The organism is Pseudoalteromonas sp. BMB (assembly GCF_001709235.1).
GTDB classification, from domain to species: domain Bacteria; phylum Pseudomonadota; class Gammaproteobacteria; order Enterobacterales; family Alteromonadaceae; genus Pseudoalteromonas; species Pseudoalteromonas maricaloris.
This window is the reverse complement of record NZ_MBQA01000190.1, coordinates 1-42,544: the sequence shown is the minus strand read 5'-3', so window position 1 is coordinate 42,544 and position 42,544 is coordinate 1. Positions and strand designations below refer to the sequence as shown.

Below are 42,544 nucleotides of genomic sequence, written 5' to 3'. Positions count from 1 at the left end.
GGCGAATTTATGCACCAATAGCTGGCTATTGGAAGTGAATTCAACGCAGTTAGCGCTAAAACTGGCTGCTAGAAAGGCATTAATTATCCGAAGCTCAGGTTATTTACGTGCTTTGTATTTTAAAGCTGAAAAAGAGTAGAGAGTTTTCTACTCTTTTTAGTCAGATTATGGGATCTGACAAGTGTGCTCACGGCAAGAGTGGTTACGACCTGTCCAACAATCGCCATAGCGATCTGTTAATAGAGAGCCTGCTGGAGAATTAGCCTGAACATCACCGCCAGCAATTTGAGGTGTCATATTTGCTGGAATAGATTTGCTGTCATTTGAGAGTGCCTTTATGCACTTTTTGTTTAGTGTCAATTTCATTCGTTTTTCCTTACTTATGTTGGTTAATAGCAGTCCTTCATTTCAATCCTTTTGCTACACGCATTGAGCGCGTGTGTACAAAAGTTAAGCTAGTTCCAGTTTAAATAAATGTCAATACTTTGTTTTTTTGATACCAATCCGTATATCAAAGTTTGAGTTTGACCAAACAAAAGGTTAACTTACCTATGGTGAGTACAGACATTACAATTAAAAGTTTAAACAAGGATAAGTATGCTAAAGGCGTTAGATTTAGAAAAAAAAGAACAAATCCTGTCTATAGTGGAAAAGCTAGCCAAGCAGGTTGAATCAAATCTTGAAGCTGTTAACAGTAACGGTTTGCTTAGTGGTTTAGCTGGGCATTTATTGTTTTTATTTCGAGCTGCAAACTTTAATGATGCTTGGGTCGATGAGGAAAAATTTCATCTGGCGCTAGATAAGCTCCAAAATGAATTGGCAGAGCAAACCCCTGAGTTGAGTTCAGGGCTAGCTGGACAAGCTTGGGTGCTTGAGTATTTAAATCAGTATGACGACGAAGAGTATGATCCTGAGCTGCTGGAGGAGATAGATAGCTTCTTTGCCTCCGCACTCGACTTTTCTCCTTGGACTGGAGAAATTGAAATGGTGTTAGGCCTTGCTGGGTATTCCCCCTATATCTCACGTCGTGCAAAGAAGACTCAACAAAGTACTTTATTTGATCGTCTTGTTACGGGATATGAGTCGGTTGCGGTAGAACTAGATGGTCAGCAGGTTGCCTGGCCTCAGCCTAAGCAATCGGTATATCGATTCGATAAAGAAGATACCGAAAGTCATGAATTTAATTTAGGTCTGGCACATGGTGTCCCTGGCATTATCGCCGCTCTTATTCCCGCACTTCAAGACGAAAAAGTAAAGCTGCGAGCGCAAAAACTGGTTGTTGCGGGCTGTGATTGGCTACTTGAACAGCAGAGTCACGCAGCTGATAGGCGCGCTTGTTTTGGCTCATGTGTAGGAGACGAAAACCACTCTCGGTTAGGTTGGTGCTATGGTGACTTAACGATTGCGTTAACACTTGCTAGAGCCGGGCATGCGCTAGACAAGCCTAGCTATGTTGAACAGGCACTGGAAATCGCGTTGTTTAACGTCGATAGAGACGCAAAACAAGGCTATATTAACGATGCCGGACTTTGTCATGGTTTTTTTGGGTTAGTAACCATTTATCAACTACTCAACCAAGTTATGCCTCATCCTAAGTTACAGCAAGCTGCCTTAACCTGGCTAGATTATGGATTAAATCAGTATCAAGAGCGTGGATTAGAGGCCTTGTATTCATATAACGGTCTGGAAAAGGCACACAGGGAAGATTATAGCTTTTTAATGGGTTATTCAGGTATTGGCCTTGCTTTAATTGGTGTGCTGGATGACAACCTAGATTGGGTTGATTGTTTGCTAATGAGCTAAGGAGTAACTATGCCAGCTAAAATAACAACAGACTCCTTTTTTGTTCTACGAACACCAAAACTGCCGATTGAAACCTTGTTCAATCAGCAAGATAGTAATGCGATGTTAAGTGCTTGGCTTGCCACACCTGGAGTTATAGAAGCCTTGTACGTTGCTAGTCCGTCTCTATTAGAGCGATTGGAACAGTGGCGTGAAAAGCCGAACTCCAAGCAGGGGAAAAAAGTTGCATTAGCGCTATTGCGATACCTCATTCGAATGTCTTCACGACCTACACCCTTTGGTCTTTTTTCTGGTGTCCATACGGGGACGATTGGCTCAGAAACTCGTCTTGTGAGTGATAGCGCAGAGCATGATTCCCGCAAAACTCGACTAGATATGTTTCTGTTGTCTGCAATTCGCTCTCATTTAGCTGAAACTGAAGCAAAATCAGATAATTTGTCTTATTTACCTAATCCATCTCATTACTTTATAGCAGATCAGTGCCGCTACATTGAGACTTACCTTTCTGATGACACCATGCAATATCGCCTGAGTGCCGTTGATAGTGATGAATACTTCATCACTATGCTAGAACTGGCGAAACAGAAGCTAAGTTTTTCTCAGCTCATTGAGCAATTTTGTCTGCGCTATAGTGAAGCAGAATATGAGGAAGTTAGTACATACCTTGAAGAACTCATCAGTGAAGGGGTATTAATTCCCGATATTCCGCTACCACTTACCGGTGAAAGTCCCGACATTGCATTGATAAAAGCGTTGAAAAACGTTGCGCCTGTAGAAGTTTACGCCAAGTTGGAGCAAGCGATCCATGACCTTGCGGTGATGGATAACGCGGGAGAGGCGAAGCCTGAGCAATACCAAGCCATTTTTAAATACCTTTCTGAGCTACCAGTTAAAGTTCAAGAAAACAAACTTTTCCAATCAGATACTTACCGCGCTTTTTTACATTGTGAAATGTCACAGCAAGAAGTTGCAAGGGTGAATAAACAACTGCAATTGATTGCGAGCTTAAATCGCAGTGCTAAGCATAACCCACTTGAAAACTTTATTAATAAGTTCAACACGCGGTTTGAAGGTCAATTTGTACCTTTGGATATGGTGTTGGATGATGAGTCGGGTATTAGTGTCTCCACTGAAACTGGTTATGATGCCCCGCTAGTAGGTGGTTTACAGTTGGGTCGAGCGAGTAGCGGACAAGCTAGCGCCCCTGACTATACCGAACTGGATCACATTATTGAGCAGGCTGTGACATTGCCAAGTAATTTAGGCAAAAGCTGTGTGGTCCTGACCAGTAGCGAATTGAAGCAAAAAGTTAAGGATAAAGTAGAACTTAACTTGCCACGTTCAATGGCTGTGATGTTGAGTTTATTTGAGGACGAAAAGTCGAATCCTGTGTTCAAGTTCAATGGCTGTTATGGACCGTCGGCAGCTAATCTTTTGGGTCGTTTCTGCCACCTTGATGAGACATTAAAAGAATCGGTTATTCATCATTTAGAGCAAGAACATAGTCACAGTGAAGAGGTTATCTTCGCAGAAATTGTACATATGCCCGAGGGAAGGCCTGGTAACGTGATTGCGAGGCCACATTTACGGCAGTACGAAATCGTTTTCATGGCAGACAGTTCACTGGACCCTGAATACCAGATCCCGCCAAGTGATCTGTATGTTTGGGTCGAAAGCCAGCAGGTCAAACTCTGGAGTAAGCGACTAAATAAACGCATTATTCCGCGTTTGTCGAGTGCACATAACTTTTCTGCTCGAAGCTTGAGCGCTTATAAATTCCTTTGTATGTTGCAGCATCAAGAAAGTGAAACGCCCAAGTTTTCACTGCCTTCGAGCCTAAGAAACGCAACTTATGTGCCGCGTATCATGTTAGATAACCTGATTTTGCATGAGAAAACATGGCGTATTGAACGCAAAGAACTAGAAGCGTTATTAGTCAATCAACACATCGACGCAAATAAGCTTCAACAGCTCAAAGATAAGTATTTGTTAGATGATTGGGTCAGTTTTGCCGCAGGAGATAATGTTTTAACTTTGAACTTAAGCCAAAGTGCGATGGTAGAAGTGTTGCTGATGGAAACCAAAGGCCGCAATATGGTTGAGCTCTGCGAAGTATTGGCATCTCAACTGACGTCGCGTGTAACGGATGCACAAGGTCGTCATTACGCTAATGAAATCATTGTTCCTTTACTCAATGAGAATGCGGCTGCTCATACGCACTTTGCAGAAAAGCCACTAGAAAATATTACCGCCACACCAATCTCTCGGCGCTTCAGTGCGGGTTCCGAGTGGCTTAGCTTAAAAATATATTCAGGTAATACCATTGTTGAGCAGCTACTTTATGAGCAGTTATTGCCGCTTATTGAGGAAAATAGTGCATTGTTCGATAAGTGGTTCTTTATTCGCTATGGCGATCCGGATTGGCATCTACGCTTACGCTTCCAAGGCAAGCCAGCAGTGCTTTGTGGAGAGTTATTGCCAAAACTCAATCAGCTATTGTCACCTATGATAGAGAGCTCTCAGCTGCATAAAGTTGAATTAATGACTTATGAGCGAGAAGTCGAGCGCTACGGCGGTCCGCAATCGATGACTTTGATCGAAAGCTTGTTTATGTTTGACAGTGAGCTTATTGCGAAAAGTTGTCAGCTAGTTGAAGAATTCGGTGAAGATGTCCGTTGGCGTATCGCATTGGCTTGTACTAACCGTTTGCTGACGCTATTTGATTATGATGCGGAACAAAAGCTATCACTGATCTCTTCATTGCGCGCAGGGTTTGGTAAAGAATTCAATGAGAGTAGCGCGTTGAGAAAGCAGCTCGGTAATCGTTATCGCGATCACCAAACTCAGCTCGAAGATGACTTTACCAAGCTTAATATTGCGAGCTTAGCGCAATGTGATGAGACGCAACAAGCGATGTTGGCGCTGTTAGAGGCGTGGCAGAAGCAGGCAGAGCAAGTGGTGAAGGAGATTTTGACATTAGAAAAGTCAGGTTCACTTAATTTGAGTATACAATCATTACTCGGCTCTCTTTTGCATATGCATAACAACCGTATGTTTAAAGCTTATGGTCGAGAACAGGAATTTGTCATTCATGATATGTTGAGACGAAAGTACTTCTCTGAGTCTAAAGTTTCTTAGAGAATGAAAAAGGTTGGCTTGGTTGCCAACCTTTTTCATTTATGAGTTATGCTGACACTTTATTTTGCATTTTCTCACCAACAAGTTTTGGTAATACTCGCTCAATGAACTGTTGAAGTGGCTTAACGTGCGCTTCTACGTCAGTCCAGTCTGCTTCTAAGTCCTCAATAATATGATGAGTCTCTATTACTTCACCCTGATAGCAAAGTTCAATGATGGGGTGTAAGAATTTACTTAACTCCGCGTCAGTCGCGTTGTCTTTATGCACTCGAACCTGATTGAACGGGTCGCCTTCAATTGGTGCACCAAAGTCTAATGCTATCTGCAAATGATAGTGATCACCTAGATGAGCATGGAGGTACGGACTTGGCAGGTGCTTATAATATTGTGCCATACCGCTCTTTGATACCGTAACTGCATCCACCATGAAGCCATGTTGTTGCCATAGCGCGCTTGTCTCATTGATACGGTTCAGGATTGCACTGCCGATTGCTTCTGGCGTACCTAAGTGTTGGTCGCATGCAAGCGTAGTATCATGATGTTTTTGTTTTAGCATCTCGACTAAGGCGCGGCTATTGTATCTAAAGCCGTGAATAAAGCCTGAAGTCGACTTTCGATATTTGGTGGATTGTGTCAGCGTGCCGGCAAAATAAAGGCCTTTTACATTGATGGATTCAAAGCTGCAATCTAGAGATGGGAAACGGCCTTCAATCATGAGATCAGGTTTTGCACTATCGGCAAAAATACTGCTGTCCATGGCAAATCCAGTACAACAAATGATCTCGTCATACTCTATGGTTTCTTGCTCACCATTAGCATGAGCATAACTAAAGTGCACGATAAAACGGTTGTCTTGTTTCTCAATACGCTTAATGTCGGCGTCTAAGATAGCGTTTTGCGACTTCAGTTGATAAGTATCTAGAATATTGTTGTTTACTGCACGTAGGTCGCCAACATAGTGGGTCTTCCATGCCATATCTAAAGGATTTGGACTACAAACGTGAATTAGGCTGGTGGCAGGGATAAGGTGATCAGCCGTTTCGAAAGCTGAGTTTCCTTTACCGATAACAAGCACGCGTTTGTTTTCATATGGTGCCAAATCAATATTTAAGTCTGAGTATTGTGTAACTAGCTCTATTCCTTCGATCTTCGGAATATAAGGCTTAGGGACACCTGTGCTGACGATGACGCGGGCTGCTGTATATTGTTCATTATGAGTTGTGGTCACAACGAAGTGATCGGCAATCTTTTCGACAGACTTAACACGCTGGTTATAAGCAACATTTAGCTGATTTTGGTCAACATAATGGTTGAGGTATTTGACTAAGTTATCAGCACTTGGGAAAAAGTCGCGGTCAAAACTGGAAAAGTTGAGGCTGTAGTCATCAGTTAAAATGGAGTTCCAATCGTGTCTTAAGTTGAATTCAGGGTTTGTTGAGCCGGTAAATACTTTATTAATTGAAATTAGTTTCCGGTGAATTGGGAATGTTTCAAAAAAACATCCTGCGCGCTGACCTGACTCCAACATGAGGTAGGACAAGCCACTTTGTTTTAGGTGGTAAGCGGTTTGGACTCCTGCTGGGCCTGCGCCAATAATAAGATAATCAAGCATGTTCGTTGTTCCTTGTTGGTGTTGGTGCTGCAACAACTACTCTAGACAGGGTAACGTTCCCCGCTTTCCCTATTGCAGTTATGATATTAATTTGTTGTATAATTGTTGTTTTAAATTGTGTATTAATTGTGTATTTGCAATGTTTTTTTACCAACGGGAGGAGTGACAGGTTTACCTTAAGTACGCAACCTACGAATGAGGATTTATACTGAGTGAAACACAATCAACGGAAATAAAAATGATGAAAAAATTCGGGCTCGCCATATTGGTGGTATTCAGTACGCTATCTTGGGCTAATGAAAAATTAAATGAAGAACTCTCGGTGTTTACACCTTATCTTGGTACTTGGCAATCGGACTTTGATGTGCCTTCAGATAAACCAAAGATGCAGGATGTCAGTCACTGGGAGCGGGCTTTAAATGGCACAGCCATTCGTACCTTACATTCAATCAACGATGGCATGTACGGCGGAGAGTCATTAATTTTCTGGGATAAAAGTAAAAACAGTCTAGTGTTTTACTATTTTACAACGGCAGGATTTTACACCCAAGGAACGATGGAAGTCCTTAGTCAGACCGAGTTTGTAGCTTACGAAGACGTTATCAATAACAAAGATGGTATTACAAAGGTGAAATCAACCAGTAAGTTTGAGAATGGCCAATTTACGGTATCGACGCAATACTTGAAAAACGGCGAGTGGACAGAACCTGAGTCGCGCATTTATACAAAAAGCGACAAAAAAGTTAAATTTAAGTAAGCCTTATAGTGCCTCCTTCGAGGCACTAAACTGTGCTATTTACTCTCGATTAGTAAATATCAGGGCAAGTATGGCGACCACACGTATTGGCAACACAATGCGTTAGCCTGTCTTGGCTGAAACGAAGCGCGCCGCCTGCAACCTGTGGAGTCATTACGGCGGGTACAGTCTGCTTATCAGCTGATAGAGCTTTGATTTTCTTCTTGTTTAACGATAATTTCATTTTAGTATTCCTTCTAAATTATAGGCTCTGATTGAGCTCATTATATTGTAGTTATGTCATCTGATTTATTCTTTAATGAACAAAAAAGTAACACAGCAACCAAGCTAAAACATATTTATTACTTTTTCAACATTTTGCTATTGATTACATTTTCTCAACGTTCTTTTGCGCCTGATAATGGTGATAGAGATGCTAAGCACTAAGTAGGGCTTAGCATCATGTCGCTCTTATTCGTTATTTTTTCTCTAAACTCAAAGCTCGTCCTTTGCGACCGGAGCTTGGGTGCACCGCTCTAAGCGCCTGTACTTGATTAAGTGAGGCATTGAAGGGCACCCAGTTGCCGTTTTCAAGCTGTGCTTCGATAACAAAACCCGGAATGGCGGTAAAAGCGTCGAGCTTTGCTCCAGATTGCTGTTTTGCGGCGACGACGGGAATGCGAAATTCAATTCCGGCTTGTGCTAATTTAGGCAGTTCTTGATTGCCCAAAATAGCCACGAATCGTTGCCAATCAGCCTCACGTTGCGCTTGTAACTTAGCCGTAAAATGTCCGCTAGATTGGCTATATATACGACCGGCTTGGTACGGTAATTCCCACGCTGCATGGTGCCATGCACGCTCTGCAAGAGCCAATAGTCGTGGATAAAGCATGTATTCGGCTTGTGCATCACTGCGCAGCATTTCACTCCACAAGTGCCCTTGGAGCCCAGCAAACTGCACCCCTTTGTTTAGAGATGAGTCGCTGTCGTTGGCTATGTAGGCGTGGTTATTGGTATTTTTCCAGATCTCTGCATGTGCAGGAAGGTTGTCTGGCATAAATTCAAACATCTTTTTGCTTTCGATAGCACGGCTTGCCCAGTGATTACCACGCTCCTCTGGGTGAGATTGATATGGAAAGTCAAAGTAGGTTACATCAGGGCTAGACAAGACAACCTGCCAGCCCTGATTGGCGAAGCGATGCGCGACCGCGTGCCCGTTTTCGCTTAATGTCGCCCAAGCATTGCTCTGTACGTTTGTTGGCATATTCGCAGCACGTACATCACCTAAACCGTCGCTCCACCCTGCAACCTGTATTCCTTTTTTATCTAGTAACTTTGCGATCCGTTCAATGAAGTAACCGTTAAAGTTGGTAAAATCTTTCACGCTTGCCTGCAATTTTTTACAAGCCGGCGATTCTAGCCAAGCACCTGCGGTTTCATCTGCACCTATATGGTAAGTGTTGAGTGGTACACCTGCACGGTCATGCAGCACTTTTACTTCACTTAATACTTTGTCGATAAAGGTATAAGTGTTTGCAATACAGACATTTAGCGTGTTGTCGTTGTAATGCTGAATGGAGTTGTAACGCGTCTTGTCAGCAGCTTCTACTAATCGATATTGCTGTGCATCCTCAGGTGTGCCTTGTGCCATCAGCTTTTTATATCGCGCCTCCATGGCGATGATTGCAGCGCGTGAGTGACCTGGCATATCTAATGAGGGTAACACCTCGATATGATGCGCCTTGGCATAGCGCAGGATCTCAATATAATCCTCTGCAGAGTAAAAGCCATTCACTTGCGCGTTTTTATCATTCCCAGCGCCTAATTGCGGCAATAGGCAGCGAGTTTCGGTCAAATCAAAGCAGCGATAAGCGCCGACAGAGGTAAGTTCATCAAGACCATCGATGGCCAAGCGCCAGCCTTCATCATCCGCTAAATGAAGGTGCAGTTTATTTAGCTTATATGCCGCCATCTGTTCAATGGTTTGTAAAATAAAGGCTTTGGAGCGGAAGTTGCGGGCAACATCGACGTGTAAACCACGAAAGTCGTACCTTGGTGTATCAATAATATCCACCATGGGAATACTTAAGTCATTAATATCCAACAGTCCTGCAAGGCTTTGTAGCGCATAAAATGCAGCGGCGCTGTTATTGGCTTGGATTGAGATATTATTTTCGGCGACCGTCAGTTGATAATGTGGGCTTGATTGCTTATTTGGCTTTACAACGACATTAACTACAAGTCCATCCTTGGTGCTTTTTACCCCGAGGGTATTGAGTCGCTGTTGTGCCATGGCGATAGCATCAGCTGAAACGCCTGAAAGTTGCAGATTAATTCCGGCTGCTAGATTGAGTCGTTTATCGGACAGCACTGTCAGTTGTTTAGGTTTTGGTATCAGCCCAATTGCAGCATCAAGTGTTGGCTTCACTTGATGTTGATATAAGTATTCGCTGCCCATCCACGGCGTGTCATCTTTACTGCTGGTTTGCAGCTGGTTGAGCGTATCAAATGGCGTCAGATAAGGTTGTAGCTCAAGTCCTGTGTCGTTATCGCGCTGGGTTTGCGTGCTTTTGATCACTTGTGGGGTGAGCTTAAGCTGCGCGTCCGTTACAACATAATTTGGCATAAATTCTGAGCGTGTAACCTGAGAGTCCTTGGTATAAAAGCGCACGGTAGTGGGAGCACTTGAAAACCCACTAAACCCTGCTGCAGGCGTGATTTTGTGAATATCACCATTGATATGGGTGATGGCAAAGTTATCGCCCTCAACATGGTAAATCGGCATCAGTTGGCTAAAAAAGATAGCAAAGTCATTATTTGCCTTGGTATTTTCTTTAGCTACGCTAAAACTCAGCTCTGAGTAATAGCACTTATGTTGTGCCTTGGGGCAGGTGCTTGGCTTGCTATCAAGCAAGGTGTACTTTACATCAAGATTTTGGCCCAACCAGTTTACAGCGGTTTGGTCGAGCGCATAAAGGGGTGACGACACCCCAAAAAGTAGGGCCATAAGCCGATTAAACTTCATTGGCTAGTTCCTTGTTATCATGGTTAATTTTATTGTGTTGAAACAATCCGTATGCCCCTAAAAGTGGCGCGTGATTTAAGGTGCTTGGAATGACACGAACGGATTGATATAAAGCATTGCCAAGCAACTGCTGCATCTTGGCTTCAAGTGCAGCGTTAAAATAGTCATATGAATGCGTCACGGAGCCGCCAAGTACAATGACATCTGGATTCAGCACCATGACTACTTGCGCGAGTGCATGACCAACGTGACTGCCAAAAGTCTCAAATTGTTGTAGTGCAAATGGGTCGCCACTGCGTGCTTGTTCGGCCAACCACCTCCCTTCAATTCCTTGTCGCCCAAAGAACTGTCCTGACGCATAATCTTCAATAATTCCATCAAGATAGCTTAAGTTGCCTAGCTCTCCTGCAGCACTATGGTTACCCGTATATAAATTACCGTTAAACACAAAACCGGCACCAATGCCTGTGCCAAGGCATACGCCAATTAGGTTGTTGGCATGGTAGCCACCATATAAGTATTCACCAAATGCAAAGCAGTTTGCGTCATTATGGACAACAACGGGCAAAGAAAAGTGCTGTTCTAACAATCCCTTCAGAGGCACATTTTGCCAATGAGGAATATTTTGTGTTGTCAGCACGGTGCCGCTGCACACATCCAGTGTGCTTGGTACGCCAATCGCAATACCGGTTGTTTCGGCTGTTAGGTTTTCTTCGATTAAACGGATAACAAAGGCATTAACTTGGTCTAAGTTGGCCTGACTAGGCACCGCATACTGGCGTACCTGCTCGACCTGAGTGTGCGCAACCGAAGCCACAAGCGCTTTGGTGCCTCCCAAGTCAATACATAACAAAGAGTGATTCATCGTAATTTAACTATTTTCATTTAGAGGTTGAGACAGCGTCTTTTGACTATTGCCAAAAGTTTTATTTTTAATCAAAGGATTAGCCCATACACCAACACTCAGAATATAGCTAAGTGGCAGTAGTAACAGCAGGGCTGCAAGTTGTAAGTTGTTACTCAATTCAGCCGCAAAACCTATGATGGGAGACATAAAAGCACCGCCAATGATCCCGGTACATAAAATCCCTGTGATTGCGCCATGGCCGGTTTTGAATGAATTTAATGCCAGAGCAAAGATGACCGACCACATAATGGAGAGGAAAAATCCCACAATTGGAAAAGCAATAAGCGCCACCGTAGTGCCACCGAATAACGCACTTAGGAGCGCGATAGCGGCGCCAGAGCTGAATAAAATCAAAAGCTTTTGCGCATCAATGAGTTTAAGTAGTGCCAGTCCAAGTAAACAGCCTAAGGTTAGGCATAACCAGAATTCGCTCACCACTTTTGCGCCTTCGGTGGCTGGGTCTAGGCCATGATATTGCTGCAAAAACACGGAAATGAGGTTAGCGACGCCTTGTTCTAGCGCAACATAAGCGGCGATGGCGGCAAAAAATTTCAATACGGTTCTATCTTTAAAAAAACCGATACTTTGTGACCAGCTCAGCTGCTGCTTTTTCTGCTCCGGTACCGCGTTAAATGGCGTAAATTGCGAGAGTAATAGCATCACGACGCTTAGGATAGCGAATACCGCATAGATACTTAGCCAGGTTTTATCTGCTGGGATAGCACCAGACAGCGCTCCGCCAAATCCCTCTGCGGTGGTGACTTGAGACTGTAGTTTGCTATAAACCAGAGGCGCGAGTGTTGCGGCAGCACCAAACATCAACTGCGCAAACACCGAAAGCACGGCAAAGTGTTCTGAACCACCGCTAGCGCGTAATAGTGGATTGATAGCCACTTGCAGTAGTGCCATGGCACAGCCGAGCATAAACAACGCTACCATGGCAATGGCAAACGTTGGCATTAGCACAAAGGTCGTTGCGCCAATTGCTGCAAGGGTAAATGCGAGCTGCATAACGGTTTTTTCTCCAAAGCGCTGAACTAGCAGTCCCGCCGGAATAGACATCACCCCATAAGCGATAAAAAAGGCGAACGGGAAAAACCCCGCAAGCGTTAGACCTATGCTGTAACTTTCTATTAATGCTGGAAAAATCGCGCCTAAAATATTGGTGATAAAGGACACCGTAAAAAAGGTTGCCAATACTAAGGCAATCACTAGGTAGCTTTTTTTCATGTTGTATTTCCACCTTCATTAGAGAGCGGGTGATGGCGTGGCGATCTCGCTTGTGGGCAGACAAACAAAAAGATCAAGGGGAATCTCACCACCACCCGCAATTGGGTTATGCACGAAACGCTTGTGCTCGCTGTAATTGTTCCAGTGCAGTTGTATGGGCAGTAAAATGCTCATCACTAAGCTTCGTTAGATAGGCCTTGGCCGCCTGTTCGATATGCTGTGGTGCTTGATCAAAGGGCATTTGGCAGGTGCTATCGCGATGATCCATGCCGCCAAGTAAGCAATACCAACTGGGACGAATATAGGGTGAGTGCATCCTGTGTTGGTTGAGCCAAGCGTCAAAATCACCACCGCTACGCCAGTGTGTGAGCAGCTCATCGAGCTCGTTTAAGCTCAGTGCTGCGATTTTCGCATCTTGCCAATACGGTGAATCTGCGCGCTTGCTGGTGGCGTAATGTGCCAGTACATACTCTTTAATACCGAGCACCAGCTCTGACAGTTGTTGATTGATGGCTTGTACCTCGAGCTGTTGCGAAAGCAGCCTATTCAATAACTCAATGCTATAACCTGTGACCATCAGCGCGGTGGCTTCGAGTGGTTCAATAAAGCTCTGCGCGAGGCCAATAGCAAATACATTGCCTTCAATACTGCGCGCCATCATGCCCACTTTCATGGTGAGATGTTTGGCTTGTCCTTTATCGAGTTGCGCGGTTTGACGCAGTTGAGCCTCAGCCTCTTCGGGAGTGGTATGTGCGCTGCTGTACACGTAACCATGTCCGGTTCTGCCTTGTAGCGGGATCTGCCAGCGCCAGCCGCACGGCATCGCGATAGCAGAAGTGCTTGAAGGTAGCGGGTTTATTTTAGCGCCAGCAATCGCGACAGCTGAGTCATTGAGTAACTGATCTGCAAAGGAAATAAAGGGCACTTCTAGCGTTTTCTCTATCAGCAGGGCGTTAAACCCTGAGGCATCGACGTAAAAATCGCTTTTCACCTGCTCACCCGACTCAAGTGTCAGTGCAATAATTTCTTTGGCATGATGCTGTACGCTACTCACCGTACTTTGAATATGCTTTACGCCTCGCGCTAGGCTAAATGCCCTTAGCCAATCCGCAAGTTTTTGCGCATCAAAGTGATAGCCGTATTCAAGCACCCTTGGTAATGGACGCTGTGGCAGAGGTGCTTGTTGCTTGTCGGCCAGTACTGCGGCTAAGAAGTAATGTTCGGGTTTATCTATATATTCGCTACCACGACGTCTGGCATTGGCGTTGACAAAGTAGACTTCCGCTGTTTTTGCATCCATTTCAGAGAAGAAGGGATGGAAATAGCTGCCATTGTCGCCATTCCAGTTATCAAAATAGATCCCGGTTTTATAGCTTGCTTGGCATGCGGGCATCCAATCGCGTTCTTTCACACCAAGGCTTTGCATAAAAAGCTGCAAATGTGGCGTTGAGCCTTCGCCAACGCCAATTCTGCCAATACTCGATGACTCAATCACCGTGACCGATAAATTGGGTTGATGCTTAGCAAGGTAGGCTGCGCACATCCAACCTGCGGTACCGCCACCAAGGATGGTGAGTGACTGTATTGTTTTCATAGGCAAATGACCCCAGCCGCAAGCGACTGGGGCTCCGAGGTTAGAACTTATAGCTGACGCCAAGGTAATAACGCGTACCAAATTCAATGGTGTTCTGCGTTAAGTTGTAGTTGGTGTCGTAAGATTGAATAACCTCATTGGTCAGGTTTACACCCTCTAAGCTGACATCCAGATTTTCCATTGCATGCCACACCAAAGATGCATCCCATTGTTGGTAGCTATCGTTGCGCACCGCTTGTGCTGCACCGACGCCTATCCATTCACTACGCCAGTTATAAGCGATACGTGCACTAAATTGCTCGTTTTCGAAAAATAGCGAGCCGTTGAATGAGTTTTCAGATACTCCCGGCACCATTTCTTTTGCATTATCTGGTGTGGTGGTTTCACTATCCACGTAGGTGTAGTTAGTAATAAAGCCGAAGCCATTATCAAAGCTATGTTGAAGCTGCAGTTCTATCCCTGTTACGTCACCGTCTCCGTTACTACGTGGGCGTGTGACTCGGCATTGATCATACTTAGAAGGGTCGGTACCGCATCCGTCTACATATTCAATCGCTTCGGTAGAAAAGACAACGTTGTCAATTTTCTTCACAAAAACGGCTGCTGAGAGCAAGGAAGCTTCGGTAAAGTAATATTCGACGCCAATATCTGCTTGATCTGCTTCATAAGGTTTAAGGTTCGGGTTACCACCGGTGGCAGAACCAAAGTTGGCATCAATCGCTAGACCTGGTTTTAAGTCGTTATAATTAACTCGAGACATAACGCTAGAGGCGGCCGCACGGATGATAATATCGTCGCTGTAGTCATATGCGAAGTTGATGCTCGGTAGCCAGTTGTCGTAGTCAACCGTTTCATCGAAGACCATGTTATCAACATAACCGCTGGACTGTTGTTCTGTATCCACATAGCGTAAGCCGATATTACCGCGGAAGTTTTCACCGCTGAATTCACTTTGCACATAGATAGCGAGCATATCTTCTTCGACATTGTAGGTTTTACCAAGGTCTTGCTGCTCAATTAGTTCACCCGCCTCATATTTGCCAGTGATAAAATCCCACCATTTATCTTCATCGAGCTTGGCGTATGAATTAAGAATATGTCCGCCCGTTTGCGAATGTAGATTGGTAAAAATACCATCACTCCAGTTAGCTAAACTATTACCATCAGGGACAAAACCAACAACATCCGCGGGGTTTCTTTGTATTGCGATACGTGCAAATTCGTTTTTATTAACTTTCACACCCGCTTTGATGTTCTTGAAGTAATCATGCTCTAGCATCCACTTGATATCGGCTTGCGCATAACTCACTTCATGCTCTTGAACCGTAGTTTGGAAGTTTGATTCCTGAGCAAATTTGAGCTGTGAGGCATCGGTTGGGTCTAGCGAATCAAACCAAATTTGATAAGGGCCGGATGCATCGTAAGTAAAGCCGCCATCAGTACTATTTTGACCGTTAGGGAAGGCTGGATCGCCAATTTTTCCACCCTCATCTGTTGCCGGGATCCACCAACTTGAGGAGCCAAACTGTGTACCACCATCAGAGGTTGAGCGACCAATAACACCGCTAATCTCGAAAGTTTCACCGACGTATTTACCACTGAAGTTTAAAGCATCGACTTCCATGTTTACGGCGTTACGAACAGTGGGGTTGTAGATAATGTTCGCGTAAGCTGGCAAAATGCGCGCACGCTGTGTACCGCCTGCAGCGTTGTTTTGTACATCAACAGCACCTGCACCACGGGCACTTACAGTAAGGAAGTTATGGTTTACATGTGGATTGTCAAACTCAAAGCGAAAGTAGTCTACCGCAAATTCGGTGTTATCGCTTGGTGCAAATTGCGCGGTAAGTTGCGCGCTGGTGCGCTCGCGCTCAGCTCTGAATGCTTGCGAGCCGATAGCCCAAGCGCCCACTGTAGATGCTTGTCCCGTGTCTTGATCCGCCGCAAAATATTCATAGTAGCCACCAATGGACTCAATAACGTGACGGCCTGAAGTCAGGTTCTCAATAGAGTATGCTGCGAGCACACCAAATTTTTCATCGTCACTTTTCCAGCTACCTAAAAATGAGCCACTTATATCATTTTCATCATACAAGGTAGAGCGGCCCATTTCTGCTGACACCATGTAAGTGTGTGCATCTAAGTCCAGTGGTTTACGCGTGACAAGATTCACTGTACCACCCAGCGCACCTTCTTCAAGGTTTGCTTCAGGCGTTTTGTAGACGTTAACTGCCGATACTTGCTCTGCTGATAACAGCTCCATGTTAAAAGTACGCGTCGATGGACCCAAATCATACCAATCGGTACTGGCGACCGATTGGCCATTTAATAAAATACGCGATTGCTCGGGCGCGGTACCACGGATAGTAACACCACTTACTTCACCATATTGGCGGTCGACTGTAACCCCAGAAATACGCTGTAGCGCATCACCAATGTTTTTGTCGGGAAACTTACCAATATCTTCCGAGGTGATAGCATCAACAATACCATCTGCAAAGCGCTTGGTGTTCATTGAAGCTTCAAGCGAGCGGCGAATGCCTCTTACTTCAATTACTTCGACATTTTCTTTTGCGCTTTGTTCTTCGGCTAATGCTGATGGTGCAGCGGTGAGTAAAAGGGGGGATAAGGTACTTGCTGTCACGATGGCGGCAAGTTTATTCAATTTAAATTGCTTCAACTTAGTTGTTTTCATTGTTCTGCCCATTGTTCCTATTTGTTGTTGGCAGAAGCTAGGGTATCGCCTTGAGTGTTTTTTAAGCGGTATATTTCTATCTACTAATGATACTTTTCACGCTTAAATGAGCGTAATTTGACAAAAATACTTCACTGCACTTCAGGCTGTCGCTATATTTCGATAGATTAATATTGTTTGGTGATTGAATTTGCATGGTGTGCAACTAGGTGTAACGAGCAGTTGTTTTAAAATTTATAACATGCCGATTTTAAATAAGTTTATTAATGTAAAAGGAAATTGCTATGCGAGCGATGTACGAGAAAGTACTACCATCTCCCGGGTGCTCATGGCGTTATTGCCTGTATCAATTGCCCGAAATTCCCTTTAATTGGCACTATCATCCGGAATATGAGATCTGTTTGACGCTCAACAGTGTCGGTGTATGTCATGTGGGTGATCATATCGCCCCTTACGAAGACTTAGATTTGGTGATCCTAGGTCCTGACTTACCACATACTTGGCAGTCAAAGCCGAATCCGGATCACTCCGCTCATGTTGTCCATGTTGCACAAATACCCGCACACTGGTTGGAGTCTTTAGTGGCTCAGCATCCTGAATTACATGGCTTATCTGAATTGTTAAATGCAGCGCGCCGTGGCGTCAAATTTCCTGTGGAAGTCGCAAGGCAAGCGAAAAAGTGGTTTGAGCAAATCGCGGATGCCGAGCCGTTAATGCGCTTTGTGCTTTTGCTCGAAATGTTAACGCGGATGACGACATCGAACTATCAACATTTAGCCAGTAGCGGCTTTCGCTTTGACGCCCGCCATGATCCCGCGAAAGACAAGTTCGACCGGGTTATTGCCTATATATATGACAATTACACCGACAAATTAAGCGCCGATGAGCTTGCACAGCAAGTGCACATGAGCACTAATCACTTTCATCGTTTCTTTAAAAAGCGCACGGAGCGTACTGTGACGGAATTTATCAATCAGCTGCGTATTGCCAAGGCCTGTAAACTATTAATTAGCTCCGCCTCTCCCATTGGTGTGATATCGGATCAATGTGGTTTTAATAATATTTCTAATTTTAATCGTCGTTTTCAAGCGTTGAAGGCGTGTACGCCCAGTGAGTTTCGTGCACGGCTGCACCAAAAAGCATTGTATTGAGTTGGACGTGAGCCTGTTTATTGTGCTTTTTAATCAAAACTTCAATTCAAACCGTGAATATTTCGTAATGCTATGATATTCATGCTTATTCCTAAATATTCAACTTGGTATTTATCAAGGAATTGCCAAGAATGTGCCGGGTCGCAACAACAATAAACGAGGATGACCGTGATGACACTAGGACACTTTATTAAACAGATCCGTACACAGAAAGGCTTAAGCCAACCCCAGTTAGCTGAGCAAATGTGTGTTGAGCAAAGCTATTTATCTAAACTAGAAAACGACAAATCCGTGCCTTCTAACGAGGTATTTAGAAAGTTACTAACGGCGCTGAATTTATCCTTAGATGAGTGTATGCAAACCCTTTCAACACAAGGGAAGCGTGAAGAATTAAGCCAAATTCCAGATATAGAGTACTGGTATAAGCAAGATCAACATTCAAAACAAAAGCAATATAAGCAACTTGCGATATTAGCTATTTTGCTAGTGTCTCTCGGTGTCGGGTTATTTTGGAGCGGTTATAAGCAGATATTTTTTAGTGAAAAACTGTTTGAATATGAATCTCAAGGTGTATTGCAAGCCGGTGAGCCTGTTGAGTTATATAGAAAATGGCGCGTATACCTAGTTCCTCATAATAAGAATGGTGACCGTGGATTTGTGGAGCAAGTTGAGCTTGCCATGGCGAAACGTTTAGATAAAAAAACGGTATTTTTCCCAGATTACAGGGGAAGCGCTTATACCGAATCGGTATCCGAGGGTAGAAGGCATTATCGTTTTCAAGGCCCTAAATTTAGTGAGCGAGCGGAAAATGCCTGGCTGCAATTTGTTGGCTTATTGTGTCTCTCCGCTGGGGTTATGCTAACTTTAGTAGGTAAGCGGTTAGTTAAACCTTAGATTATCAATATAGGTGTAAGATGCAAAAACGATTATTTTTTGGTATTGGCATGGACGACGACACTCGAGCGCATATTGGCCAATGGCTGGTGGATAGCGTGAGTGCCAGTAAAGCCAATACACAACCAAGTAATTGGCATCTTACACTGGCGTTTCTTGCTATGGTGGAGGAGTCACAAGTAGCCGAGCTTTGTGATTTTGCGAGTGCTCTATCGGTGCCTAAATTTACACTCACCTTTGGTGACTATGGCTACTGGCAGCACAATGGCATTTTTTACTTAAAGCCCGAACAAAAACCACAAGCTTTGCTTGATTTAGCCAATCCGCTGCGTGCTTTTGGGGAAAAATGCGACCTCTATCACAACCCGCATCCGTTCTCACCACATATCACACTATTTAGAAATTGTAAGCCAGAGCCGAGTGTTACGAAGCCCATTACGCCTTTCTCACTCACGGTAAAGAAATTTCATCTATATCACTCTCACCGCAATGAGCGTGGCTTGATCTACGACCCTATCGAGTCCTTTTTTCTGAGCTGAACTTTAGGACAGCCAGCGCTTTAGCTTTTTAACCAAAGTTTCGAACCAAGTCAGTTGATAGCGTTTGTATTTCTCGCACTTGAGGAATAGCTTTTTGGTGGCTTCGTTTCGTGCTGGGCTAATATGTAAGCGGCTACACTCTTTACTTGCGCTGTGCCAATCTTGTGCGCTGACGGCTTTAATCAAATTAGGAAAGGCCAAAAATAACTTACTGGTACCAAGGTTGTAAGCCATATCCAACAGCGCAATCTTAGCGGGGGTTGGTAATAGCTGATAAGGAATGCTGCCAGTTTCTTGCTTGGCAAGAAAATGAATGAGGTACTGTTCAAATTCTTTGATTTGCTCTATAAGACATTTTTTAGACGCTTTTGGTGGCAAGGTAAGCTCGGTATATTGCGCATACCAAGAAGCCTTGTAGCCGCTGGGTTTGCCCTTAATATTACGGAATTCATCGCGCTTTTGTTGCAAGGTGGCAGACCGTTTAGAGCGCCTATCCCGCATTGGTAACTGGCAAAATTGCTCAACACTTTGCATATGAAAACCAACACCAATCGTCGGATTGGCATTCACATCTAGGTACAAATGCAGTACCTCGCCCTCAAATTGCAATAGATGCTGTATTACTCGTTGATAGAATTTGTCGGTGTCGTTGAACAACTAGGTACCTCAGTGATCACTGCTTTTTCGTTCGTGGTATAGCACTGTTTTAGTATAGAACAGTAGCAGGCCTCTGCCTTAAAAACCGATTTATGGGCGTCGATTTTATCCCATAATCCACGATTAAAATTGCTTTTTGGCATGGTAAAAATGTTGAAAGTGTCGCCATCTGCCAGCAAAATCTTTTGTGGCGCACTGGAAACATACCAGCCAAACTTTTTTAGATAATTGATATTCGATTCTTCATTTTGAGCATCACTAAGCGCTGCTTGATAGGCGTTAAGGTTGCAACATGCATCCATAAGTTCGGTAACATCAAAATACGCTTCGCCATCCAATTCATACTTGATGTAATGAATGATTGCAGGGCCGGTCCCCGAATTGCGAATATCGACTCGAATAGTTGCTTGAGTGGAGTCTAAATCAAAGTTGCTATAGCTAAATTGAAGCCATGGCCAAGTTTCAGTTTTTAGCTGCTTTTCGGCTGCGGAAACTTGCTCCTGAGCAGCCTTTGCTTGCAGATAAGTGGCGTAAAACGACGCTGCGGAAATAAACATCGCACACAAAGCCAAAATGGTATTCATTTTGGAGCGAGAAAGTTTAAAGGAGCCCCTTGAGTGTCTTGAGTTGTGTGGCTGTAGCCGAGCAGGCTTTGCTGCCTGCGTTTCGGCTACATTTTCAGAGGGTAAGTTATTATTGTTATGTTCTGACATATTTATCCAACTGACACTACGGCTTAAGGCGACAGAAATACGAGTAACGTATCGCCAATTTTCAGTCTATCTGTCGATAGCTGGTTCCATTGCTTTAGCTTAGCGACACTGACATTAAATTGCTTAGCTATGCGCCATAAACTATCGCCGTGTTTTATCTTATAGTCCAGTTGTTTGTCAGCCAAAATGGGCAAAATTAGCTTTTTTCCTGCACGAATTCGGTCATTCTTTAATTGATTAAAGGCTTTTAACTCGGCGACGGTTAGCGAGTAGCGCTTTGCAATGGTGCTGAGAGAGTCTCCACGTCGGATAGTATAATGTTGCCATGTATCTGCAGGCATTTTTGGTAAGTGTGTGAGCATGGTTTGCCACTCTGACACGCGCGATGTGGGAATGACAATATGCTCAGGGCCGCCGAGTAATGCAGGAAAACGTGCATAGCCTGGATTTAATACCTCGACTTCTTTCCAGCCTTTGAGATCAGATAAAATGGCTTGTTGTTCGAGTTTAATAACGCTGATCAGCGATCGATTAGGGATCTTAGGAAACTTCATCAAGTCATGCTTTAACAACTGTGATGCCGCAAGTAGCTTTGGTACGTAGTGGCTGGTTTGACGTGGTAGCTTCAAATGGAAAAAGTCAGTTGGTTTACCTGCTTTTTTATTTCGTTCAATGGCCGCAAGCACTCTACCCTCACCTGTGTTATAGGCGGCAATGGCATGATACCAATCACCATCAAAACGTTTGTGGAGGTATTGCAAAAAGTCCAATGCGACGCGGGTCGAGTCTACGATATCTTGGCGACCGTCATACCAAGCGTTGATCTTGGCACCATAATGTTTTGCAATCAGCGGCGTTAGTTGCCACAAACCTGAAGCATGCTTGTGAGAATAGGCTTGGGTATTAAAGTCGCTTTCAATTAGCGGCATCAATGCCAGTTCTATTGGCATATCGCGCTTTTCGACTTCTTCTACTAAGTAATAAAGTAGCGGCGCTGCACGTTCACTGATGGTATCCATATAATTGGGATGCTTGAGGTACCAATCAATCCGTTGTTTTACACGCTTATCGTTGGAATCGGCAAAGCTGAGCTGATCTTTAATACGGAGCCATAAATCATCAGTTGCGAGCGGATCATATGGCGTTTTAACCGCCGTTTTAGCTTCGTCTTTGACTTTATTTTTCGGTGTGTTTACACCAGCTTGTACGGAGTTATCTGGCGTAGGTTCATTCTGTTGAGGTTGCTGTATTTGGCTACAGCCATTTAGCAGCAGGATTGCTGTAAGTAATGGAGTGATGAGGTTTTTCATAGAGCCTTTTTTATTATCCTTTTATTATGCAGTCCAATGAGGCATCTGAACCGCATAAGATTGTATATAAATTCGGTGCAAATGCAAAAATAGACACCTTACCTGTTGCGGCTGTGTAGTGTAGGGTGATGAAATGGATACAAAATGAACTTTAGCGTTACAGCATTTAGCATTGATTAATGGAATTAACGCAATAACACTCGGTTGCTTGATAATTGCGTATTGCTCACTTACTCAAGACGTAGTTGGTGCTTAAATTGTGTTTTATAGGTTCGCGAGAGCGTTAATACTTTCCCACTTTGCAATGCGATTTCACTGTCACCACTGGCGAGCGGTGTAATACTCACCACTTTAGACACATTAATAGCAAAAGAGCGATGAATACGCACGAAGCCAACGGGGTCTAAGCGCTGACATAACGTAGCAAGCGTTGAGCGCAGCGGATAAATGCGGCCATTTACATGTAGATTAACGTAATTTCCAGACGACTGTAACCACTCAACCTCTTCAACTTTAACGATAAATTCTTTACCAAGCTTACGTACCAATAAGTGATGAATAGGTTTGTGGAGTGTTTCATCTTCATCGCTTTCTTGTTTTATCGGAGATGCTTCACCAAGCATATGGGAGACACTAAATTGATAAGCTTTTATGAGTGCAATAAAGAACACTAAGCTCCATGCATCTTTTTGATATTCATAGATAAGTTCAAACCAAGAAAAGTGAAAGTTGTAATCTAGTTGCAAACTAAAATAAATCGTTTCACGTAATAACACCATGATGCCAACATGGCCAAAACAAAATAACAGTGAGGCAATAAAAAAGCTAAAAGCGACGTTAACAGGTTTATGCCACTGCCAAGGAAATGCGTTTAAATACCAAGATATGGCAGGAATTAAGGCTAAACTGGCAGCCGCACTGGTATATTCCCACACGAAAGGTTCCCACAGCGCAAAATCGAGCTGCGCATCTCGGTTGGCATCCATGATCAGAGTAATGGCATTCAAGGTGTTGTTAATCGCCAGAAAGAGGGCGAGTAATGCCATTGCCATCGAAGGGTGGTATTGCTGAATAAAGGTACGTGAAAACATCATGGTTTGAGTTTTTCTTTTACTCTAGCAACTGGATGCAAAGCGGTCACTTATTTTATCCCTCTATTCCACGGTTTATCCCTAGCTATTGTTATTTAAGCAAATTTAGTTTGGTTGTACGCTGTATTGGCGCACTGTAGGGGTAAGTTTATTTTCAAAAAGAAATACCATGGATCATTTAAATCGGCGAGTAGAGCTAGACTGGCTGCGTGTTATTGCATTTACGATACTCATCTTTTATCACACCGCCATGTTATATGTACCTAACTGGGGTTTTCACTACAAAAGTGCTTATACTTCGGTTTGGCTAGAATATCTGATGTTACTGATCTCACCATGGCGCATGTTGCTTATCTGGTTTATCTCGGGAGTTGCGCTTAGATATATTTTTGATAAACAAGGTGCATGCACAGCCATGCTCTTTCGCACTCCTTTGCTGTTGCTCCCGCTATTATTTGGCATATGGCTTGTTGTGCCCGTACAACTGTACGCAGAAATGCAGCAGAATGCTGGATTAACGCTTGGGTTTGTTGATTTTTACAAACAGTTTATTGATTTTAACAGCCCTTTATTCAGTCAGTATCAAAGCGGTATTTGGCCCCATGTTGACGTCAATCACTTGTGGTATTTGCGAGAATTATGGCGTTTTACTTTGCTCCTTGCTGTGTTGCATATCGTCTTTAATTCTAAGCTTCAAGTAATACTCCGGCATTTTATCACTTTGCGCTGGTCAACTTATCTACTAAGCGTGCTGGCTTTTGCAAGCTTACTTTGGGCTCAGCTAGCATTGGAAGGTGATAGCAAAAGAGAATTTCAGGGGGTTGTTTTTCTGCTCGCAGGTTATCTGCTTGCTATGCATAATCGGTTTTGGGTTTGGCTTGCTCGGCAAGGTAAAGTGCTACTGTGGGTTTGTGCAGTCAACGCTATGATTATTTTGCTTTTATATCATTTTTACTGGTTGCAGCAAGATACGCGCACAACCTTCATTACTTTGGGTGGGAGTCTTGTGTTGGTGTTGCAGCGCGTGTGTGCGGTGTTGTTGATATTGGCATTAGCAGCGCGTTATCTTAACCGCCCTCATCCGCTGCTTACGAGGCTCAATAAAGTGGTGTTTCCCATCTATCTCTGGCATCAAAGCGTGATTATTGCCTTGGCGCTCTGGCTGAGCCGTTATCAACTCGGTGGTGTGCCTGAGAGCCTGTTGGTGATCACAGGAACACTGCTATTTTCTGGATTGTTGTTTTGGCTGGTGCCAAAGCTGGGTTCCCTTGGGTTGATGGTGGGGTATCGTGCAGCTTTGCTGACAAACAATAAAATGCTTTGGGGGGTAGGGTGTTTGTTATTGTTGCCGCTGATCCTCCGGATTATTTAACCTGTGTACTGCGCCATTGTGCAATAAATACTCTACTCTTATTGCTAGGGTCAGTATGCCTCCGATGGAGGATACTTCACGGATAGCATCGCCACGAGCAAGGTGGTGAGCGAAAATAAGAAGAGGGAATCAAGCAAATGAAACCAATTTCTTCACCTCTGGCGGCAATTCAGCCACATTACGATGTACTTGTTATTGGTAGTGGTTATGGCGGTTCTATCGCTGCGTCACGCTTGGCGAGAGCCGGAAAATCAGTCTGCCTACTTGAGCGAGGGCGCGAGTTTTTAACGGGAGAATTTCCGGATACCGAGTTGGAGGCCGCTGGCGAGTTGCAGTTTAGTAGCCAAACAGGGCACAAAGGCTCTCATTTGGGATTATTTGATATTCATATGCACCGTGAACAGAATGTCGTCGTCGGTTGTGGTTTAGGTGGTACCTCTCTTATCAATGCCAATGTTGCTTTGCCTCCAGTAGATGCAGTACTGAGAGATCCTGTATGGCCAAAGGCTATTAGAGATGATGAGGATGGTTTGTTGGAAGAAGGATTCACTCTGGCTCGAGAGATGCTGAAGCCTGCCTTATACCCTGAACATTACCCAACTTTGAATAAACTGAAGGCTCACCAGCTGTCGGCAAATGCATTAGAAGCTCCCTTTAATAAAGTGCCAATCAATGTGTGTTTTGCGACGCCTGAAGATGGCATTAACCATGTGGGTGTTGAGCAGCAAGCATGTAATAACTGCGGAGACTGTGTGTCTGGCTGTAATTTTAATGCCAAAAACACCACTCGAATGAATTACTTACCGGATGCTTGGAATCATGGCGCAGAAATTTATTGCCAGGCCAGTGTGCGCTACTTGGAGAAAACCGACTCTGGTTGGCGGGTGTTTTACCAAGACATGGGAACCGGCGCAGAGTGCTTTTCTGCAGCCCCGTTATTTGTTGAGGCGGATCTTGTGATCTTGGCTGCAGGCACGCTGGGCAGTAATGAAATTTTATTGCGTAGCCAAAGTCGCGGTTTGGCTATCTCTTCGCAACTTGGTCAGCATTTTACTGGTAATGGCGATATGTTGGGTTTTGGCTATAACTGCGACAGCGAAATTGATGGTGTTGGGGTTGGTAATCTAGAGCCTGACGACAAAGCGCCTACAGGACCTTGTATCACTAGTGCAATCGATCTTCGTGAAGCGAGCGAACGCGCGCAACAAATGATTATTGAAGAGGGAAGTTTACCCGGCGCAATGGCGGGAGTATTGCCAACTGCGCTTGCAAGTGCTGCGGGTGTAGTTGGGCTCGATACGGATCATGGTTTTTATGACGCTTTGGAGGAGCAAGCGAGAGTATGGCAAAGCCAATGGCGAGGCGCTTATCATGGTGCGGTAAAACATACTCAGACCTACTTAGTAATGAGCCATGACGATAGCCAAGGTGTCATAACTTTAGAGCAAGACAAGTTGAACATCCGTTGGCCAGAGTTAGGAGCTCAGCCTAATTTTCATCATGCGAGTGAAAAGCTGCTTCAAGCGACAGCTGCGCTCGGTGGCACCTATGTTAAAAACCCAATTTGGTCACCGTGGTTGAATAATCGCTTGGTTACAGTTCATCCTTTAGGTGGCTGTCGGCTTGCTGAGACGGGTTCCGAAGGGGTGGTGAATCATAAAGGGCAAGTGTTTACGGGAGAGAGTGATGCCTGCTACGACTCGCTCTATGTGTCAGATGGTGCCATCATTCCAACGTCGCTTGCGGTCAATCCGCTGCTTACGATAAGTGCATTGACGGAGCGCTGCTGTGCACTTATCGCCAAGGACCGTGATTGGCAAATTGACTATCAATTGCCGTCAAGCCGCTCCCGTACCGCTGAACCGACTACAACAGGGTTGGCGTTTACAGAGCGCATGCAGGGCTATTTTAGCCGCGTGGTAGAGCCAAGCACTACCTCTTTACAAACCTACTTGGCTGCTTATCAGCAGGGTCAAGAAACAAACCAAACGCTATCGTTTGTATTGACGGTCACCTCGACGGATCTAGAGGTGATGTTGACCGACCCACAACATAAAGCGCATATTTCGGGTCGCGTTGAGTGTAATGTACTTTCTGATAAACCACTGACTGTTCGCAATGGTGAGTTTCGTCTGTTTGAGCGTCAGGCCTTTCCTCCAAATACTCGGAAGATGATCTATAAAATGAATTTAATGGCGGAGGATGGCAAGCAGTACTTCTTTAATGCCTTTAAGTTAATCAAAGACGACCCTCACTCTCTCGATCTTTGGGATGATACTACAACCTTATTTGTTGATATTCATGAAGGAGAAGATACTCAAGGGGCCGTATGTGGTCACGGTATTATGAAAATAGCGCCGATTGATTTTGTGACGCAGCTTGCCACTATTCGTGTAAGTCATGCCGAGAGTAAAGCGGCTCGCTTAAAAGCCATCGCGCGCTTTGGGCAATTTTTTGCGGGCACACTATATCAAAGTTACGGCAGTATTTTTTACCAAGAAAAAACGCACAGTGGTGAATTGGTGCGCAAAAAGCGGCCGCTAAGGGCTCCAACACCTGAAGTATACTTGTTTGATACAGCTGATCATGTGCAGCTATCGCTGACTCGTTATCGTGGCGGTGACAAGGGCCCGGTTATGTTAGTGCATGGGCTGGGAGTTGCTTCGAGTATCTTTTCCACCGACATGATTGATACCAACTTAGTCGAGTACCTAGTCGCTAACCAATATGACGTGTGGCTATTGGATTATCGAGTCAGTATTTTGTTGCCTGCTGCCGCAAAGCAATCAAATGGCGATCAGGTAGCGAAATACGATTACCCAGCCGCGGTGAACAAGATCCGAACCATCACGGGAGCAGATAGTATTCAGGCGGTGGTGCATTGTTATGGTGCTACGACTTTCTTTATGTCTATGCTTAGCGGCCTTTCAGGAGTTCGCAGTGTTGTTGCATCACAAATTGCGGCGGACGTGGTGGTGCCGATGGCAACGAAAATGAAGACAGGGTTACATCTCCCCTCATTTTTAGAGAGGCTGGGCGTAGACTCGCTAACGGCGCGAGTACCACAGCAGAGCAATGGGCTTGCCTCTTTGTATGATAAGGCGCTAGGCTTGTACGCGCTCGCTGAAGCACAGGGGCGATGCAACAATGACAGCTGCCATCGCGTGACCTTTATGTACGCCTCCTTATACCGTCATGATCAGTTAACCGATTTGCTGCATGAGCATATTGATGAACTATTTGCCGAAGCCAATATTCAAACCCTTGAGCACCTTGCTGCAATTTGTCGCGCAGGAAAACTGGTTGATGCAGATGGCAAGGACGTTTACATGCCACACATCAACCGATTAAACGTGCCGACGCTATTTATTAGCGGGGCAGATAACGAATGCTATTTACCTGAGAGCACGAAAAAAACCTATGAACGCCTTTGTCTTGCTTTTGGTGATGCTCAGTTTACGCGTAAGGTGATCCCCAATTACGCGCACATAGATTGTATCTTTGGGCGTCAGGCTGATGTAGATGTTTTTCCACATATTCTCAATCATTTAGAGCGATATTAGGGCCTGTTGACCTTTGCTGTTTGACTTTTGTTCTCCTGAGTGTGTTTTAGTTGCGACGCTCGACTTGCCGCCACATAGAATAACTATGCTACGCCGGCTCTGCCTTGTATAAATACCAATCAAACTGCTGCAAAAACAAACTTGAAAGATAAACAGGCCCTAGTCAGGACACTAAAGTCGGTAGGCGCGATTAGTATCGGCCTACCAACTACCACTGAGCGTGAACGCAAACTCAGGTGGTACACGTTCACGAATCGTTTCCACGGCGCTTACGCTATCTGCCCGTGAGGTGTTGTAGTACAAGCGTCGATATTTATATCTAGACGTGAGTGGCGAAGCTTCTAGATTAAGCTTAACTCGCTGGCTTACTTGAAGCTGCGCTTGTAAAGTCAATTGCAATGAGCTTGCTTCAATAAATTGCTCATCGGGGTAATATTCGCGATAACTATCCCCACTGGAAATCTCTGCGCTCCAAGAAAAGCGATTAAAGCTTTGTCGAAATTGCACGCTAGCCCTATGTGGAACAGTCCCGTTAATCGCACGTTTTCCTGTGAGCGCGTCACGGTATGATGCGTCTCGATAACTATAATCAAGATTGAGCTGACTGTTGTTGATCCAGCTTGATAAGTCTAGATTAACTGCACCATCTAGCCCCCAAAGCGCGGCATCCCCAGCATTTGCAACTATGCTTTCACCTCGATTATCTTGCTGATATTCATGCACATCTTTTTGCCACTGATAAAAAGGTTTAACGTTAAAACGCCATCTTTCACCTTCTTCAATATCAATTTGCAGCGCAAGTTCAGTGTACTGCATTGGCTCTATTTCTAGGTTGCCAAACTGTAAGCGGCCAAATCCTGCGTTGAGCTCTGGTAAAAAAAGTGAAAAATCGAGCTGTTCCACTTCATGTTTTAAGGTGGTCGTAAGCTGAATGTGTTTTGTTGCGTCATAATTTAATCGCACCAACGGCTTGACGATGAAATGTTGAATATCTTCACTTTTACTACTGTTGGTCGAAAGCGTAGCCTGCTCGGCTGCCAGTTTGCTGTATAACTGCCATTTTGGTGAAAGCGACCAAGTAAAAGCAGTAAAGGGCTCAATACTTAGCTCTTTTATCGTGCTGTGTAACTGCTCCTCTGGCAATATTGTGTTGGCATTTACGCGATTGATACTGGCCTCAAGACCGAACTCCGAGACAGCGTCGTTTACCATCAGGCGAATTACTCGTTCGTCAGTACGCTTATACTGTGTAAAGCTCGGTGTTGAAAGTTGCGCAGAGAGACCATCAAGCATGTGTAACTCATTCTTTTGTTTTGAGTAGTAGCCTGTAAGTTGTATGCTCCAGCGCTGACCTTGCCACTGCCTATCGATAGACATTTCGCTAGTGTTTGTTTTATCGCGCTCTTGCGAAAACGCAGATTCAACATCGCTGGATGAAGTTGGCGTGCGGTACAGCCATTCGTATTGCGATTGCAAGTTGTCTTTTACAGCCTGAACATTGAGCGTTAGGGCACCATCCTGTATGGTTTTGTGGCTGGTAAGTGAGAGCGTTATTCGCTCACTTTGCTCTTTAAATGTTTCTTCGCTCTTTTCTTCGAGAGTATTACTAGACGCGAACAGCTGACCTTGGCTGGTGCTTTTATACGGCTCATCTTGAACTTGAATATGACCGCTGTGTGTCCATTGCCCTTTAGGTAATACAAATCCCGCCATTGCTGTTTTGCCAGTGGAGGCACTGGCATTTATTGCACTACCTAGTTGCCAATTATAGGCATTGGTTTTTTCATCACGAATGATGTTAACAACTTGATTATATTGCTTAAGTGAAGGAAATGGGTGATGACTTAGATACACTTCTAGCGCAACGATTTGGTCAACGGGAAGTTGTTTTAAATACTTCGAGACCGATCCAGACTTTACGCGGATCTCCATGCCATTTAATAAAATATTGGCAGAACTGCCTCCGAGGCCGCGCTCACCACTTTGTTCAATGAGCGTGAATGACGGTAAGCGCTCGATGGCTGCAAGTGCATCTTGTGCTGCAAACTGTTGCAGTGAACTTCCAGTATAAACACTCGGTTTAGCGTTATCCATATTGGCGTAAACGCTGCTACTTATGACGCTCATTAAAGCGTAATAGGCCGCCGTGGAGGGATGAAATCGTGTCATTGTTCCTCTTTGAATAAAAAGCTCTCCATTGCGCTATTAAAAATAAAAAAGCAGATAAAACAAATTATTAGGTACGTAAGGTGGTTCTATGGGACGGATCGACGGGAAACCGTAATCGGGTTCACGTTGCTCGCTGGTGTTATGCGGCCTGAGAAAGTGTATCGAAGCGTGACTTTAGTGCTTTCTTGTAACCTTTACTCAAGCTAATTTGCGCGCCCGTTGATAACTTGATGATGGCATTGCCTGACGCTTTGGTGATGATACGTTCAACATAGGTCATGTTAACCAAATAAGAGCGGTGGGTGCGCACAAACATATCGGTTGGCAGCATGGCTTCAAACTGAGATAAGGTTGCTCGCTTGAGGTATTGGCGCGACTCGGTATGAATTTCAACATAGTTTTTAGCAGCCACTATGTGCACTATATCTTTGATCTGTACAAATGACTTATCGCCGCCTAAATCCACAAGCAAACGTTGATTTATCGCGGTGCTATTGTTTTCTTCGTTGCTTTCAATACGGATAAACTTGTGCCAAATCATAAAGCATACGTAGATCACCAGCGGGTGTAATGGCGCAAAATAATACAAGGTATAGGGAATATCATCGCGATAAACGAGATAGTCGAATCCAGCTTGTATAGACATGCTCAGCACGAATAAAACCGAGCAGCAAACGAGGTAATTGCGCCAACATACCTCATTCTGTTGGCTGAGTTTATTTAGCCATAAGAAGAGTATAGGTGTGTAAATATACCAAAGCCCCCATTCCTGCAAGGCCCACCAGATAGGGTTATTCAGCCGCTCACTTTCTATCTCAACCCAATCGTGCAGCAAGTCGATTGCGGTTAAAAATATGATGACGGCAGTCCAGCCAACTCCAGTAATAGTAAGAATAGGTTTGTATACGGTGTGCACGAACTTTTCCCTAAATTAGATACTTCTAGTTTACCGACTTTTTATAAGTTCACAAATCCTCAAAGCTAGACCTAGCCTGTAGTCTTATTTGCCTTTAACTAAAGATAAGCCCTTAAGCAAAGCTCAAGTGAGTTAACCAAATACGCATCTGAAGCATGCGCCTTGCTCGCGCTTAAGATAAATTAAGTCGCCGCCATGATTAATCATAATTTGTCTCGAGAGGCTTAAGCCGATCCCCGAGCCTTGTTGTTTAGTGGTAAAAAACGGCACGAAAATCATGTCGACTACATGTTCGGCAATGCCAGGGCCATTATCGCTTATTTCTATATAGTGCTGGCCTGCGTTATTGGCTCCAGTTTTCAACACCACTTGGCGGGTGTTTCGCTGATCTTCGTCATTGCGCTGCTGCACCGCTTCAATGGCATTTTTGGTTAAGTTAATAAGCACTTGCTCAATCTGAGCCGTGTCTAACATCACCAGTTGGGAGTGGCTAACATCAAGCTGTAAGTCTATGTTCGCTTGATGACAGCTTTGTTGATGTAACTGATAGATGCCTTCTACCAGCGGCGCAAGCTGGGCAGGTTGCAGCGCTGGGCTGGGTAAATTACTCACCGTTCTAAAACGAGCGATAAAAGCGCCCAGATACTCAGTGCGTTTAGCCAGTGTTTGCAGTGCTAAGGCGAGGTCTTGTTTATCTTCTTCATCGTCAAAACTCAATGTGTCGGGCAAGAGTCCCTCACAGGTTTGTGCAATGGATGACAGAGGTGTAATAGAGTTAGCCACCTCATGCGTAAGCACTTTGGTGAGGCGTTTATAGGCTTGCTGCTCTTTGTTTTGTAAAGCATCACGAATGGATTGTAAGGTGACAATTTTACGAATTTGCCCTTGGATCTGCGCTGAGGTTATTTGTATAGACAAGTTATCTTGTTGCTCGCCATATTGCCAATTTGCTATCGTTTTCAAGCTGTTATTGCATTCATTAACCAGTGGTGCGATATCTTCTAAATCTTCGCTGTGATTAATGGGTTTACCTAGTAGGCGGGTTACCGCTGGGTTTGATTCAATCACCTTCCCCTCGCTGTCGAACACCAAAACCGCTAAGTCGATATGCACTAGCAAGGTTTGTAAAAAGTGAGCTTGCTGCTCGGCGCTCAACCGCGCGCTTTGGATCCGCGTTTTGATCTCTTCTAAGTGTTGCCGCATAGGGTGATGTTGGCTTAATCCCAGGGAGCTATCGCCATTGGCTAAAGACTTAAGTACAAAGCCCATGTGCTTGTTTTGCTTGTTAAATTGAAAGTATAAGGCTGAGATAAACGCGATGGTAATAAGGGTGATCAACAGCCAAGTTGCCGAAAAGCCACCTTGTATATACAAATATAGCGAGAGCCCACTGGAAATTACTAGGCCTATGATAGTAAATAAAAAAACAAGGGTGGGGTGGTGAGCAAGGCGGGTCATTTCTTTTCTTCCTACAAATCGTACTTTTCTAAGCGACGATACATCGCCCCTCGGGTTAACCCGAGCGCTTTGGCTGCGTTTGAGACATTGCCTTGATAATGCTTGAGCGCTGCACGCACCGTACGTTGTTCAATCTCTTCAAGGTTGAAAGTGTCTTCAAAAGTGAGTGCATTGGTGTCCGAGGTATCCTTCTTACCGATTTGCGCCGCCGTGGGATTAGTGCCAATCACGGTACTGATATCCAAAAACTCGCTTTCACTTAAGATCACCGCACGCTCGATAGCATGTGCGAGCTCTCTGACATTACCGGGCCACGGGTAGGTTTGTAGACATTGCATGTCGCTGCTATTTACTTCAAGCTGCCTTTTATACTTGTGGCAAAAGTGTTCAAGGTAGTAATTTACGAGCAGTGGAATATCATCGACACGCTCGCGAAGCGGTGGCAGACGGATCTCTATGGTATTGATCCGATATAATAAATCTTGCCTAAAACGGCCTTCATCAACCGCTTGTTGCAGATTGTCGTTGGTGGCACAGATAAGGCGTATGTCCACTGAAATGGGCTTATTACCGCCTACAGGAGTGACTTGTCGATTTTGTAAAGCCGCAAGTAGCGTTGCTTGTTGGCTCATTGGCAGGTTGCCCAATTCGTCCAAAAACAAGCTACCCTCGTGTGCGAGTTCAAAGCGGCCTACCTTATCGCTTTTCGCATCGGTAAACGCCCCTTTTTTATGACCAAACAATTCGCTTTCAAACAAACTTTCGGAAATTGCGCCCATGTCTAGGCTGATAAAGGTATTGTCACGGCGCATACTCGCCTGATGAATGGCGTGGGCGGCGAGCTCTTTGCCCGTGCCACTTTCGCCGGTGATCAGAATATTGGCATCGGTGAGCGCTGCGCGTTCTATGGTACTAAATACCTTTTGCATGGCCGGGCTTTGACCTAAAAAAGCAAATTGATGGCTACCACTAGATTGATTGAGTGCCTGATTTAACCCTTGGGTCTGACGAGTGAGCTTACCAACCTGCTGTTTGTCTTTGGCATGAGCAAATGCGGCAGCAACCGCACCCAGTAGTTGGTCATTTTGCCAAGGTTTAGCGATAAAGTCGGCTGCTCCTGCTTTTATCGCGTCAACGGCAAGCTGAATGTCACCATAGGCAGTCATTAACAACACCACGATGCTTGGGTCTTGTTCGACAATTTTCTTTAACCAATAAAAGCCCTCTTTGCCACTAATAGCATCTTGGCTAAAGTTCATATCAAGCAAGATCACATCTATTTGCTGCGATGCAATCTGCGCTTCTATATCAAAGGGGTTATCTGTGGTGATGATGGTTTGGTAATGCTTTTTTAGCAAAAGCTTTGCTGCAATTAATATATCGCTGTTGTCGTCGACAATTAATATGGTGCCTTCCTGCTTCATATTCTAATCGCTTTATTTTTCTTTTAGCGTACCGCAATCGTTTAGATCTCGTCTACGAAAAGTGTTCATTTATGGACACTTTGTTATTTTTGATGTGTTCTATTTCCGGACACTTATTATTCTTAGAATATAATGGTGAACGCCTAACATTCTGTAATTTATAATAAAATTAAGCTTGGCACGGTGCTTGATATTAGTCATACATATTCGATAAAACGATTTAACCGACTAACAACAAGAGGCGTGATTATGGATAAGAAAATAGAACGTTCAGGATTGCAAAAACATCTTAAAAAAGCGGTGGCAGGTGGTGTACTTCTGAGCATTGCAGCAGCGGCACTGGCATTCAATAACACTGCCTCTTCAGGTCGGAGTCAAAATCTCGCGCTGAGTAGTCTCACGGTGAGCACCGTAAGCAAGGGGGCGTTTGTGGACGCGCTAAGCTTGCGTGGTCAAGTCGTACCAAAAACCACGATTTACTTAGACACCATTGCGGGTGGTCAAGTAGAAGAGCGTTTGGTGGAGCAGGGTGAGTTTGTTGAAGCGGGTCAGCCATTAGTGAGACTGAGCAATACCAGTTTACAGCTAGACGTGATGAGTCGCGAAGCGCAAGTAACAGAGCAGCTTAACTTCCTAAGAAACACCCAAATGACGATGGAAACTAGTCGCCTTAATTTACGCCGTGACTTGCTGGAAATTAACTTACAAATTAGCCATTTGGAACGTCGTTATAAGCAATCCAAGCCACTTGTTGAAAAAGGCGTGCTGGCAACCGACAGATTGTCTGAAATCGAAGACGATTTACAGTATTACAAGGCCCGAAAGGAGCTGACGTTAGAGCGCCAAACGCAGGAAAATTCCATTCGTAAAGTGCAAGTCGAACAGCTAGAAGACAGTGCTGAGATGTTACAGAAGAACTTGCAATTTGCCCGTCAAAATCTCGAAAACCTACTGATCAAAGCGCCGGTATCGGGTTACTTGAGTGAGCTGGATGTTGAAATCGGTGAGTCAAAGAGTAAAGGGGCACGGTTAGGCCAAATTGACATTCCGAATGAATACAAGTTGGTTGTCCGCCTTGATGAGTTTTATTTAAATCAAGTACAACCGGATATGGCAGTGAATGTGATGTTAGACAGTGGCTTAGTCAGTGCTAAGGTGAGCAAAATTGATAGCCGTGTAACGCAATCACAATTTCAGGTAGAAGTGGCATTACCAAGCGGCCAAAGCGACATTAAACGCGGCCAAAGCATAGATGTAGAACTGATGCTTGGCGGTAACAAAGAAAATGCTTTATTGCTAAAACGCGGTGCCTTCTTTACTAGCTCTGGCGGTAACTGGGTATACGTGTTGGCAAGTGATGGCAAAACCGCCGAGCGTCGTGATATTCGCTTAGGTAAAAAGAATCAAGATTATTACGAAGTGTTAGATGGCTTATCACAAGGTGAGCAAGTGATCACCTCAAGCTATAGCAACTTCGACAAAGCGCAACAACTCAATTTCTAAGGATATAACAATGATAAAACTAACTAACTTAAACCGTGTATTCCGTACTCAAGACGTTGAAACGACTGCGCTAAACGATATTAACCTCACCGTTAATGAAGGTGAGTTTGTTGCCATCATGGGCCCGTCTGGGTGTGGTAAGTCCACTTTATTGTCCATCCTAGGGATGTTGGACTCGCCGTCATCTGGGCAGTTTGAGTTTGTGGGCACTGACATTGCGGGCTATAGCGAAAAGCAGCTCTCACAGCTACGTAAAGCGTCTATTGGTTTTGTATTTCAAAGCTTTAACCTGATTGATGAGCTGACTGTGTTTGAAAATGTCGAGCTACCGCTGCAATACCAAAATATCTCAAAAAGTGAACGTAAGCAGCGTGTAGAGCAGATTTTAAAACGCGTTGCCATCGACCACCGCGCCGATCACCTACCACAGCAACTTTCTGGTGGTCAGCAGCAGCGTGTGGCGGTTGCTAGAGCGCTGGTTATTAACCCTAAACTTATCTTAGCGGATGAGCCAACGGGTAACTTGGACTCCAAAAATGGCGAAGAAGTCATGGCGATGTTACGCGAGCTAAACCGCGAAGGCACAACCGTGATCATGGTAACGCACTCAGAAAAAGAGGGGTCATACGCGGATAGACTTGTACGCCTTCTCGATGGTCAAGTGATGTTAGACAAAGCCAACACAGTGGTGCAACCACAAAAAGTTGAGGTGGCATAACGATGATAGTGAATTATCTAATAACGGCATTGCGTGCTTTTAAGCAGCAAAAACAGCATTTTATTTTAAATGTACTTGGGCTTAGTGTGGGCTTAGCCGCGGCAATTTTGGTCGCACTGTTTGCAAAAAATGAACTGTCTTACGACAGCCAGCAACCTCAAGCTGAGCGCGTGTATCGAATTGCACAAGACTATTCGCAATTAGGGCTTGGGGTCGTTCCTGTTTTTAATTACATCAATGGCACTCGAGCACTTGAATATAGCCAAGTTGAAGAGGTTTTTGCGCTGACGATGGTGGAGTTTACTCGCGAAGCTGAAGTCGATGTGACAGTAAAAAATCAAGGGTTTAAACTGAATGATCTTTATGGCGCAACTGCAAATATCGAGAACTTCATCGATATGGAAACGGTGGCAGGTAGCCTAAGTCGCGCCATGAGTGTACCGAATAGCATTGCATTGAGTAGTTCAGAAGCTCAGCGTATTTTTGGCCGCACGAACGTGGTTGGCGAGACTCTGCAGCATAAAAACGGCCAATATACGGTAGGTGCAGTATTTACAGATTTACCTGAAAACACGCATTTTGGCTTTAAAAACCTAGTGTCTGTAGAGCATGATCCAGCCAATACGGATATAACTTCTAGCTATGTTTATTTACGATTGGCACCGCAAACAGACGTTACTGCCTTGGAAAAAACACTGACGGAGAAATACTATTTCGGTGACTTTAAAGGCCGCTTATCACTGCAATTGCACCCCTTAACGGACCTTCACTTTACTGCAAAGTCACCGTTTGAAATGAAAGTGGGTGGTGCGAAACAAGTGGTGATGATCTGTGTTGGTTTAAGTGTGCTGCTAATCCTTATCGCTGGCTTTAACTTTATTAATATGACGGTGGCACAGTCGACCAAACGTGCAAAAGAAGTGGGTGTACGCAAGGCGCTTGGTGCCAGCAAGTCGCAATTAGTTGCACAGTTTTTATCTGAGTCTGTACTCGTGTCATTGCTTGCAATGACAATAGCCTGTGTTTTGGTCGAGTTACTTTTGCCAAGTTTCAACAATTTAGTTGGCCGCGAACTGAGTATTGATTATGCATCTATGTTTAGCGTCGTCGTGGTCGCGGTTGCCGTCACTGTGGGGTTGTTGGCAGGCCTTTATCCTGCATTTTTTATCTCATCTTTTAGTGCTAAACGCGTATTAAGCGGAGATTTACAGCGTGGGAGTACTGCGATTTGGGTGCGCAAAAGTCTTTTAACTGTACAAGCTGCACTTGCGGTTGGGTTAATTATTGCTTCGGTAACGCTACAGTACCAGTTGGCACATTTGCAAAACTTACCGCTTGGTTACGAAACCACACAACGTTTGGTGGTCTCAGAAGTGCCCGTTAAAGCGGCTTTTACAAAAGCGCCAACGTCATTAGTTAAACAGTTCGCGGCGATTGAGGGCGTTGAACATATCAGCGTGATAGATACGCAGCTGACTCGCTCGATTAATAACACCCTAGTACCCACTTGGCCAAATGGTGAACAGTCGCAATCCTTAACGCCAGTGATCGGCACAAGCTACGAGGTAGTCAAAGGATTAGGGTTAACGCTACTTGCAGGTCGAGACTTTAGCCGAGAGTTTGCCGGTGATTGGTCAAATCGAGTTAACGGCGTAACCACAATAGGCACCATTATTACCGAGTCGGTCGCTAAGCAAGCTGGCTACAGTAATGTTGCTGATATTATTGGCAAAACTATCAAAGATACTGGTCGCAACGTAGAGATGCGAGTGGTTGGCGTCGTCGCAGACGTCAAAGTGGGGAATGCACAAGAAGCGAGTTCTAATATTATGTTTTTATTAGGATTTACTTATTTTAATCCAACATCTGAAGTGATCTTAACGATTAACCCGCAGTATTTAGCACAGATTAGACAAGATGTGATTAGTGTGTTGGCAAAAACCGCAAACGTGTATGAACCAGAGATCAACCTACTGTCAGACAGTTATAGGGCGGTACTTAGTGGTGATGAGCGTATCTCTAAGGTGGTACTTATCTTCACTGCACTAGCTGTATTCTTAACCTGTTTGGGCACTTTTGGATTGGCATCTTTTGCAACGGTTCGCCGTCAAAAAGAAGTAGCTGTACGCAAAGTCTTAGGGGCATCACGGCTAAGCATTGTGAATATCTTAGCAAAAGAGTTCCTGACTTTGGTGGGAGTCAGTATCGCCATAGCTTATCCAATCACCTATTGGCTTGTTGGTGATTGGCTTGCAAACTTTAATGACCGTATTGAGCAAATGATGTGGGTTTATGGTGCAGCGGCCTTGGTGGTTGCCGGTATCACTTGGTTGACTGTGGCGACCCTTGCCTTTAAAGCCGCGAGTACACGTCCGTCGCTAATCTTGCGATATGAGTAGGGCTTAGTTTGTGAATAACAGCAGGATGCAGTTACTGTCAATTTAGTGTCAAAAACCATAGTTACACTGGGGTTAATTCAGGCTTGAATAACAAGGTGTAGCTATGGCTAAGGTTAAGACAACCTCTCGTCTTCGTGGAAGATCAGCTAATTCACTTTGGATTGGTGTTTATAACAGTATCCTGTTGTTGTGTTTACCTTTGATTGCGCTGATCTTATTAAAAAAATGGCTATGTAAACCGGGTTATAAAAAGCACTTTTTACAGCGCTTAGGTGTCTACGATTGTAAGCGTTTACCCGCCTGTATTCATTTACATGGTGTCTCCGTCGGTGAATGCGCCGCCATTGCTAAACTTATTCCTGAGCTGCGTAAACAGCATCCTCATTTACCCATTGTTTTTACTTGTACCACCGTTGCGGGTTCCAACTATATTGAGTGCAACTGGGGGGAGCAAGTCACTCACACCTATTTGCCATTGGACTTTCAATTGACGGTTGGTGCGTTCTTGACGCATTTTAATCCAGTATTGACCATGTCGGTTGAGATGGAGTGGTGGCCTAATCTTATCCGTCAGTCGCGCAACCAAGGCAGTCGAGTGATGCTGGTAAATGCCCGCATGACCGACAGATCAAAAAATAGATATGCCAATATGTTAGGTCTTTTTACCTTTATGGTGTCCAAGGTGCATAAAATCCTGCCGCAAAGCGAGCTCAGTTATCAAGCTTTTCGCGAGCTGGGTGTACCACCTGAAAAACTGATGATGTGCGGTAATATCAAGTACGATTGGCCAGAGCTTAAACACGCCGACCCAACGCAAAAGCCCTCTCAGCTGACGTGGATTGCGGGGAGCACGCATGACACCGAAGAACTAGCGGTGGTTGCAGCGCACAAACAGTTGTTACAGCAAAATCCAGCTGCTCAGCTAATGATCGCACCGCGTCATCCTGAAAGATTTGATGAGGTATGGCGGCTGCTGCAAGCAAGCGGGCTGAGCTGTCAGCGTTACTCGCACGCGCCAACACTAACGGCAAATACGCAAGTGTACCTGCTTGATACGATGGGCAAACTATTTGCGTTTTATCGTGATGCCCACGTTGCCTTTATCGGTGGCTCGTTAGTTAAGCTCGGTGGTCATAATCCTGCCGAAGCCGTTGTCCAAGGGGCTGCAGTCGTAATGGGAAGTAGTCGACGAAATTGTGAAGATATATGTGCGCCGCTGAGTCAAGCTGGTGCACTTGTTGAGGGTAACGAACCACAGCAAATAGCTAAAGAAGTCATCGGCTTTTGGCAAAATAGTGCTGCAACAATACAACAAATACAAGCTGGGCAAGCCGCTATCGCAAAGCACAATGGCGCACTACACAAAACCACATTGCAAGTTTTATATCAGTTAAAGCAAGCGCAACGGCCAGTTCATAGTACCCGATTACATCCAATGGTGATCAGATAACAATGCAATACAACAATATCCTTATTGTCCGACTCAGTGCCATTGGTGACATCGTGATGGCGTCAGGTCTTATTTCTGCACTAAAGGCGCGTTATCCAGAAGCAAAACTGAGCTGGTTAGCAGAGCCTGCTGGCGCGACCTTGCTGCAACAAAATCCATTGCTAGATGAGGTGATCCTGTGGCCTCGTAATGAATGGCAAAAAGTGCGAAAAGCACAAGGGATCATAGCGCTACTGAAGCGAGTTAGTAGCTTTAAAAAGCAGTTGGCTAGTCGACAATTTGACTTAGTGCTCGACGCCCAAGGACTCCTTAAAAGTGGTGTGCTAGCTTGGCTTAGCGGCGCTCAATATAAGGTTGGGATCAATAGTCGCGAGGGCAGTCAGTGGCTTATGAATAAGGTAGTGACCTCGCCTTGGTCTGCTGATATCAGCTCGGAATACAGAGCTGCAGCGAAATTTTTTGGTGCGCCAGAGGCGGCGTTTCAATACTCGCTCATTGCCTCGAACGAGACACAACAACACACAGAAGCACTGCTATTGGAGCATACTCAAGGTCAACCTTATGTGGTGTTTTGCCCGTTTACAACGAGAGCACAGAAACACTGGGCAGATGGGCATTGGCGTGAGTTGTATAAACAAGTAAATCAGTCTATTTGTGCGCATATTATTATATTGGGTGGACCAAGTGATATCGCTCATAGCGAGCGTTTAGCAAAACAGATGCCGGGGATCATTAATCTAACCGGGAAAACGACATTGCTTGAGTGCAGCGAGATCATTCGGGGGGCAAAAGGTGTGATTGGCGTCGATACAGGGCTAACTCACATGGCGATGGCGCATCATACCCCGGTTATTGCATTGTTTGGTTCAACCTTACCGTATGAAAACACCTTCAATCCAAATGGTCGCGTGTTGAGCGATAAACTTGCTTGCTCACCATGCAAACGCCGGCCAACCTGTGAGGCTCGTTTTGATTGTATGGTAGGTCTCACGCCACAAAGAGTCTCGAACGCACTAGGAGAAGTGCTATGAAAGTTCTGCATATTGAAGCGGGTCGTCACTTATATGGTGGCGCACAACAAGTGGTATATTTAACCCAAGCGTTGCAGCAAAAGGGCATTGAAAACGTACTGGTTTGCCCGCCTAATAGTGAAATGATTGCAGCCGTTGATAAGCAAGTAGTTGTGGAGCCTGTGAAAATGGCAGGCGATCTCGATGTCATGCAATGTTTGCGGTTACGAAGGGCTATTGCCCATCATCGGCCTGATTGTGTTCATATTCACAGCCGCCGAGGGGTTGATACTTGGGGATTACTTGCCGCGAAGTCGCTTAATGTCCCTGTTATTTTATCGAGACGAGTCGACAACACCGAGCCACGCTGGTGGTCAAAATTAAAATACCCAGCCTACGATAAAGTTATCGCTATCTCAGAGGAGATCCGTCAAGTATTACTCTCGCAGGGTGTTGCCTCTGAGCAAGTAAAGTTAGTCCACAGTGCAGTCGATACCCAGCGCTTTGCACCAAGTAGCGCGGAGCGGCAATGGCTGCTTGATGAGTTTGAACTGCCACAAAATGCCTTGGTTGTGGCTAATTTTGCGCAGCTGATAGAGCGCAAAGGGCAAGATGTGATCATGCGTGCAGCCAAAAAACTCATTGTTGAGCATCCTAATTTGCGCGTATTACTGTTTGGTCGAGGGCCAAAGCAGCAACAGTATCAGGCGCGTATAGACGAGCTGGGGCTGCAAAAAGTTGTCCAGCTGGTGGGATTTCGACAAGACGTAGCGCGTATTTTACCTGCGGTTGATATTGTTGCACATCCAGCATCGATGGAAGGGTTAGGTGTCGCGTTATTACAAAGCAGCGCATCTGGCGTGCCTGTTGTGGGCTTTGCTGCTGGCGGCATTCCTGAAGCGGTTGCGCACAATGAAACCGGATTACTCGCTCCAGTTGGTAATCAAGTTCAGTTTACCCAAGATCTTAATCGTTTATTGCAGGAACAGATTTTACGAGAGCAAATGGGCCGTAAAGGTCGTGCTAAAATATGCAGTGAATTTGCCATTGAGGTGATGGCGGAAGGTAACTTGTCGGTGTATCGAAGCGTGTTAACTGAGTTGGGAAGAGCGCCTTTAACCAGTCAATCACAGAAAGTGTGAGTTCCAATAAGGATAATCACCAATGCGGTTTACTAGCTTGGTTCTTAGTGGGTTTGCAGCAATATACCGGGCAGTGGTATGCCTATCTTCTGTGGTTCTGAGCTGATGATCGTAATACGCGCTTTGCCAAATTCTGTATTTTGAATCCAATTGTTTATTTAACCTGAGGTTTGGATAAGGAATGTTCCAACTCATTGTTGCTAAAGCACAACTTAGTTTTCTCCTTGTCTAGCCAGAGAGTTTTAGGGAAAACACCGCTTCCGCGTCCTGCTCTCGCTAAGGTACCTACATCCTGTAGGCAAGGCGAATTTACGCACCAATAGCT

Annotated in this window: 30 protein-coding genes; 14 read left to right on the top strand and 16 right to left on the bottom strand. The window is 44.8% G+C overall.

What is annotated here, in order from left to right; translation table 11 throughout:
- Window positions 1-165: 165 nt before the first annotated feature.
- A complete protein-coding gene (locus tag BB427_RS17680; RefSeq protein WP_069022284.1) occupies window positions 166-366 on the bottom strand; it encodes a hypothetical protein in 201 nt (66 codons plus the stop codon).
- A gap of 231 nt (window positions 367-597) precedes the next feature.
- On the opposite strand from BB427_RS17680, the gene BB427_RS17675 reads away from it, so the two are divergent.
- Entirely contained in the window at window positions 598-1,803 is a 1,206-nt protein-coding gene (locus tag BB427_RS17675; RefSeq protein WP_069022282.1) for a lanthionine synthetase C family protein, read from the top strand.
- 9 nt (window positions 1,804-1,812) lie between these two features.
- Window positions 1,813-4,941: a lantibiotic dehydratase gene (locus BB427_RS17670; protein WP_069022280.1), complete on the top strand. Its 3,129-nt coding sequence runs from the start codon at window positions 1,813-1,815 to the stop codon at window positions 4,939-4,941.
- 46 nt (window positions 4,942-4,987) lie between these two features.
- Here the strand turns inward: BB427_RS17670 and BB427_RS17665 are convergent, their stop codons facing one another.
- Window positions 4,988-6,553: an NAD(P)-binding domain-containing protein gene (locus tag BB427_RS17665; protein ID WP_045989717.1), complete on the bottom strand. Its 1,566-nt coding sequence runs from the start codon at window positions 6,551-6,553 to the stop codon at window positions 4,988-4,990.
- Between the two features lie 238 nt (window positions 6,554-6,791).
- Between BB427_RS17665 and BB427_RS17660 the strand changes: the two genes are divergently transcribed.
- A complete protein-coding gene (locus BB427_RS17660; RefSeq protein WP_069022278.1) occupies window positions 6,792-7,310 on the top strand; it encodes a hypothetical protein in 519 nt (172 codons plus the stop codon).
- A 49-nt stretch (window positions 7,311-7,359) separates the two neighbouring features.
- On the opposite strand, the gene BB427_RS24530 is transcribed toward BB427_RS17660, so the two are convergent.
- The 6 genes from BB427_RS24530 to BB427_RS17635 form a co-directional block, all read right to left on the bottom strand.
- On the bottom strand, window positions 7,360-7,533 hold the full coding sequence (locus tag BB427_RS24530) for a hypothetical protein (protein ID WP_017218574.1): 174 nt from the start codon (window positions 7,531-7,533) through the stop codon (window positions 7,360-7,362).
- 234 nt (window positions 7,534-7,767) lie between these two features.
- Window positions 7,768-10,314 carry a family 20 glycosylhydrolase gene (locus tag BB427_RS17655; protein ID WP_069022276.1) on the bottom strand — a complete coding sequence of 849 codons (2,547 nt, stop codon included), beginning with the start codon at window positions 10,312-10,314 and terminating at the stop codon, window positions 7,768-7,770.
- Complete coding sequence (locus BB427_RS17650) at window positions 10,304-11,179, bottom strand: ROK family protein (protein WP_069022274.1); 876 nt, start codon at window positions 11,177-11,179, stop codon at window positions 10,304-10,306. The genes BB427_RS17655 and BB427_RS17650 overlap by 11 nt, the downstream gene beginning before the upstream one ends.
- Window positions 11,180-11,185: 6 nt before the next feature.
- Complete coding sequence (locus BB427_RS17645) at window positions 11,186-12,451, bottom strand: MFS transporter (protein WP_069022272.1); 1,266 nt, start codon at window positions 12,449-12,451, stop codon at window positions 11,186-11,188.
- Window positions 12,452-12,557: 106 nt separating this feature from the next.
- Window positions 12,558-14,045, bottom strand: a complete 1,488-nt coding sequence (locus BB427_RS17640) for a tryptophan halogenase family protein (protein WP_069022270.1) — start codon at window positions 14,043-14,045, stop codon at window positions 12,558-12,560.
- 40 nt (window positions 14,046-14,085) lie between these two features.
- The gene (locus BB427_RS17635; protein ID WP_069022268.1) at window positions 14,086-16,740 is read right to left on the bottom strand and encodes a TonB-dependent receptor; all 2,655 of its coding nucleotides are present in this window, start codon (window positions 16,738-16,740) and stop codon (window positions 14,086-14,088) included.
- A 284-nt stretch (window positions 16,741-17,024) separates the two neighbouring features.
- Here BB427_RS17635 and BB427_RS17630 point away from each other — a divergent pair, with 284 nt between their 5' ends.
- From BB427_RS17630 to thpR, 3 genes are all read left to right on the top strand, one after another.
- Window positions 17,025-17,891, top strand: coding sequence for a helix-turn-helix domain-containing protein (locus BB427_RS17630; RefSeq protein ID WP_069022266.1), 867 nt, complete (start codon window positions 17,025-17,027; stop codon window positions 17,889-17,891).
- 171 nt (window positions 17,892-18,062) lie between these two features.
- Window positions 18,063-18,785 (top strand): helix-turn-helix domain-containing protein, encoded by a 723-nt coding sequence (locus BB427_RS17625; protein ID WP_069022264.1) that lies wholly within the window; start codon window positions 18,063-18,065, stop codon window positions 18,783-18,785.
- A 20-nt stretch (window positions 18,786-18,805) separates the two neighbouring features.
- Entirely contained in the window at window positions 18,806-19,324 is a 519-nt protein-coding gene (gene thpR, locus BB427_RS17620) for an RNA 2',3'-cyclic phosphodiesterase (protein ID WP_069022263.1), read from the top strand.
- A gap of 3 nt (window positions 19,325-19,327) precedes the next feature.
- Here the strand turns inward: thpR and BB427_RS17615 are convergent, their stop codons facing one another.
- From BB427_RS17615 to BB427_RS17600, 4 genes are all read right to left on the bottom strand, one after another.
- On the bottom strand, window positions 19,328-19,981 hold the full coding sequence (locus BB427_RS17615; RefSeq protein ID WP_175401303.1) for a hypothetical protein: 654 nt from the start codon (window positions 19,979-19,981) through the stop codon (window positions 19,328-19,330).
- Window positions 19,945-20,694, bottom strand: coding sequence for a hypothetical protein (locus BB427_RS17610; protein ID WP_069022261.1), 750 nt, complete (start codon window positions 20,692-20,694; stop codon window positions 19,945-19,947). The genes BB427_RS17615 and BB427_RS17610 overlap by 37 nt, the downstream gene beginning before the upstream one ends.
- A 23-nt stretch (window positions 20,695-20,717) precedes the next feature.
- Window positions 20,718-22,004: a LysM peptidoglycan-binding domain-containing protein gene (locus BB427_RS17605; protein ID WP_069022259.1), complete on the bottom strand. Its 1,287-nt coding sequence runs from the start codon at window positions 22,002-22,004 to the stop codon at window positions 20,718-20,720.
- A 230-nt stretch (window positions 22,005-22,234) separates the two neighbouring features.
- Window positions 22,235-23,098, bottom strand: coding sequence for a LytTR family DNA-binding domain-containing protein (locus BB427_RS17600; protein WP_069022257.1), 864 nt, complete (start codon window positions 23,096-23,098; stop codon window positions 22,235-22,237).
- A 166-nt stretch (window positions 23,099-23,264) separates the two neighbouring features.
- Here BB427_RS17600 and BB427_RS17595 point away from each other — a divergent pair, with 166 nt between their 5' ends.
- Both BB427_RS17595 and BB427_RS17590 read left to right on the top strand, forming a co-directional pair.
- Entirely contained in the window at window positions 23,265-24,467 is a 1,203-nt protein-coding gene (locus tag BB427_RS17595; protein WP_069022255.1) for an acyltransferase family protein, read from the top strand.
- 137 nt (window positions 24,468-24,604) lie between these two features.
- Complete coding sequence (locus BB427_RS17590) at window positions 24,605-28,030, top strand: GMC family oxidoreductase N-terminal domain-containing protein (RefSeq protein ID WP_069022253.1); 3,426 nt, start codon at window positions 24,605-24,607, stop codon at window positions 28,028-28,030.
- Between the two features lie 201 nt (window positions 28,031-28,231).
- Here the strand turns inward: BB427_RS17590 and BB427_RS17585 are convergent, their stop codons facing one another.
- The 4 genes from BB427_RS17585 to BB427_RS17570 form a co-directional block, all read right to left on the bottom strand.
- Window positions 28,232-30,199: a TonB-dependent receptor gene (locus BB427_RS17585; RefSeq protein WP_069022251.1), complete on the bottom strand. Its 1,968-nt coding sequence runs from the start codon at window positions 30,197-30,199 to the stop codon at window positions 28,232-28,234.
- A gap of 139 nt (window positions 30,200-30,338) precedes the next feature.
- Complete coding sequence (locus BB427_RS17580) at window positions 30,339-31,115, bottom strand: LytR/AlgR family response regulator transcription factor (RefSeq protein WP_069022248.1); 777 nt, start codon at window positions 31,113-31,115, stop codon at window positions 30,339-30,341.
- A gap of 132 nt (window positions 31,116-31,247) precedes the next feature.
- A complete protein-coding gene (locus BB427_RS17575) occupies window positions 31,248-32,573 on the bottom strand; it encodes a sensor histidine kinase (protein ID WP_069022246.1) in 1,326 nt (441 codons plus the stop codon).
- 11 nt (window positions 32,574-32,584) lie between these two features.
- Window positions 32,585-33,997, bottom strand: a complete 1,413-nt coding sequence (locus BB427_RS17570; protein ID WP_069022244.1) for a sigma-54-dependent transcriptional regulator — start codon at window positions 33,995-33,997, stop codon at window positions 32,585-32,587.
- A 249-nt stretch (window positions 33,998-34,246) separates the two neighbouring features.
- Between BB427_RS17570 and BB427_RS17565 the strand changes: the two genes are divergently transcribed.
- From BB427_RS17565 to BB427_RS17540, 6 genes are all read left to right on the top strand, one after another.
- Complete coding sequence (locus tag BB427_RS17565; protein WP_069022242.1) at window positions 34,247-35,500, top strand: efflux RND transporter periplasmic adaptor subunit; 1,254 nt, start codon at window positions 34,247-34,249, stop codon at window positions 35,498-35,500.
- 10 nt (window positions 35,501-35,510) lie between these two features.
- On the top strand, window positions 35,511-36,218 hold the full coding sequence (locus BB427_RS17560; RefSeq protein ID WP_069022240.1) for an ABC transporter ATP-binding protein: 708 nt from the start codon (window positions 35,511-35,513) through the stop codon (window positions 36,216-36,218).
- A gap of 2 nt (window positions 36,219-36,220) precedes the next feature.
- A complete protein-coding gene (locus tag BB427_RS17555; RefSeq protein ID WP_069022238.1) occupies window positions 36,221-38,617 on the top strand; it encodes an ABC transporter permease in 2,397 nt (798 codons plus the stop codon).
- 103 nt (window positions 38,618-38,720) lie between these two features.
- On the top strand, window positions 38,721-40,067 hold the full coding sequence (locus tag BB427_RS17550) for a 3-deoxy-D-manno-octulosonic acid transferase (protein ID WP_069022236.1): 1,347 nt from the start codon (window positions 38,721-38,723) through the stop codon (window positions 40,065-40,067).
- A 2-nt stretch (window positions 40,068-40,069) separates the two neighbouring features.
- On the top strand, window positions 40,070-41,098 hold the full coding sequence (locus tag BB427_RS17545) for a glycosyltransferase family 9 protein (protein WP_069022234.1): 1,029 nt from the start codon (window positions 40,070-40,072) through the stop codon (window positions 41,096-41,098).
- Window positions 41,095-42,219: a glycosyltransferase gene (locus BB427_RS17540; RefSeq protein WP_069022232.1), complete on the top strand. Its 1,125-nt coding sequence runs from the start codon at window positions 41,095-41,097 to the stop codon at window positions 42,217-42,219. The genes BB427_RS17545 and BB427_RS17540 overlap by 4 nt, the downstream gene beginning before the upstream one ends.
- Window positions 42,220-42,544 lie beyond the last annotated feature (325 nt).

Excerpts from the sequence above, each read along its gene's own strand:
- BB427_RS17545 (WP_069022234.1), top strand. The coding sequence starts at position 40,070 with ATGCAATACAACAATATCCTTATTGTCCGACTCAGTGCCATTGGTGAC.
- BB427_RS17560 (WP_069022240.1), top strand. The coding sequence starts at position 35,511 with ATGATAAAACTAACTAACTTAAACCGTGTATTCCGTACTCAAGACGTT.
- BB427_RS17625 (WP_069022264.1), top strand. The coding sequence starts at position 18,063 with ATGACACTAGGACACTTTATTAAACAGATCCGTACACAGAAAGGCTTA.
- BB427_RS17680 (WP_069022284.1), bottom strand. The coding sequence starts at position 366 with ATGAAATTGACACTAAACAAAAAGTGCATAAAGGCACTCTCAAATGAC.
- BB427_RS17665 (WP_045989717.1), bottom strand. The coding sequence starts at position 6,553 with ATGCTTGATTATCTTATTATTGGCGCAGGCCCAGCAGGAGTCCAAACC.
- BB427_RS17595 (WP_069022255.1), top strand. The coding sequence starts at position 23,265 with ATGGATCATTTAAATCGGCGAGTAGAGCTAGACTGGCTGCGTGTTATT.
- BB427_RS24530 (WP_017218574.1), bottom strand. The coding sequence starts at position 7,533 with ATGAAATTATCGTTAAACAAGAAGAAAATCAAAGCTCTATCAGCTGAT.
- BB427_RS17570 (WP_069022244.1), bottom strand. The coding sequence starts at position 33,997 with ATGAAGCAGGAAGGCACCATATTAATTGTCGACGACAACAGCGATATA.
- BB427_RS17590 (WP_069022253.1), top strand. The coding sequence starts at position 24,605 with ATGAAACCAATTTCTTCACCTCTGGCGGCAATTCAGCCACATTACGAT.
- BB427_RS17670 (WP_069022280.1), top strand. The coding sequence starts at position 1,813 with ATGCCAGCTAAAATAACAACAGACTCCTTTTTTGTTCTACGAACACCA.
- BB427_RS17650 (WP_069022274.1), bottom strand. The coding sequence starts at position 11,179 with ATGAATCACTCTTTGTTATGTATTGACTTGGGAGGCACCAAAGCGCTT.
- BB427_RS17540 (WP_069022232.1), top strand. The coding sequence starts at position 41,095 with ATGAAAGTTCTGCATATTGAAGCGGGTCGTCACTTATATGGTGGCGCA.
- BB427_RS17610 (WP_069022261.1), bottom strand. The coding sequence starts at position 20,694 with ATGTCAGAACATAACAATAATAACTTACCCTCTGAAAATGTAGCCGAA.
- BB427_RS17660 (WP_069022278.1), top strand. The coding sequence starts at position 6,792 with ATGATGAAAAAATTCGGGCTCGCCATATTGGTGGTATTCAGTACGCTA.
- BB427_RS17565 (WP_069022242.1), top strand. The coding sequence starts at position 34,247 with ATGGATAAGAAAATAGAACGTTCAGGATTGCAAAAACATCTTAAAAAA.
- BB427_RS17675 (WP_069022282.1), top strand. The coding sequence starts at position 598 with ATGCTAAAGGCGTTAGATTTAGAAAAAAAAGAACAAATCCTGTCTATA.
- BB427_RS17655 (WP_069022276.1), bottom strand. The coding sequence starts at position 10,314 with ATGAAGTTTAATCGGCTTATGGCCCTACTTTTTGGGGTGTCGTCACCC.
- BB427_RS17640 (WP_069022270.1), bottom strand. The coding sequence starts at position 14,045 with ATGAAAACAATACAGTCACTCACCATCCTTGGTGGCGGTACCGCAGGT.
- BB427_RS17550 (WP_069022236.1), top strand. The coding sequence starts at position 38,721 with ATGGCTAAGGTTAAGACAACCTCTCGTCTTCGTGGAAGATCAGCTAAT.
- thpR (WP_069022263.1), top strand. The coding sequence starts at position 18,806 with ATGCAAAAACGATTATTTTTTGGTATTGGCATGGACGACGACACTCGA.
- BB427_RS17630 (WP_069022266.1), top strand. The coding sequence starts at position 17,025 with ATGCGAGCGATGTACGAGAAAGTACTACCATCTCCCGGGTGCTCATGG.
- BB427_RS17605 (WP_069022259.1), bottom strand. The coding sequence starts at position 22,004 with ATGAAAAACCTCATCACTCCATTACTTACAGCAATCCTGCTGCTAAAT.
- BB427_RS17555 (WP_069022238.1), top strand. The coding sequence starts at position 36,221 with ATGATAGTGAATTATCTAATAACGGCATTGCGTGCTTTTAAGCAGCAA.
- BB427_RS17585 (WP_069022251.1), bottom strand. The coding sequence starts at position 30,199 with ATGACACGATTTCATCCCTCCACGGCGGCCTATTACGCTTTAATGAGC.
- BB427_RS17645 (WP_069022272.1), bottom strand. The coding sequence starts at position 12,451 with ATGAAAAAAAGCTACCTAGTGATTGCCTTAGTATTGGCAACCTTTTTT.
- BB427_RS17635 (WP_069022268.1), bottom strand. The coding sequence starts at position 16,740 with ATGAAAACAACTAAGTTGAAGCAATTTAAATTGAATAAACTTGCCGCC.
- BB427_RS17600 (WP_069022257.1), bottom strand. The coding sequence starts at position 23,098 with ATGATGTTTTCACGTACCTTTATTCAGCAATACCACCCTTCGATGGCA.
- BB427_RS17575 (WP_069022246.1), bottom strand. The coding sequence starts at position 32,573 with ATGACCCGCCTTGCTCACCACCCCACCCTTGTTTTTTTATTTACTATC.